Here is a 57671-nt window from a genome sequence, read left to right on the forward strand (position 1 = left end):
GTGTCTTAAAAAATAAAATACCTTGGTCGGAGACATATATATGTCTTGACCCTAGAGAAAAAAATAAACAGCTTTGCTAAAAATGTGGACAAAATTGTTGGATTTTAATAGAGTATATGAAGAATGGCGCGAAGCGACAAAAGCTTATAACTTTTTAACTAAAATGTAACAAACTTCTACAGTTAGCAGTAAACAGTAGTCAGCCAACAAGGCCTTTTCGTCATTGCGAACGGAGTGAAGCAATCCAGAGTATTGATTATTAATGGATTGCTTCGGGCGAACCCTCGCAATGACGAGAGAAAAACTCCTTCCTCCTTTTAACTAAAAAGTAACAAACCTCTACAACTATTTTTTAGCTGTTAGCCGATAGCTGTTAGCCGTTAGCCCCTTGCTCGCGCGGCTACCCTCTTTGTCATCCTGACCGCAGGGAAGGATCCTGATCCCCGAGAAACAGGAGATGCTTCCTCTCGTCAGCATGACAAACCGGAATTTAACTAAAAAGTAACAAACCTCAACAGTCAACAGTTAGCAGTCAACAGTCAACAACTTGTACCTTGTACCTCGTATCTCGTCTACTCGTAACTTTTTAACTAAAATGTAACAAACCTCTACAGTCAGTTAGCTGTTAGCCGATAGCTTTTAGCCGTTAGCCCTTGCTCGCGCGGCTACCCTCTTTGTCATCCTGACCGCAGGGAAGGATCCCGATCCCCGAGAGACAGGAGATGCTTCCTATCGTCAGCATGACAAACCGGAATTTAACTAAAAAGTAACAAACCTCTACAGTCAACAGTCAACAACTTGTACCTCGTATCTCGTCTACTCATAACTTTTTAACTAAAAAGTAACAAACTCCACACTCATTTTCAAATTTTCAAATTTGCTCATTCGCTAATTTTCAAATTGTCTATTATAGATAAAATCCTTCATTTTCGAGTTGTATGATAAATTCAAGATCTATCTGATTCCGGATGCAGTATTCTTCGATGATTATTAATTCTGTATTCATAATCTACCTCTTTAAATTAAGACTTTGCCAGCTCTTCAAATAACTCTTTTTGCTCCGGAGTAAGATTAGCCGGTATTTTCACCGAATAAGTAATAATCAGGTCACCATATTTTCCTTCCTGTTTGTATACCGGAAATCCTTTTCCTTTCAGTCTCACTTTTGTGCCATTCTGGGTTCCTGCCGGAACTTTCAGTTTTACTTTTCCTGTATATGTATCAATGGTTTCTTCGCCGCCCAATACTGCTGTGTATAGATTGAGATCAGCCGTCGAATAAAGATCATCTCCTGCTCTTTTAAATTGCGGGTCTTCATTTATGACAAATGTAATATAAAGGTCGCCGTTTGGTCCGCTATTGGCTCCTGCTCCGCCTTGTCCGGCAAGTTTTATTACTTGTCCGTCGGATACTCCGGCCGGAATCGTAATCCGCAGGTTTTTACCGTTGACAGAAATAGTCCTTTTATGCGTTTCGGAAGCTTCTCTCAAATTCAGGTGAAGCTCGGTTGTATAATCCTGTCCACGGAATCCGCCGCTACGTTTTTTTGAGGAAGAATGTCTTTGCCCGAAAAGGGATTCAAAAAAGTCGGAAAAGTTTCCTTCCCCATCGAAACTGTATGTTGCTCCACCTCCGTAGCCGCCAAAATCAGTATAGTCCGCGAAGCCACCATTCTGAGATTGTTGCTGTTTTGCCTTCTCAAATTCTTCGGCATGCTTCCAGTTTTCTCCGTACTCATCATACTTCTTACGTTTCTCCGGATCGGAAAGAACTTCGTTAGCCTCGTTTATTTGTTGGAATTTCAGTTTTGCATCATCATTGTTAGGATTGATATCAGGATGATATTTCCTTGCCAGTTTACGATATGCTTTTTTAATATCATCGTTGCCGGCATTTTTTTGCACACCTAATATGCTGTAATAATCTATAAATGCCATATTTGTGTTTTATTTTTTCTTTATTTTTTCTCTGTTTTTTAACTCGTTGAATATTCTCAGGCAAGCCCATGCATCAAGAGCCGCGTAGAGTTTTTGAGCGTCGGAAAGCACATCGGCTTCCCAGTTTGACAGACGTTGCCCTTTTGATATTCTTTTTCCAAAAAGTATGCCATAAATGCGTTGAAGTCCCAGATCTTCAATCCCATAATCGTGAATAAAAGACTGAATGTCGATAAAATTAACAGGGGATAATGACTTTCGTTTATGAATCGCCGTGAAGTCGTCTTTCAGCGATAATCCGATTTTTTTTATTGCCGGGTTTACTAATATTCCGGCAAGACAATCAGGCAGTCCTATGAGGTTTAGACGGAAAAGAAAGCATGTATCTTCTGTCGATAATTGCATCAGAGCTATTTGATGAGATACTCCTTTTTTGAAGGCAGGGCGCGTTTCGGTATCAAAACCAATCGCACCGAATCCCGAAAGATAAGCTGTCGCTTTTAAGGTTTCATCTATGGTTTGCACAACAATAATACGTCCCGTAAATTTTTCTTGAGCAAAACCCGATAGTTCTTCTTTTGTAATTGTACTTACCATAATTCATCATCTGTTTCGGCTATTTCGCCTTCTTCCAAATTGTCTGTATCTGCGGAGTATTTTAAAGAATGCAAAGCTCTCAATGCATTTACTAATTTTTGCCCCCAGTACATTTTAAAATTTTCAGTACAGACATACAAGGCATCATTCATATTTTCTGTGATACCCCGTTCAAATATAGTTACAAAATTCTTTAAATCCTGATAGATATCCGCCAAGTCTTCGCTTATATTGGCTGAAATAGGAGTTTCGCTATATTTCATGTCTTGAAGGAAAACCTCAAGATAAGTATCGTTCGCGCCAAAAATAGTATTCAACTTGGATGTAATGTAATCATAATCTTCCTCTGTTACTGATATTTCCGGATTATCCTCGTTTACGGTATCCGTTTCAGGGATAAGGGATGCTTTTAGATAAAGCAGCGGAAGTATTTTGGTAAGTTTATCTGTCAGTTCCGACTCAATAATATTATTATCAAAATTTTCAAGGTAAGCGCAGTATTGTACTGCAACTGTCACAAACTCAATAGAATCTCGCGAATAAACTATTTCTTTCAATTCATCAGCCATATTTGGAGTATTACTTTTGCAATAACAAATTTAAGTGGTTATTTATGAAAAATGAAATGGACACGGATAAAAATAACCGTGCCCATATTATATTGTTATTATTTCTTGGAAATTTATTCAGATTGTCCTTCTTGATTGATTATACCGGAAATATTTTCTTCTTTAATTTCTATTTCGACATTTCGCGGAGGTTCCTCAGCTTCTTTCAATAGCTCTTCAGAACGAGATACCCATTGACGTTCGCCGAATACTTTCTTCAGGTCGTCAGAAAAGATTACTTCTTCGGTAACTAAAAGGTTTGCTAATCGGCCATGACCGTCGGAATGTTGACGCAGCAATTGTTTCGCACGCTCGTATTGCCCATTAATCATACTTTGCACCTCCTTATCGATAACCAAGGCTGTTTCTTCGCTGTATGGTTTTGTAAAACCATATCCTTCGCCGGATGAATCATAATAGCTCAGATTCGGAAGCTTTTCGCTCATCCCCAGATAGGAAATCATTGCATATGCCTGTTTTGTTACCCGCTCAAGGTCGTTTGCTGCACCGGAAGAAATATGCCCGATAAAGACTTCTTCGGCGGCACGTCCACCAAGTAAGGCGCACATCTCGTCAAGCATCTGTTCTTTTGTTGTTATCTGTCTCTCTTCCGGCAGATACCATGCAGCGCCTAATGCTTTACCACGAGGAACAATCGTTACTTTTACCAATGGATTGGCATATTGTAAGAACCAACTTAAGGTAGCATGTCCGGCTTCATGGATTGCAATTGTTTTCCGTTCGTCCAGAGTTGTAATTTTATTCTTTTTTTCAAGTCCACCTACTATGCGGTCTACTGCGTCGGTAAAATCTTCTTTCTGTACTACTTTTTTATTTTTGCGGGCAGCGATTAGCGCAGCTTCGTTACATACATTTGCTATGTCTGCGCCCGAAAATCCCGGAGTTTGGCGCGAAAGGAACTCTACATCTACCGTGTCATCTATTTTGACAGGGCGCAGATGTACTTTGAAAATTTCTTTTCTATCATTCAGATCCGGTAGATCGACAGTGATCTGACGGTCGAAGCGTCCTGCGCGAAGCAACGCCTTATCCAGAATATCGGCACGGTTGGTAGCTGCGAGCAGTATGACTCCGCTGTTAGTACCGAAACCGTCCATCTCAGTCAATAACTGGTTGAGTGTATTCTCTCGCTCATCGTTAGACCCCATATTCAGATTTCTTCCACGGGCACGTCCGATAGCATCTATTTCGTCAATAAATATAATACATGGAGATTTTTCTTTTGCCTGTTTAAACAAGTCTCTCACACGGGATGCACCCACGCCGACAAACATTTCCACAAAGTCGGAACCGGACAATGAGAAGAATGGGACATTCGCCTCGCCGGCAACTGCTTTAGCCAGTAATGTTTTCCCTGTTCCCGGAGGGCCTACAAGCAAAGCTCCTTTAGGGATTTTACCTCCAATTTCCGTATAGCGGGAAGGGTTTTTCAGAAACTCTACGATTTCTTCAATCTCTTCTTTCGCTTCGGATAATCCTGCTACATCTTTGAAAGTAACCCGCAAATCGGAACCTTTGTCATATAGTTGAGCCTTGGATTTCCCTACGCTGAAAACTCCGCCGCCTCCTCCTCCGCTTGCTCCCGACATACGGCGCATCATATATATGAAGAGGCCGAATATAAGGATAACAGGCAAGAAGCTTAATAATATTTCGATGGCGCTGGTACTGGTTTCGTAGCTTACGTCGATGTCGTATTTATGTTCGGCCCTTACCTGATCGTAAAAATCGGAAAATTTGTCAGCCGATGGAATTCTTACAAGAATAGACGGATTGCTTCCGGCGCGTTCCGCTTCATTTTTGTATACATTCTTTATCGAATCGGGACGTACGTAGGCCTTCAGTGTATTATTCTTATTGTCGACGACAATTTTACTTATACTATTGTCTCTTACGTAACCCTGAAAGTCGGACCAAGGCACTTCCTTCGTGACACTATTGTCTGAGAAAAAGTACATGCCGATAATCGCTCCGAATACTATTAAATAGATCCAGTACAGATTAAAAGGCATTTTAGGGCGGTTTGTACCCGGGCCTTTAGGCTTATTGTCTCCTTTGTTATAATTATCCATAAAAAAATCTTACAGCTAGTTAATCGATATCCGGGATAGATTCTATTTTAGCATCAGCCCACAAATTTTCTATATTATAAAATTCGCGGAGTTCCGGAATAAACACATGTACAATAACTGTACCATAATCTATTCCTACCCAGCGACCTTCGCGCAATCCATCTGTTGATATAGGGCGCTCTTTTTTCTTCTTTTTCAGAGACTCTGTGATTTCATCCGAAATAGCAGTCACTTGTATAGGCGTGTTCCCTTCGCATATTACAAAATACTGGCAAATAGTTCCGGGAAGCTCTGTCATATCTACTATTACAATATTTTTAGCTTTCTTTTCTTGGCATGCAGCCACAATGTCGTTTACTAAATATTTTACTTCTTTCATTCGCGATTTTAAAAGTCAATTATAAATCAAGCTACAAATATACTCTGATTTTTTGAACAAAATGGGCATACTTGCTGGAAGAACAAATAATTAAAGACTTTTTCTTTAGGTCGAGGCTGGTTTTACCTGTTATTACAGGTTAATAATAGTGTTTTATTTTTATATTCGAGTCTATAAAAAAAGAGACCAGAGTATTTTCCTCCAATCTCTTTTATATTCATTTTCTTTTAGCCTATTACAACCTTTCAGATTTAGTATTCGTCTTCGTTAAAGAAGAAATCTTCTTTGCTCGGATAGTCAGGCCAAATATCTTCGATTGTATCAAAGGTTTCTTCTTCATCCTCTATTTCCTGTAAATTTTCAATTACTTCAAGAGGAGCTCCCGAACGTTGGGCATAGTCGATCAACTCTTCTTTTGTTGCAGGCCATGGCGCATCTTCTAATTTAGATGCCAGTTCTAAAGTCCAATACATAATATCTTAGTTTTAACAGTTTGCTGTTTTTTATAATTCCGCAAAAGTAACATTATTTCTTATATTAAGCTCTGATTCCAAAATATTTCTTTTCCTTTTTTATTACTTTCTTTTCTCGCCAGTAAGAAAAAATAATCTGACAATCTGTTAACAAACATAAGGATTTGATCGTCAACGGGAAATTCATCCTTTACTCTGTGTATACAACGTTCTACCCGTCGGCATACTGTGCGGCATATGTGCGCTCTGGAAGCCGATTCGCTTCCTCCGGGCAGAACGAATTGCCGTAGTTGTGGCAGTTCACTATCCATTCGGTCCATTTCGCTTTCGAGCAAGGCGATATTATTGTCTGTAATTATGCTTGCCGCTTTGGGCGGGATAGCTTCTGTTTCTGTAGCGAGGTATGAGCCGACCGTAAATAATTTATGTTGAATAAAAGAAAGAACTTCCAGATCATGTTTGTCATCTACCTCCTGAATGAGAAATCCCACGAAAGAGTTAAGCTCATCTGTTGAGCCATAGGCTTCGAGCCTGATATGCGACTTTACTACGCGTTTGCCACCTACAAGAGAAGTCATGCCCTTGTCTCCTGTCTTAGTATATACAGAACTTTTTTTCATCCCTTTTCTATTTAGAAACTTATTTTGTATTCCCATCTGTATAGTGTTTTATCAAAAAACACTATGCCTATATTAAACAAGTCCAGAACGACAGTTCTTGAGTCCATGTTTATGATACTTTTCCATAACGCTTGATTGCGTTTCTTTGTTCGGATACCCTTGACAATTATAAATGTTTTTTCATAGGAAATATCAGATAAATATTGAACAATATTATCCGGTAACGGAAAACGATTTAGATTAATGAGTATGCAATCCGGCTTACAATCCGGTATAACGAGTTTTTCGCTTGGGTATAATCTGATATTTTTATCCCATATCGCATATAGTTTTTTAGCTTCATTATATTTCTTCGCAGACGGTTCCAGGCAAGCGCAGACTATGTTATCTGAAGGCGCTGTCAGAAAGAGGGTTGTTATCCCGTATCCGGAACCAATTTCTAATATATGTTGTGCCGAAAAATAATTTACCAACCTGAAATATAACTTATCCTCTTTCGACAAGGATGTTTTTTTTAGATGAGCACTCTCCAGCGCGTATCTTATATCTTCATACACATGGTAAGGTGTTTTTTCCTCAATAACTTTGGTTATCAGATTAAATACAAATGGTGAATGTATACCGTGTCCCCTGTGATGGCGGATTTTATATAAAAGCTTTAATCCCGTCCGAGTAAACTTATATATGCGCGGCATGTCAGAATAACTTAACGTAATATGTCAATTTCGCGGAGATAACCCTGTTGGCAGAGCGGGAAAACACATCAGATTTTGTATTATTGTAGATGTCTCCCAGTCCAAAAGCATATCTTCCTTCCAAAGCAAAACTTCCTATGCCCGTTCTAAACTCAAGTCCCATTCCGGCTACCAAACCATAGTCTATTTTTTTATCGGCCATACGGTAATATTGATGGGTGGCCATCGTTTCAGGTACGTCCCCGCTGGATAGATAGTCAGATAATGCCCGGTTCATTTTCTCGCTATCACTTATCAGGAAACTGATCTTAGGGCCTAAGTTTAATATAAATCTTACTTTATTTCCAAAATAGATATGAGCCAGGAACGGAAGTTCGAGATAATTCAGCTGATGGGAATGTTCGTATTGCGGAGTATTTGGCGGAGTATCGAAACTTTGCTCCCATCCTTGTTGGCTGTAATTTAGTTCAGCTATAAAACCTAAATGATTTTCGGAAAGATAACGGACTGCAACGCCCCCATGATATTGAAGCATGTTTTTGGTACTGGGACCTCTGCTTAGCCTTGTCACCTGGAAATCAACAGATGAGAATGTGGGGCCAAAACCAATTCCTACATTCCATTCCGGCTTGAATTCTTTCTTCTGTCCGTAAGACAACAGAGTAATAATCGGAAAAATCAGGAAAAGAATATATCTCTTTATCATTATTTGCTAATATCTACTTTTTCTATTACGGAATTTGTTTTATAATGAACGAAATACAAACCGTTATTGATGTATCCTCCTCCTTTGCCATTTACACGTTCGAAATTTACGGCAGATTGCAGGGGTTGTACTTTCATCTTTGTCAGGTCAGACTCGAATCCACTTCCATATTGTTTCAAGGCGGTTAAGAAAAACAGTCCTGAGTCGTATCCCAAATATCCCCACTTGGGAAATGAATTAATCATATTTTTACCATACCATGACTTATATTGGTTCGCCACATCTTGGACCTCTTTTTGTTGTTCGTCTAAAAAAAAGATACTATAGATATAAGAATCGGACTTGTGTAAAGCTTCTGCGTGTTGTGTGTATGCCTGCCATTCAGGGTAGCCAAATAGCGATACCGACGATGAGCCGAGGAGTTCTATTGTTGCTAATACTTTTCGCAATGTGGTTTCGGAGGAAGAAGCCGGCACCAATATGTTTCTTCCCGACCTTAAATTCGCATTCATATTTTCAAGCAAGTTTTCCGAACCGGTTATAGTTTTATATTGAATGTTAGATTTTGACAATCCTTTTTTCAGTTCCGCGACAAAATCCGCTTTATCATTCGACCCTGTCTCCGAAATAAAAACAACATTGTAGTCACCAAATTTTTTCACAAAAGCCGAAACTATTTCAGGATAAAGATTAGAATGGGACGTAGTCATCTGGAACAGATCCGGATCACTCTCTATGGAGCTTGTCGATCCAAAAGGTATTACATATTTGATACCTGTCTTTTTCGAAAATTTGGACATTGTCTCTATTTGTTGCTTGGATACTCCTCCTATCATAAGGTTAAGGCTTTTTACTTCATTTGTCCCAAGCAGGCTTTCCAGCCTTTTTGTGTTTTTCTCAGGGCCTGCATCAAATGTGTAAATCTCGGCATTTAGTCCTTTTGCCTTCAGGTCTCTAAGGGCTAGCAAAAAGCCTTCGTAATACTCTGCCAGCTTATCTTTCTGGATGCTGCTACCGGCATCTGTAAATGAGAAGAATATTCCTATTCGTACTGTTTCACCTTTGGAAGCGCTTTCTGTTGTTATTTCCGGCTCTACCGGTCTACGGTTATCATAAGCAGGCGAAGATGCTTTTCCCGGAATGTTTAATGCCATGCCTTCCCTCAGTCCGGTATCTTTTATAGATGGATTAGCCGCCAGAAGTGATTCAACGGAAACATTGTATTTTTTACTGATGCTGTATAAAGTCTCTCCTTTCTGTACGCTATATGCAGTTGAAATGTTTGTCACAGGTTCAAACTTGGGTATCTTTATTGTTTTGCCTGTTTTAAATAAACTTTCGTTTAACCCCGGATTTGCATCTTTGATGTCATCTACGGATATATTATACATACGGGCTACGGAATAAAGGGTTTCTTTAGCTTCTATCAGGTGATTGCTATATCCGGATATGGCTTTGCCTTTCGGGATCCGTAGCTTGTCGCCGGCTTTGATCCCTTTTTCAGCGCCGGGATTCATTGCGTATATCTGTTGAACGGTAGTGTTATACATAGCAGCAATGGAGTATACTGTTTCTCCTTTAGCGACGGTATGTATTATAATATCGTCGTAAGTAGATTCCACAGAGAAAGGTGCTGTATGCAGAGTCGCAGCATTAGTAAAGAATATCCCGGTAGAACTAGCCGTCAGGATAAACATTAATAAAAATACCTTCTTTAAATTCATGCCAATATAGTTAAGTATAATACGCAAAAATACAAAAAATGAGGATTATCCAATTATTATTGTCGATACAAATCCAATTATATTAAAGTAATATAGGAATAATATACTAAAGAGGTCGTCTATCGGACTAGTAGGAGGGTGTCCAAAAAGATAAAGATGAAACTCCCTGTCATTGGTAGGGCGATAGCCCGAAGCAATCCATGAATCGGCCCCTCCAACCTCCCCTTTCGGGGGAATCAGTAGTTGAAACGTTCGGTTATTCGCATCAACTTCTCTGTGCGCAATCACAGATAGCTTGCGTTCTCAACATATGCTCATCACTGCCGCGCCCTGCCGGGCTTGCCCTTACTTTTGGCATTGCCCAAAAGTAAGCAAAAAGCTAGCGCTTCGTCCCTCGGCGACCCACAACCGGTTTGCCGGCTGAAAGGGACGAACGGGCTATCGCCCCGTCCCATTCTACGCCGCCTGCACCGTGTGGGTGCCCCGCCTGCGGAACTAATGCGCGGGAGGCTGACGCACGACAAGCGGCTGCCTTGTCTGGCTTTAGCTGCGCCGTTAGCTTCAAGTACGGGGCACCCATAGGACGAAGAAGGCGTTAAAAACAAAAACGTGTCTGAGCTTATCAAATGATTCGTATTATACAAAACCCGGAGCGAGTTTTTTTGTTTAGCCTTTAAGTCCGTTATGGGTCGGACGTTGAAGCGGGGGCGCAAAAGCGTTTTTGGTTCCTTTTGGGGCTTAGGCCAAAAGGGACGCAAGCAATCTGTGATTGCGCGCAGAAGAATAAGGATGAAAATAACCGAACGTTTTCATCCAACAGGAATAGCATTAACTACTGATTGGCATTAATAAGGTCAATATATAAAGAAAGTGAGGGTGTGTCAAAAGTAAAACAATACTATCAAAGTGTTACCCTCTCTGTCATCCTGAGTGCAACGAAGAATCTCGACTTTCAAAAAAAGATCCTTCACTCCGTTCGACATGACAACCAACGGTCACAGGAGCGTAGCGTATGTAAATAGATAGTAAAAAAATACTTTTGACACACCCCTATTTGCAAATATTTTAATTTGTTTTGTATTTATATTTCACTTGAGCCAGTTCCTCATTTGCTTTTTCTATTTTTCCCTTGAGGCTTTCTTTGTAGGCTACCGTTTTTTTATACAATTCCTCGTCTCCCGTAGCAATCATCTGCAAGGCCAGAATAGCAGCATTAAGAGCGCCGTTTATCCCTACAGTTGCAACCGGAATACCCGGGGGCATTTGTACGATAGCCAATAAGGCATCCAGTCCATCGAGCGAAGCATCGACAGGAACACCTATCACAGGAATAGAAGTCATTGAAGAAATCACCCCCGGTAAATGCGCTGCCATGCCTGCCGCGGCTATAATAACCTTTATACCCCTCTGGTGCGCCCCTTTAGCAAAAGCCTCTACCCTTTCAGGTGTGCGATGAGCCGACAAAGCATTTATTTCGAAAGGAATCTCCATTTCGTCAAAAAACTTTGCGGCCTTTTCCATAACAGGAAGATCGGATGTACTTCCCATTATAATGCTCACAACCGGGTTCATTGTTTATTTCCCTATTAATGATTTGTAATCAGTGGCAGATAGCAGGCTATCTAATTGAGTGCTATCACTGACTGCGATTTTTATGATCCATCCTTTACCATAAGGATCTTCATTGATTAACTCCGGCTTATCTTCCAACTCAGCGTTTACTTCAAGCACTTCGCCTGCTACAGGCATCAGAAGGTCAGATACGGTTTTCACAGCTTCCACACTACCGAAAACGCCGTCTTTATCAATTGTTTCACCTTCTGTAGTCACGTCTACATAAACGATTTCACCCAATTCGCTTTGCGCAAACTCTGTGATACCTACAAGAGCCGTGTCGCCCTCAACTTTGATCCACTCGTGATCTTTAGAATACTTTAAATTTTCAGGAAAGTTCATAGTTATTTATGTTATAAATTATAAGTTTTTCAGAAAAATGACAATTCCCCAATATGCGCCTATCCATACAGTGAAATACGAAACTACGATACCAATCAGGAATCCTGCATATACCTGAGCAGGTGTATTCCTGTTGAGAGTAAGACGCGACACTCCCAAACTCCCCGCTAAGATAAACAAAATGATGAACAAAACAGATAGGTTGAGTCCTTTAATGTTATAACAAATTGACATAATGCTACCGATCAGTCCTCCTATACCCAGCATATAAACGCTAATTTTCCAGAACATTAATACCAAAGCATATATAATTAATAGCATCATTGGGACTGCTAAAACAGCCAAAAACCAAATAGTAAGTTTCGCCGAAAAGAAATAATAGAAAAGAAGCCCATACGAAAAAAAGAAAATAGTGAAAGGTAAAAATCGCTCTCCTTTTCTAAATTTATAATCTGAGATCAATTTCGTCACTTTCAATGTATAAATACCACTCACCGGAATGGCACAAGACAGAAAGAAAGCGGGTGCAATAAATTGAATGAACTGATTACCGTACAAGAACTTGAAATCTGTATATATAAATATAAAAGTAATAACATAAACCACCATCAGAAGAGGGGTTAACACAAAAGAAATAATACGGGCAAGTATCGGACCTTTCTTTTCCGATTGTTCATAGCGAAGAGAGGTTGTAGTTATCACTTCGTCATCCATTCTCATTTCTCTATCTTTTTCTTCCATCATATTTCTTTTCTTAACCGGGCAACAGGGAAATTCATTTGCTCTCTGTATTTAGCTACTGTCCGACGGGCAATTATATAGCCCTTCTCTTTTAATATTTCCGATAGCTTATCGTCTGTCAGCGGCTTCTTCTTATCCTCGTTTTCTATGCACTCTTTCAATATAGCCTTAACTTCCCTTGATGATATTTCTTCTCCCGTATCGGTTTGCATCGACTCCGAAAAGAAATACTTAAGGGGATAAACGCCAAAATTGGTCTGTACATATTTGCTGTTACTTACACGCGATATAGTGGAAATATCATAACCCGTACGCTGAGCCACGGCTTTCAATATCATCGGCTTTAACTGAGCCTCTTCCCCTGTAAGAAAAAAATCATATTGTAAGTTCATAATCGCTTCCATGGTACGTTGCAAAGTATCCTGCCGTTGTTTGATGGCTTCAATAAACCATCGTGCGGAATCCAGTTTTTGTTTAACGAACAACACCGCATTCTTATTGTCTGTGGACATGCTGTCTTTGTTTTCAACATATCCCTTCAACAAGTTTGAATATTCACGGCTTACACGCATATCGGGTATATTCCTGTTGTTCAGACTAAGGAATAATTCTCCATTATATGATTCTACTATAAAGTCGGGGATAATAGTACTCAACGTAGCAGACAGAGAATCGCCCCATGTATTTCCCGGTTTGGGATTCAGGGTGGTAATTTCCTGTATTATATCTTTCAATTCAAACTCATCGATACCCAATTGCCTGATTATTTTCTCATAATGTCTTTTGGAAAATTCGTCAAAATAATCCGTAATAATCCGAATAGCATTATCTACCTCACCGGATTTTTCTTTCCTGTTCAATTGAAGGAGTAAGCATTCCTGCAAATTCCGCGCTCCTACTCCGGCAGGTTCAAACTCTTGAATAACCTTCAGTAATTCTTCCAGCTTAGAGACAGGAATATCTAAATTCTGCTGAAAAATAAGATCATCGGAAATAGCGGATAAAGAACGATCCAGATAGCCATTTTCCTCGATACTGCCGATAATATATTCAGCCGTTTTTTTACTTTCTTCATCAAGTTCGCATTCGCCGAGCTGCTCAAGCAAATATTCATGTAAAGATCCCGCTACGGAAAAAGGAATATCGGACGGACGGGTCGATTGTTGCCCACTATTCCGGATCTGATAGTCGGGAATTTCGTCTTCATTCATATAATCGCCCAAAGCCAGATCTTCCTGAGAGATATTTGCATCATCATCAGGGCTGAAATCATCATCGTATTCCGAAACATCATCAGTAGGCTCAAGGCCTTCTTCCAATGCGGGATTATCTTCCAATTCTTGTTTTATACGCTCTTCAAGCTCAAGCACAGGCAATTCGGTTAACTTAATAACCTGCATTTGCAAAGGTGATAACTTTTGCTGCTGTTTGAGTTGTAACTGCTGTTTCAGAGCCATAAATCAGGATGCTTTCATGTAAATGCAAAGATAAAACAATAATTTATAACCAAAGGTTTTCGATACAAGATTAGATAAAACGTTTTTGTAACTTCACAAGACGACTTCGATAAATTTAAGAAAATTATCATCCCCGGTTGTAAAATGGGTAATAATAAGGTAATAACAGGTCATAATATGTAATAATATTTTGAACACCGGCATCTATCTTTGTCGCTGCTTTATGAGAGTGTGTCAAAAGTATTTTTACTTTCTTTTTGTCATGTTGAATGGAGTGAAACATCTCGTTTCTCAGGGTTGAGATCCTTCGTTGCACTCAGGATAACAAAGAAGGTAGCACATTGATAGTGCTGTTCTGCTTTTGGCACACCCCCGCCTGAAAATGCAGGAATCCTTTAGCGCAGGATGGCGTTTTCTTTGTCGGGTTATTTTAGGACGGAACAATTCTATGAAAAGAACAGACAGTTTAAGAGGATCATCTGCCATTTTTTTTATGGCAAAATCCTTCATTTTTTTTCCTGAAAATTTGGAAGTTAGCTGTTTTTTGTTAGAGAGTTACCCCTTACCTTATATATTTACGCGCACCCGCGTATTTATTATAACAATAATTTTATTAAAAACATACGGTGTCCTGTCTTTTTTTCCAGGCCATACCCATTTTACACACAGATTCCGGCTGTGCGGCTTATCTTTTAGCCGTACGGCTTTTTTATCCCCACTAATATAATAAAAAACATGAACAAAATGAAAGTAAAACTTACGATTGTTATACTGCTGCTCACAGCTTATGCCGGGGCAGTTTCCGCGCAGGTGACAATCGGTGACGGTACAGCTCCCCAGGATTTTTCGGTTCTGGAGATTTCCACGACAATGACCATAGGCGGGCTGCGCCTGCCGCAACTGACCAACGACCAGCGTATTGCCCTGACCAGCAGTGTTAAATTCCAGAACGAGATTGTCCTGAAAGGACGCGGGTTAATGATTTACAATACAACGAACGGCTGTGTGGAATACTGGAACGAACAGAGATGGATTTCGCTCTGTGAAGGATGCAGCGAGATAACAAGCGTATCGATCAGTGGCGGCACAACCATCACCCAATGGGCAAGAACTGCTATTACCCTGACTGCCAACGTAACGGGAGGAACGCCAACCTCGTATGAATGGTACCTGGGTGGTTCGAAGGTAGCTACAACGGCTACCAGTACATACACTGTACCGCAAGGCGTGAAAGATGCATCCGGTACCAAAGCCTATACCGTTAAGGCGATAAACGCCTGCTCGGATGCGACCAGTTCGGTCGCTAATGTAGTGGTAACGGCTTGTACCAAGATAACAGGCGTATCGATCAGCGGCGGTACCACCATCACCCAATGGGCAATCCCTGCTGTCACCCTGACCGCCAACGTAACGGGAGGAACGCCAACCTCGTACGAATGGTACCTGGGTGGCGTGTATGTTACTACAACGACTACCAATACCTACACTGTGCCGCAAAGCGTGAAAGATGTAGCCGATACCTATACCTATACCGTTAAGGCGATAAACGCCTGCTCGGATGCGACCAGTACGGCCTCTAATGTAGTGGTAACGGCTTGTGGCAAGATAACAGGCACATTGATCAGTGGCGGTACCACCATCACCCAATGGGCAACCACTGCTATTACCCTCACCGCCTACGTAACGGGAGGAACGGCAACCTCGTACGAATGGTACCTGGGTGGCACGATGATTCCGGGAGCGACTAACAGTACCTACACTGTACCGCAAAGCGTGAAAGATGCAGCCGGTACCTATACCTATAGTGTTTGGACGTCAAACGCCTGCACGGGTTCCTACTCTATAACGACGAATGTAGTGGTAACGCCTTATCCCAAGATAACAGGCGTATCGATCAGCGGCGGTACGTCTATCCTCCAATGGGCAACCACAGATATTACCCTGACTGCCAACGTAACGGGAGGAACGCCAACCTCGTACGAGTGGTACCTGGGTGGTTCGAAGGTAGCTACAACGGCTACCAATACATACACTGTACCGCAAAGCGTGAAAGATGTAGCCGGTACCGGTACCAGTACCAAAACCTATGCCTATACCGTTAAGGCGATAAACGCCTGCTCGAATGCGACCAGTTCGGCCACTAATGTAGTGGTAACGGGTTGCGGCGCTTATCTGGCAGGAACCACGTGGAAGGCGTTTATGTGCCATAACCTGGGGGCGGACCAGAGCCTCCCACCTTTCACTCCGGCTAAAGGATTGAACGGAGATTACTACCAGTGGGGCTATAAAGCCGCCGTAGCCGGTGTGGATGGTTTATACTTCGGCGTCTGGAACACTACTGCCGCACCTAATGGCGCCTGGTCTAGCACTACAAAAACGTATAACGACCCTTGTCCAACAGGACTACGCCTTCCAACATCTGACGAGTGGGTTACTATAAGAAGTAATACTAGTAACCCAGTGACCTATGTGGGCTCCTGGACTGTAAGTGCAACAGGATTTGATTCTGGAATTAAACTAGGCAATTCATTATACTTACCGGCTGCCGGTTGGTTGAGAAGTACTACCGGAGCTTTACAAGTTCGAAACTCAGAGGGGCATTACTGGAGCCGCACTGCCGAAGATAGCGATGCCGCGCGTGCTTTTGCTTTCAGTGATGGGTATACTAGCTCTAATGTAATCACATCCAGGACTTACGGCTTATCTGTTCGTTGTATAGCACAATAAAAGCGACCGCAGGGCACGTGTCTTTATATATACGAGAGGCCGGGAGATTTTTCTTCCGGCCTCTCGTGGTATTGTAGCTCCTTATTTTTATTAAATCTGAGTTGACTTAATATCGTAAAAATTATCTTCTCATCTTTGGCATTTTACCACCCTTCATTTGGGTCATCATTTTCATCATTTTACGGGTTTCGTCAAACTGTTTGATTAGCTTGTTTACTTCCTGTATAGATGTTCCGCTACCCTTTGCGATACGTTGACGGCGACTGCCATTCAGAATTTCCGGACTTGTTCTTTCCTTCGGAGTCATCGAATAGATAATAGCTTCGATACTTTTGAAAGCATCATCATCTATATCCATGTCTTTGATGGCCTTACCTACGCCGGGAATCATTGATGCCAGATCTTTCAGGTTACCCATTTTCTTGATCTGTTGTATTTGCCCGATGAAATCGTTGAAGTCGAATTGGTTCTTCGCGATTTTCTTTTGCAAACGGCGTGCTTCTTCTTCATCGTATTGCTCTTGTGCTCTTTCTACGAGTGAAACGATATCGCCCATCCCCAAGATACGGTCAGCCATACGTTCAGGATGGAATACATCCAATGCATCCATTTTCTCACCTGTACCAACAAACTTGATTGGCTTGTCGACTACCGACCGGATAGACAATGCAGCTCCACCACGGGTATCACCATCGAGCTTCGTTAGTACAACCCCGTCAAAATTCAACCTGTCGTTGAATTCTTTGGCTGTATTAACCGCATCTTGCCCCGTCATGGAGTCTACTACAAAGAGAATTTCGTTTGGTTTCACGGCATCTTTTATTGCTGTGATCTCTTTCATCATCTCTTCATCGATCGCCAGGCGTCCCGCTGTATCTATAATAACCAGGTCGTGACCATTCTGTTTTGCCTGTTTGATCGCATTTTGTGCTATCTGAACAGGGTTCTTATTACCTTCTTCGAAATAAACAGGAACTTCAATTTGTGATCCTAGTATTTTCAATTGCTCGATGGCGGCAGGGCGATACACGTCTCCGGCTACCAATAACGGATTTTTTCCCTTTTTAGATTTAAGCATTTTGGCCAACTTCCCTGAGAAAGTGGTTTTACCCGAACCCTGAAGTCCCGACATAAGGATGATGGCCGGAGAACCTTTCAGATCGATATCCGTAGCTGTTCCTCCCATCAGGGTAGCCAACTCGTCGTGAACGATCTTCACCATTAATTGCTCCGGTCTCACGGCAGTTAGTACGTTCTGTCCGAGAGCTTTTTCCTTTACGGTTTCGGTAAATTGCTTGGCTGTTTTGTAGTTTACGTCGGCATCTAACAATGCCCGGCGTACGTCTTTCAGTGTTTCCGCTACATTTATCTCGGTGATTTTGCCTTCACCTTTCAGAATTTTAAACGAGCGTTCTAATCTATTACTTAGACTTTCAAACATATTGTATATTGTTGTTTATATTCAAATTACAGGAGCACAAAGATATAAACTTTTGGAATAAAGCGAAAACTCTTATGCCTTTTCTTGAACACTTTCTTCCTCCGCCCCTTTTCCTTTGGTTGTATGTCCCAGTCTGGTTATAGACGGAACGAAAAAGGCAAACGCACCTACAGCTACCATAGATATTCCCGCGATTATAAAAGCGTTAAGCAAGCCTATCCCGTCGGCTATAAATCCTGTTGCCAGTAGACCGGGAATGGACGGTAGCAAGCTGATACTGTCGTAAATAGAAAAAACACGGCCAAGGGCAGCGGGCTCTATCTTTGTTTGGAGAATAACAACAAAAGTGCTCCAGTATATAGCTCCTGTCAGTCCGGTTATACCGGTGATAACTACGAAGATAATGAATGCCGAGGATGGAAGTAAACCCATTAACCAGAAAGCAACGCCCAAAATAATAGTCATAAGGTTTATAACAACAACCTTATTGACCGTCTTCATAAATTTGATGCTAACGATAGCCCCTCCGAGCAGCATACCTATTCCCCATATAACTTCCACAATACCCATTTCAAAAGCTTTTCCTCCAAAATGTCCGATGGTTAACAGTGGGTACAAAGCTGCTGTGGGCACTAAAAAGAAAGTAATAATAACGACACAGATCAACAAGTATGACAAGCCCCTGTCATGAAACATATAACCGACTCCTTCCTTTATTTCTCTCCAGATATTTGGGGTTGCATCTTCTTTCTTTTCGGGATTCGGGATTGTTACAAACAGGAGTGAAGTGCAGGCTATAACAGCACCCACTACATCCAGCAACATTACGTATGTCATATCGAAGAAAGCAACAAGCATGGCGCCCAATGCCGGGCCTGCAATATTACTGACCGATTGTATCATCTGACTGATGCCTGCTACACGCATCAATTCGCTTTCGGGCGCAAGCAGTGGTACCGATGCCTGCATGGCTGGTGCATGGAATGCACTTCCGGCAGAACGTAGAGCCAAAAGGATATAGACTTCCCACACTTCTATTTTTTCGAAAAAGAATAGAACGGCAAGAACGGCTGAACAAAATGCCACAAAGCTGTCGGCAAGTATCATTGTCCGACGGCGATCCCATCGGTCAACAAATACGCCGGTAAAAAGTCCTAAAACGATAAAAGGTAACAGGGTAGCCAGCATAGCCATTGCTAATACTTCGGCCGAACCTGTTTTCATGGTCAGCCAAAAGACGACTGCAAACCCTACAATAGAGCTGCTGAGCATAGAGAAAAACTGCCCCGACCATATTATCGCGAATGTCCTCTTCCAACTATTCATACTTTCGGGTGCAAAGATAATTTTGTCATAGCTTTATTGCGCGAATTATTACAGAAAGTAGATAAAAATAATCTTTTTTCACAAAAACATCTCACACCACTTATCAAACTGTTCCACCGATTTTCTTCCATGCCTGGAAATACTTTTTCTTATTCGCTCAACACTTTTTTCCTCTCCTAAGCGAGTTTTAGAATAAAAACAATCGGCGAAGCAAATTATTTGCTCCTCTATGCTAACAGGTACCATTTCGCGGTGCGGAAGAGGCAGATTTTCTTCAACTATTTGTTTTAGGGTGAGTCCTGTTCCCGTATGTCTTTCACATACTAAGGCATGTTTCGGATAACCTAATCTGTCTAATATATCTCGTCCTAAATAACCATGACAAATGTAGTCGTGCATGCCGTAGCATTTGATAGACGGGGCATGCGTTAGAAAAATACCAATGTCATGGAGCATCGCGGCCTCTTTTACAAAGTCAATGTCTATATTCAGTTCAGGATGATTTTTGGATATGGAAACAGCTTTGTTTGTAACATCTGTACTGTGACTGATTAATATATCGTAGAGTTCGGTGTTCTTTTTATAACATTTTTCGATGATGGCAATTGTATCCATTTTATTTCAGGTTCGGTTATTCGTATATTTGATAAAAACAGCTTTTATTCAAAAAAGTTCTGTAATTTAGTGGTGGAACTATAAACTTCCCAAATTTAGAAATTATCTTGGGATAACAAAAACAAGGAATGCAGATAGTTGTTATATCTTCTGAAAAGTAATATGGAACAGTATGTCCGGGAACGATACTAGAAAATGCCCGTTATGTGGAAAAAATACGACCGGAGAAGAAGTATTTTGCCGCGATTGTCAGGAAATAGCTCAGGATTCATATTCTGAAGAATTCTTGGTTCGGGAGTATAATGAGGATATTCAGGAACAGGAAGAAATAATTTCTTCACCGGAAATGCTTGAAAAAGAACCAGATGTATATGACGAAAAGTCTCTTTCCGTTGACAAGGGAAACAAGAAGGGCAGATTCTTTTTGGTAGCCGGGCTTATTCTGATTTTACTTATTGGTGGCGCTGGAACCTATTATTATCTGCAAGATAAAAAAGCTAAAGAGACTGAAGTTAGCTATTGGAATCAGTGTATAGACGAAAATACCCCACAGGGTTATTCTAAATATTTACTACAATATCCTGACGGAAGGTTTGGCGAAGAAGCCAGATCTAAAATAGTTGAATTACGCGAGGAAGAGCAGAAGGAATGGGAGAAACTTCGCGAAACAAACGATGTAGATGCCTTGTTTTCTTTCCTGACCGATCACCCCGAAACTCCTTATGTAAGAGAAATTCGCCATTCAATAGATTCTCTTAGTTGGCTGAAGACTATAAGCGATAATACTGCCGACAGTTATCTTGCTTATCTCGAAAATATAAAAATAGGTCGTTTCGTCGGCGAACATCAGACAAAAGCCCAAGAAAGATATGACTATCTGAGCCAGTTGAGGCCTGTAGAGGGAGAAGAACTCACCCGGATAAAAAAGGAAATCGCCGGTTTTTTCAAATCATTGTCTGATACAAATGAAAAAGATTTAGCGAAGAGAATGCTTCCCACATTGGCTGAATTTTATGACGCGCAGAATCAATCCTCCAAAAATATTATTGAGTCCATCAAATCGGAGTTTAAGAAAAACAAGATACGAAGCATTTCTTATACTCCGGTAGCTGATTCCATTGAAGCTATTGTAGATAACAAAGGAATTTATTTCATAACACTCCCTGTAAAAGAAGAAAAAAACTATACTGACCAAAAAAAGAAGAAAGAGATTTCTGAATATGTACTAAATCTTGAGATAGACAACAATAAACGCCTGCAAACTGTTTATAAAAAGTAGTAGATCATTTTTAAACATATAACTTTATATGAAAAGCCCGTTATAGATAACCTCTATATCTATATTTTTTTGACAAAGCCTTTAATTATTGCACATTTTTACTACTTTTGTGCGATTATTTTAAATAAACAATAAAATAGGAAATGAATAACAATTTATTAAAAGGTAAGAGAGGTATTGTCTTCGGTGCCCTGAACGACAAATCTATCGCCTGGAAAGTGGCTGAAAAAGCCGTAGAACAAGGTGCTACTATCACACTATCAAATACGCCTGTAGCAGTAAGAATGGGAGAAACAAATGCTCTGGGTGAAAAATTAAATGCAAAAATTATCGCGGCAGATGCTACCAGCGTAGAAGATCTGGAAAGAGTATTTACCGAGTCGATGGAAGTTTTGGGAGGAAAGATAGATTTTGTTCTTCACTCTATCGGTATGTCGATGAACATGCGTCATAAAAGAGATTATGATGATCTGAACTATGAGTTTTACGACCGTACTTTGAATATTTCTGCTACTTCATTTCACAAAATGATGCAGGTGGCGAAGAAGATGGATGCTATTTCGGAAGGCGGATCTCTTTTAGCTCTTACTCACATTGCCGCACAACGTACTTTCACCGGGTACAATGATATGGCAGATGCTAAGGCTTTGCTGGAATCGATTACCCGTAGCTTTGGATATGTTTATGGCCGCGATAAAGGTGTGCGCGTAAACACTGTATCCCAGTCGCCCACGCTGACTACGGCCGGGCAAGGTATCGGAGGTATGAATGCATTCCTTGATTTCGCGGAAAAAATGTCTCCGCTCGGAAACGCGGATTCGGACGAGTGCGCCGATTACTGTATTATGATGTTCTCAGACTATACCCGTAAAGTAACGATGCAAAATCTTTTCCATGACGGAGGATTTTCAAACATGGGTCTTACTCAGGCTATTGTTGAAGATTATATCGAGAAGAAATAAGAAGAAAATATATAAAATAGAAAAGCCGCTTGGTGTTCCGAGCGGCTTTTTTTATTATCGAGTTAAAGTTACATTACAGACCTAATTTCTTTGCAATAGCAGCAGGAACTCCACCTTTATTTATCATGATACTCATTGTTTTGTATTTAACAAAAGCTTCTGAAGCATACCATATACCTTTGTATTTTCCGGTTTCTCCCCAAGAATTTTTTACCAGATAATATTTTGTCCCATTTTGGTCTTTTGCGATACCATATATTTGCATTCCGTGATCGTCTGTCGTTTCCTGATTATCGAAGGCTATCTGGCGCATTTCTTGTGTAATAGATTTTTCTTTTACCGGACCTTGATCGGCTTGAGTTTTGAGGCGGCTGTTCTTTTCCGCTTGTGGTAATCCTAACCAATGAGCCTGATCGGAACCTACATTTTCAGGAGCTTCTTCGTCGAGGATAACGGCTATGCCATTGCGGGTAAATCCGATTTCGCTTACATCTGTAGCCCAAGCAACTGTATAACCATTATTAAGAGCGTTATCGATTACCTGCATCATTTCGTCTACCGGAACATTATACGATGGAGACCAGCGCCAGTTGTCCGGAATTTCCAATGCAAACGGTGCATAGAAAGGGTGGTGCGTAAACGAAGTGATCGAAATATAGTTTTTACTATCCAATCCTAATGACTGAGCTAACGATTGAGGGGTTGATTTCTTCCCTTGATATTGGAATTCGTGAGGAAATGCTCCGAAGTAAGCATCAAGAATCCCATTTAACCCGGTTGCCCAAACAGGCGATAGTTTTCTGTTTTTGTTAGCAGCAATTCCTTTCACATAACCTGAAAGTCCGGCTTCTACTTCTCCGTGCTTATGTGTTGTCTCGCCATAGTTGAGTCCGGTGTACGCTTCATTTGGAACAACTCCGTATTCGTTCAGAGTTTCTACTACATCGGCAAATGATCCGCCTTGTGCAAAATTAAGGTTGCCGCCAACTCTCACGTATTTCTCTGCTTTATCGGCATAATTACGGCGAACGATGTACATTTCTGAAAGGTCGTATTCTCCTTTGTTCATACGAAGAAGTTCCGACTCAAGGAATGCTACTCCGGAAAAACTCCAGCAGGTACCGCTGTTTCCCTGATTTTTAATAGATGTTATTGGGTTTTCCTTGACTGTTGTAAATTCATAACCCTGGGCATAACTACCCAATGCCATCAATAAGAATACTGATAATACAAATAAATTTCTCATATATGCTCTTTTATATTTAAGATGTGAATATCTACTATTCAATGTGTGGCTCACTGTCGGCACCTATTTGTTTTTTTAATTCGGGATAAGCGATGCGCATATGATTCATGCTAATCAGCTTTTCGCAAAAGACCTCTTTCACAATTTCTATATCCTTGAAAGTGATAGGAGCATTTCGGAATAAGCCATCACTCAGTTGCCCGTCAATAAGCCTGTTAACTAATTCGGTGATAGATTCTCTACTTACGTCTTTTAAGCTTCTGGAGGCTGCTTCAACCGTGTCCGCCATCATTAGTATAGCTGTTTCGCGTGTAAATGGATTCGGACCCGGATATGTGAAATCTGCTTCGTCAACTTCTTCTTCCGGATGGCGATTTACATACGAATTATAGAAATATTTGGCTTTCCCCTTTCCATGGTGGGTTTCAATAAAATCAATAACCTGTTGAGGTAAATTATGCTTTTTGGCTATTTTTACCCCTTCTGCCACATGATCGATAATAATACGGGCGCTTTCTTTCTCAGAAAGCCCGGCATGCGGATTAAATCCTTCTATTTGATTTTCTGTAAAGAAAATAGGATTCACCATTTTGCCTATATCGTGATAGAGAGCTCCTGTGCGTACTAATGTAGCATTTGCTCCTATGCGATGAGCGGCAGAAACTACTAGCGTAGAGACTTGCATGGAATGCTGAAATGTTCCGGGTGCAACTTCGGATAATTGTTGTAACAGAGGCCTGTTGGTATTTGATAACTCTATCATACTTACCTCGGATATAAACCCGAAAATGCGTTCACACATGTAGACTAACAGGTAGGCAAAAGTAACGAATACAAAATTGATACAAAAATACAGGTACATCCGCCAATTTTCCCGTATAAGGGATATATCTCCGTCGGTACATAATATCCAGGCAGTATAAGTGATTATATAAGTAAGTAGTATGAGTAGGGCGCAATATACCAGTTGTGACCGTTCGGATAGGTTCTTCAGACTGAAAACACACATAAATCCCACAAAAACCTGCAAGATAATGAATTGAGCCATTTGTCCCATCGGAAGCATAAGGGCGCAGATCATTACTATAGTGAGGTGAGAGGTCATTGCAGTTCTTGAATCGATGAATGTCCAAATGAGAATTGTAGGTACTGCAAACGGCACGAGATATATTAGCATGAACATTTTGGTGTCAGCCATAAGCCCTGTTATGACCGAAAATATACAGACTATGAGCAGTATGAATATTACGTTTCTTCTATTTCGATATTCTTCTATCCGGTAAAACATCAGATAAACCATTAAGGCCATTATGAAAACAGTTATCATAACTAATTCTCCGAACATGAGCCATCCCGGTTTAGCTTTTGTTCCCACTTTATCCGCGGCTTCGCTGGTATAGGAGTCAAGTATATTTTTTAGACGGGCATCGATAATTTCCCCTTTGTCTACAATTTTTTCACCATATTGTACTTCTCCTTCATACAAAGGGATTTGTTGGAGCCTGTCTTTTTTATCGTTGGACGATCTATCTTCATCGTAGTTGATATTAACTTCCAGATAGTCATTTAAGTTTATCGATTGAAGATGTTTTATATCTATATAAGGAGGCGCGTCATCTATAATTTTCTCATATGCTTGTTTTGGAGTATAAAATGAGGCCAGATATCTCGAATTTACAATGTTACTGTTGTTTTCGCTAAGGAGTAGTTGTTTTTTGGGCAACTGTTGTATTTTCTCGTAATCTCCAGGGGATATTATTCCGGCCTTATAGACTTCGTTAAGCTTTCTTGTAATATAGCTTATGTATTGATCCGGAACACTTTTCGCTTTAGCATCCGACTGAAATTGTGTCGAGGATTTTCTCGAAGTGGCAACATTTGTTTTGTAGTAAGGCAGGTATGTATGCATAATGCTGTCTTTTTCCTGCTGTATTTGTGCTTCAGATTTATGTATGTGAAATTTGAAAGGCGCTGTTAGCAGTCCATATTGCCAAGGTCTGTTTTCCGCGTACGAATACCTGTATTTGCCTTCGCGTGGCAAAAAAAACATTATAATTATAATAGTAAGGATAAAGAATACAGGAGTAGGAATTTTTATCCTTTGCCCAATTTCTTTAATCTTGTCTATTTGACCCATAAGTATATGGTTTTAAAATACAAATCTACAAGTTTATTTTTAATAGAATATAAAAATCTTGATAAAAGGGTGACTATAAGCCCAGAATATCCATCACACGATGAACAACTCCCATGTTGGAACGCACATAGTTGCCTGCATGGGCGCCGGCAGCCTTCAAAATATCGTCGTAATGCAGAAACTCATCCATGAGTCCCCTGAAAGCCTGGTAGTCGGATATGGAATATCCGCCTCCTTGTTCTATAAGCTGCTGTGCTTCAAGGAATTTTTTGAAGTTGGGACCGAATATGACAGGGATATTATATACTGCCGCTTCGAGCACATTGTGTATTCCCGCTCCGAACCCTCCTCCGATATATGCTATTTGTCCGTACCCGTATATGGACGATAAGAGCCCGAAGTTATCTATAATAAGGCAATCATAATCTTCCATCATTTCCGGAATGGCTTTTGAATAGCGGATATGAGGACGCTGTAAAAGGCCTTCCAAATATTTCAGATGCGCTTCATCTACTTCATGTGGCGCTATTATTAATTTTAAGGACGGGGTGCTGTTGAAGAAAGGTATGAGTATATCTTCATCTTTAGGCCATGTACTTCCGGCAACTAAAGTCTGTTCGTTTTCGCTGCTTGCCTTTCGAACAAAATATTCAACTATATTCAATTGCTTCGCTTGCTTCTGAATGTCGCCTACCCTGTCGAACCGGGTGTCGCCACATACAACAGTATTTGTGACTCCTATGCCATTTAGTAGCTTCACTGAGTTTTCATCCTGTACGCAGATCGATTTATATTTTTTCAGTAATCCCCTCATATCTTTTCCGTACCACCTGAAGAATATTTGTGATTCGCGAAATATAGCTGAAACAATATAGACAGGGATGTCTCTCTTATTCAGCTGGTTTACGAAGTTATACCAAAACTCATATTTGATGAAAACAGCTTTTTCAGGTTGTACGAGCTTTAAGAATTTTTTTACATTTCTTTTTTTATCGAAAGGGAGGTAGCAGACAATGTCTGCCATCGGATAATCTTTTCTTATTTCGTAGCCCGAAGGGGAAAAGAAAGTTAGTAATATTTTATACTCAGGATGATTTTGTTTTATCGCTTCAATGATCGGCCGGCCTTGTTCAAACTCACCTAAGGAAGCCGCATGAAACCATATGTAACGGGCATTTGGATCTACTTTTTCCCGTAATATGGAATAAGTTTTTTTGTGCCCGGTAATCATTTTTTTTGCCTTTTTGTGAAAAGGCGATATTATGCGTACAATGAACGCATATAGATATATGGCAAAATTATACAATACCATGTTTCTTACAATTTGATGTCTCTAATCGCTTTGTTTAGGCGGCTGATAGTTTCGTCTTTACCGATAGTAGCAGTAATATCGAACATGTGTGGACCTTTAGATTCTCCTACTACGGCTAAACGAAAAGCATTCATTATATTTCCCAGGTGATAACCTTTGTTTTCTATCCAGCTCTTTACGATTTCCTCCTGATTGTGAGCTGAAAAATCTTCTATCTGCTTCAATATTCCGATCAATTCTGATAGTTGCGCAGGTGATTCTTCTTTCCAGCGCTTTTTTACTACCTTTTCATCATATGATACAGGCGCTTCGAAAAAGAAAAACGACTGATCCCACAGTTCTTGCACAAAATTTACACGTTCCTTTACAAGACCAACAACGGCTTCTGTATATTCGAGGCAAACATCTATTCCTTTTTCTTCTAAAAGAGGATAGTAGAGTTTAGCTATTTCTTCATTCGATTTTAATTGTATATACTGGTGATTAAACCACTTACCTTTTTCGTAATCGAATTTAGCCCCGCTTTTGCTGCATTTTTCCAAAGAGAACAACTGTATCAGTTCGTCCATCGGGATTATTTCCTGATCGTTACCCGGGTTCCATCCTAAGAGAGCCAAAAAGTTTATGACAGCTTCGGGCAGATAACCGCTTTCACGGTATCCCGATGATATTTCTCCGGTTTTGGGATCTTTCCATTCCAATGGGAAGACCGGAAAGCCAAGACGGTCGCCGTCACGCTTACTCAGTTTTCCGTTTCCTTCAGGCTTTAATAGTAAAGGAAGGTGTGCAAACTGAGGCATCGTATCTTCCCAACCGAAAGCACGATATAGCAATACATGCAGAGGCGCCGAAGGAAGCCACTCTTCACCTCGTATTACATGGGTAATTTCCATCAGGTGATCATCTACGATATTTGCCAGGTGGTAAGTTGGCAGGTTATCTGCTGATTTATATAAGACTTTGTCGTCTAATACAGATGAATTGTACTTTACTTCACTCCGTATGGCATCATTCACTATTACATCCTGATTTGCTTCTATCTTGAACCGGATAACATATTGTTGCCCTGCATTTATAAGGCTATCGACTTCATCCTTGCTTAGGGTTAACGAGTTGCGCATTCCTTCGCGAGTGGATGCGTCATATTGGAAATTATCGATGGTTTTCCGTTTTGCTTCGAGTTCCTCAGGGGTATCAAAAGCTATATAAGCAGCTCCTTTTTCGAGCAGCATGTCTACATACTTCTTGTAAATTTCTTTTCTGTCCGATTGGCGATATGGGGCATAAGGACCGCCCAGATGTGTACCCTCATCAAACTGTAGTCCCAACCAGGTAAAGGCTTCTATGATATATTCTTCTGCTCCCGGAACAAAACGCTGGGAGTCTGTATCTTCAATTCGCAATACAAAATCTCCATTATGCTTTTTTGCAAAGAGATAGTTGTATAGCGCCGTACGTACGCCGCCTATATGTAAAGGCCCTGTCGGACTGGGGGCAAACCGTACCCTAACCCTTCTTGTCATAAAACGATATATTAAAGTGGCTACAAAAGTATAATAAAATATTGTAAAATGCTAAGTATGACAGGGCAAACCATCAAAAATTTATTTCTGCCGGAATAAACAGTGAACAGTAGTTAGTAGTCAGTAGTAAGTGAACAGTCAACAACTTGTACCTTGTATCTCGTCTACTCGTCACTTTTAACTAAAATGTAACAAACCTCTACAGTCAACAGTTAGCAGTCAACAGTCAACAAACTATTACTTTGACCTCTGCCTTTTAACTAAAAAGTAACATTTTCCACACTCATTTTCAAATTCTCAAATTCGCTAATTTTCAAATTAAACATCGTATCCTCTTTGTCATCCTGACCGTAGGGAAGGATCCAAATCCCCGAGAAACAGAAGATGCTTCCTGTCGTCAGCATGACAAACCAGAATTTAACTAAAAAGTAACAAACTCTACAGTGAACAGTCAGCAGTCAACAGTCAACAACTTGTACCTTGTATCTCGTCTACTCGTAACTTTTTAACTAAAATGTAACAAACTTCTACAGTAAATTAGCCATTAGCTTATAGCCTTTGCCGCTTCGCGCCATTGTTGACTGTTGACTGCTAACTGTTGACTGTTATTATCGCTTCGCGCCATTTTCAAATTTTCAAATTCGCTAATTTTCAAATTACCACTGTATTTATAGATAAAAAGAACCCCTGTTTATGCCTTTGTTCTTCCGGATTGGCAATTTCATTTAAACAAAAAGCTTTTTAAATTGTTAAAATAATAAATCAACACAATAAAAGATATCTATCTTGTGATATAAACATTCGATCATTTTCATTTGGATAGGAATGTTTATTGTATTAGATTTGTCTATATAAAAATAATATTAATAAATAAAAACTATCAAAATTATGTCTACATCAACGTTAAAAGAACAGAAATCTGCGACACTAAATGCAGAAATTGCAACATTTATTGGAAAGATATTTTCTTTCAACAACAGTTTGAAACTATATCATTGGCATATAACAGGAAAAGGGAGTTATTCACAGCACATTGCTTTGGATCAGGCTCTGGAAGATCTGTTAGATGTAACAGATCGTTTAGTGGAAACTTCATATGCCGTTAAGGGTGATTTGGAGATCGTTATTCCTGAGACAAAAAATCCAAGCGACATTGTCAAACATGCTGAAGCATTCTTCAGCTATACAGAAAGCCAAAGAGAGTTATTCGCGGAAGCTTTTACACAGGCCATTATCGATGACTATCAAGAAGCAATACAACAATTGCTTTATCGCTTGAAAAGGCTTCAATAAGGAAGAATTTAAAGTATAGTGAGCAAGGGGCTGCCGAAAGGTAGCCTTTTGTTGTTTAAAAAGAGCTGAGGTTTATTTTAATAGGATTGTACGATTCTATTCGCATTAAAAATGATAGATTTGCAGTTATAAAATTATAATCTTGAAAAAAGAGACCTCATATAGTCAGATTCTCAAATCGACCAGTATTTTTGGTGGATCGCAAGTGCTGGTTATTATTATTGGCATCGTACGGGCTAAGGCGATAGCTCTTTTGTTAGGTCCGGCTGGTGTGGGAATTATAGGTATATATCAATCCATCGTGGATATGCTCCGCACCGGTTGTGGGCTGGGCCTGGATACCGGGGGTGTCCGCGAAATCGCTGCCGCCAATAGTTTAGAGGATAAAACCCTGTTAGGAAAAACTATCTATAGGCTCAATTGGTGGTTTCTTGTCGCAGCCTTTCTTGGGCTAACCGCATGTCTTGCATTTTGCCGTCCAATAAGTATCTGGGCTTTTGGTACTGATAAGTATGTGTTGCCAATAGTGCTTCTTTCCATACCTGTTTTTCTTGCGATATTAACAACCGGAAGATCTGTTAATATTCAAGGTATGCGTAAAGTCTCTTACATGGCTCAATATGAAGTCTGGGGAAGCCTTGTCGGACTGTTTATCGCTTTGCCCTTGTATTATATTCTGGGATTAAAAGGTATTGTGCCGGCTTTTATTACTACCGGCCTGGTACTCTATTTCTTTGTTGAGTTTTATTACAAAAAGCTGAATGTAAGACTTATAAAAATACCAAGAAAAGAAGTCCTTGAGGCTGGATTAAGTACCTTGAAATTGGGAATATTCATTGTGATTTCGGGAATAATAAGTACGGCCGGTATGTTCCTCGTACGGGCGTATATTTCCCGGAGCCTGAACGTAGAAGCGGCGGGTTTGTTTCAGTCGGCATGGACTATAACTGCTGTTTATCTCGGACTTATCCTTAAATCGATGGGGGCGGATTTTTTTCCCCGTCTGTCTTCTATTGCCGAAAAGAAAACAGAAATAAAGAAATTGGTAAACGAACAGACTTATGTTGTGCTGGTTATTTCTGTTCCGGTTATTATCGGAATGCTTCTCTTTTCAGAGTTCGCCTTATCCGTATTGTATTCTACAAAATTTGCCAATGCTGAAAATATACTTCAATGGCAGGTTCTGGGAAGCGTTTTGAAGCTCTTAAGCTGGCCTGTTGCTTTCATTATACTCGCTAAGAAAAAAGGCTTACTGTTTCTCTTTTCAGAAGTAGTGTTCTATATCTCTTATCTTGCCGTTAGCTATTTCTTGTTTCCGCAATACGGACTCGACGCTGTAGGTATCGGGTATTTGATAGCGTATATGATTTATCTGCCGTTAATCGTTCTGATCGGATGGCGTATATCCGGATTCATATGGAGCAAGGAAATTATGATAATGATTACAATCGGTCTTACTCTGATATGTGTTGCTTTCTATATATCGCATACAAAGGAGGTCAATACATGGATTTTTGGTTCGGCGGTTCTGTTTATATCTTTATTATACTCGTTTTATAAATTGAAAAAAGTATTTAGCTTAGAGGATCTGAATAACTGGTTTGGAAAAAAATGAATATGAAAACAATTAATATTAAAGGCGAATTGCTCGATCTTTCTACTCCTGTTGTAATGGGAATATTGAATGTCACTCCCGATTCCTTTTTCGAAGGGAGCCGTAAGGAAACGGAACAGCAAATAATAGACCGTGTAAACGAGATACTAAACCAGGGCGGAACCATTATAGATATAGGCGGACAATCTACCCGCCCTACTTCTACGTTACTATCCGCAAAAGAAGAAACAGAGCGGCTGAAGTTTGCGCTTTCTGTGATCAATCGTGAGTTTCCGGAGGCTATTCTCTCGGTAGATACGTTCTATAGCGATGTCGCCCGTTTTTGTGTCGAAGAACATGGTGTTGCTATTATTAACGATATTTCGGGAGGGGAGATAGATAAGGAGATGTTCAAAACGGTGGCGGAGCTCAATGTCCCTTATGTGTTGATGCATATGCGCGGAACTCCGCAGACGATGGCTTCCCTTACCGGTTATGACAATCTAATACAGGATATTTTTTATTACTTTTCCAAAAAGATAGCTGAACTTCATTTGCTTGGAGTAAATGATATCATCGTTGATCCGGGATTTGGGTTTAGTAAAACTCTCGATCAAAACTACGAATTGATGGCTTCTCTTAATGGCTTTTCTATATTCGAGAAACCTTTATTGGTGGGAATTTCACGAAAGAAAATGATCTCCGGATTTTTGGAAACCACTCCGGCGGAAAGCCTTAACGGAACTACTATTTTAAATACTTTCGCTTTGCGGAACGGGGCGAATATCCTTCGGGTACATGACGTAAAAGAGGCGGTCGAAGCGATTAAAATTACAGAAAAGATACTTTCTTTTTGTCAATAGAATTGTATATTACTTTACAAAAAGGGTTTATTTCAATAGCTTATGTTGCTTATTGGAAGATTTATTTATAACTTGCACCTTCTATTTTTAACATTAATGTAAACTAATATCATGTCAGACAATTCCGCGAAAATTAAATTTTACAGTGGAGAGGATATTCCGCTGGAACAGCACAAAGTACGTGTCGTACAAAAATTAAATTTAGTTCCTATCGAACGCCGTTTGGAGGCATTATATGAAGCCGGGTTTAATACATTCAGGCTCGATACCAAAGATGTATTTCTGGATATGCTTACCGATAGTGGCACTAATGCCATGAGTGATCGTCAGATGGGGGCTATGATGATAGCCGATGATGCTTATGCTGGTTCTCAAAGTTTTGTTCGCTATCAAAAAGCAGTGGAGGACGTACTGGGGAAGAAATACTTACTTCCTGTTCATCAGGGGCGGGCAGCCGAAAATATTATTTCCAACGCCTATATCCGCCAAGGGAGTGTTGTCCCTATGAACTACCACTTCACTACTGCCATGGCACATATTACCCAATATGGCGGAAAAATAGAAGAGCTGTTGTATGACGAGGCTTATGTTATCAACAGTAAGCACCCGTTCAAGGGAAATATGAATCTCGAAAAACTGGAACAATGTATCAACAGGCATGGTGCATCGAAGATTCCTTATATAAGGATGGAAGCTTCTACCAATTTGATAGGAGGTCAGCCGTTCTCTATGGAAAATCTGCGTGGAGTTCGCGCTATTGCTGATAAATATAAAATACGTCTGGTTTTGGATGCCAGCTTAATAGGTGAAAATGCGTATCTGATAAAACAACGTGAAGACGAATTTAAGAATAGTACGATGGCTGAAATTCTACTTGCAATGACCGGTCTGGCTGATTTGGTATATTTTTCTGCCCGAAAACTCAGTTCGTCGCGGGGTGGTGGTATTTGTACAAACGACTATGTTATCTTTAAAGAATTGGAACCATTGGTGCCTTTGTTTGAAGGTTTCCTTACATACGGAGGCATGTCGGTACGTGAAATAGAAGCGATAGCGGTGGGCTTGTATGAAACACTGGACGAAACGATGATATGCCAGAGTCCACAGTTTATAGCATACTTGGTCAATAGTCTCGAACAGAAAGGAATTCCTGTGGTAACTCCAGCGGGAGTGTTGGGTTGCCATGTGAATGCGATGGAAATCTGTTCTCATATTCCACAAGCAGAATATCCCGCCGGAGCTTTGGCTGCTGCTTTCTTCCTGATATCGGGTGTGCGTGGTATGGAGCGGGGATCGGTTTCAAATCAACGTGATGAATATGGCAATGAAACCTATGCGGATATGGAATTACTGAGATTGGCTGTTCCACGCCGTGTGTTTACATTATCGCAGATAAAATATGTCGAGGACCGTCTGACCTGGCTTTATGAAAACCGCCGCCTGATAGGAGGATTAAAATTTGTATACGAACCACCTGTACTACGCTTTTTTATGGGTGGGCTTGAGCCTGTAAACGACTGGCCGCAACAACTATTGGCAAAGTTCAGGGAAGATTTAGGAGACAGTTTATAATAAAATCTAAAAATAGCAGGGCACAGTAACCTGCTATTTTTTTTTCTATCTTTGTTTCATATAATTTTATTAAGAACTCATCTAAACTATACGAAGCCTGTGTCAAAGAAAATAGCTGAAACCCCGCTAATGAAGCAATATTTTGAAATCAAGAGTAAACATCCTGATGCCATTTTATTGTTTCGGGTAGGAGACTTTTACGAAACATTCTCACAGGACGCCATTGATGCTGCCGAAATACTGGGCATTACTCTTACCCGCCGGGGAAACGGCACTGCTCAATTTGTAGAATTAGCCGGATTCCCGCATCATGCATTGGACACTTATCTGCCAAAACTTGTGCGTGCAGGTAAACGTGTTGCCATTTGTGACCAGTTGGAAGATCCGAAGCAAACTAAAACGCTGGTGAAAAGGGGAATTACCGAACTTGTAACCCCCGGTGTTTCTATCAACGACAACATTCTGAATCATAAGGAAAATAATTTCCTCTGTGCTATTCATTTTGTGAAAAATATTTGTGGCGTATCATTCCTTGATATTTCCACCGGGGAATTTTTGGTTGCAGAGGGCACAAGAGAATATATAGATAAACTTCTGGCTAATTTTTCTCCAAAAGAGGTGTTAGTAGAACGGAGTAAGAAAAAACTATTCGAAGAAAATTTCGGAACTCGCTTTTTTATTTTCGAGCTTGATGATTGGGTATTTACCGAAGATTCGGCCAGAGACAGACTGCTTAAGCATTTCGAAACAAAAAATCTGAAAGGATTTGGAGTAGAGCATCTGGCTAATGGTGTAATTGCCGCCGGAACTATACTTCATTATCTGGATGTTACCCAACACACACAGATCGGGCATATTACAACTCTATCCCGAATCGAGGAAGATAAATATGTACGATTAGATAAGTTTACCGTCCGTAGCCTGGAGCTTATTTCAACAATGAATGAAGGTGGAAAAAGCTTGCTTGATGTCCTTGATAAAACAGTATCGCCGATGGGCGCACGTATGTTGCGGCGTTGGTTGGTATTTCCATTGAAAGACGCCAAGCCGATAAACAACAGGTTGTCGGTTGTAGAGTATTTCTTCAAAGATCTGGAACTGAAAAATTTGCTGGAAGAACAACTTTCTTTGATCGGAGACCTTGAACGTATAATCTCGAAAGTAGCGGTGAATAGGATCAGTCCGCGAGAAGTCGTTCAGCTCAAAGTTGCCTTGAAAGCGATTGAGCCTATCCGCGAATCCTTTCTTTCGTCGAGCGAACCGAGCTTGAGGGAGATAGGGGAGAAACTTAATCCTTGCCCGGTTATTCGCGATCGTATCGAAAAAGAAATATATCCTGATCCGCCAACAATGCTTAACCGTGGAAATGTTATAAGCAAAGGAGTAAATCAGGATCTGGATGATCTGCGGGAGATTGCTTTTTCCGGCAAAGATTATTTGTTGAAGATACAGCAAAGAGAAACAGAGGCAACGGGCATTTCCTCTCTCAAGATTAGTTTCAATAACGTATTCGGATATTATATAGAAGTTCGGAACACGCATAAAGATAAAGTTCCTGCCGAATGGATACGTAAGCAAACTCTTGTCAATGCAGAACGCTATATTACACAGGAACTGAAAGATTACGAAGATAAAATACTGGGAGCCGAGGAAAAGATATTAGCGATGGAAACGGCTCTTTTCAACGAACTTGTTCTCAGCCTGGCCGAATATATTCCTGTAATACAGATAAACGCGAATCTGATAGCTCAGATAGATTGTTTGCTATCGTTTGCTAAAGCGGCTAAAGAAAATAAATATATCCGTCCCGAAATAAATGACACGGACGTATTGAATATAAAGAACGGACGACACCCTGTGATCGAGAAACAGTTGCCTCCCGGAGAATCTTACATCGCCAATGATGTTTTCTTAGATAGCAACAAACAACAGATTATCATCATAACAGGACCGAACATGGCGGGTAAGTCGGCTTTACTCAGGCAAACGGCACTGATTACGCTGATGGCTCAGGCCGGCAGCTTTGTTCCGGCAGAATCGGTGCAGATAGGGTTGGTCGATAAAATATTTACCCGTGTAGGGGCTTCCGATAATATTTCGTTAGGTGAATCTACTTTTATGGTAGAAATGAACGAAGCATCCGACATTCTGAATAACCTTTCACCGAAAAGCCTCGTTTTGTTCGACGAACTGGGGCGCGGAACAAGTACTTATGACGGTATATCCATTGCGTGGGCTATTGTCGAATATATTCATGAGCACCCGAAGGCAAGGGCAAAAACTTTGTTCGCGACACACTATCACGAGCTGAACGAAATGGAGAAATCCTTCAAGCGTATTAAAAACTATAATGTGTCGGTAAAAGAAGTGGACAACAAAGTCATCTTCCTTCGTAAGCTTGTTAAAGGGGGAAGCGAGCACAGTTTTGGTATCCATGTGGCAAAAATGGCCGGTATGCCGCAAAGCATCGTAAAAAGGGCAAATTCTATACTAAAGCAATTGGAATCGGACAACCGGAAACAAGGTATATCGAAACCGATAACCGATATAAAAGAAAACAGGGAAGGATACCAACTCAACTTTTTTCAACTCGACGATCCGGTGCTTAGTCAGGTGAGAGACGAAATAAAATTGTTGGACGTAAACAACCTGACTCCCGTTGAGGCTTTGAACAAACTGAATGAAATAAAGAAAATAGTTTCGGGAAAGTAAAAATACAAATTATGCTGGCAGTTCTTTTTGCTTGGATTATAATATCATTTATATTGCTCTCTTTCGGCGATATGTTTATAAGTTTATATAACAAACTTTGCAAAAAAAACGACCAATACAACATTCCTGAGACTTTTATGCTGGGAATATGTTTTATTCTTGTCCCTTTATCCCTGTTATCATTATGGTTCCCTTCTAATCAATATATGCTTCTTCTTTATGTAATAATATCTTTCGGATATTGGACATTAAATAGAAGCCGTTTTACAGATAAGATACAAAGAGTAAAAGAAACAATAAAAGATATTTCTCTTCCGCAGAAAACAGCTATTCTTTTGTCGTCATGTAGTATCTTGTTGTACACTCTATATTCCATTTGTTGGGATGATGCACTTTTTTATCATTACCAACAAATAGAATGGAATGAAACCTACCCTGTTGTTCCCGGATTAGCTAATTTAGAAGACCGTTTTGGTTTTAACTCAAACTATTTGCTTATTTCTGCGATTTTCACTTTTAAATTCCTTTTTGGAGAGCCATTATATGTTTTACAGTCTATATTGTTCATTTATGTAATGGTATGGGTACTAAAAGAAGTCATAATATCAAAATTTAATATTAGTCGCTTACTTTTATTATTTATTTTCTTATTTTTCTTCTCTTTAAATGCTGGTTTTTTGACTGATTCATCGACAGATATTGTCCCTAATATTTGTGCATTTTATTATATCGCAAAATTTGCATTATATCCGAACTTTTCAGATAAAAAACTCTTCTTCTTCATCTTACCTATAATGATCTGTACATTTAAGATGTCTATATTTCCTCTATGCCTCCTCTCTATTTATATTTTATTTTTAGCAATTAAAGATAAGAGAAAATCGCAATTTATATTCTTCGTTACCTTTTCATTCAGTATTGTCAGCTTGTGGTTGATTCGGAATGTAATTATTTCAGGCTATTTAGTGTATCCTTTACATGAATTAGATTTATTCTCTTTCGAATGGAAAATACCCAAAGGCATTTCTATGATCCAAAGAGAAATTGCCATGGCGCAGTTTGCCAAAGGTCTTTTCAAAGATTATATAACCTTCTATTTCTTTGAAAGATCCGGTTTTTGGACTTTCAAGCAATTTTTCATAAATCATCTTTTTACAATTGTTTGTTATATAATTATAATGACTTCTTCTGTTTTCCTATTATACAGATTTATATGGAGGAAGAAATTGAATGATATATTAGAAGATCAGCAATTTGTATTTTACATTTCTTTGATTTTCTGTTTTATGTATTGGTTGTTATCAGCTCCGGATGTTCGCTTCGCGTCCGGTATAATATGTGGGACTACATTCTTTATTATTAGCTTTATTTGTGGCAAACGACATATACATTTCGCTCGTCTAGGGAGTATCATGTTTTATTGTACAATAATAACTTTATCCGTTATCTCAATAAATCGATCAATAGGATATAATAAGAAGATTTCGGAAAACCATTTAGCCGGGAACTTATATGAAATAAAGGATCTTTTGATCAGACCTTTTTCTTCAATAGATCAAACGGTGGTACATCCATCAAATTATGTAAAGTCTGAAATGAATGGTCTTACGATATATCTTACAAAAGATGTGAATCTATTTGATAAATTCCCTCGTTTTAAAGATATTTCACCCAAAATAATAGCACCACATGGTAAATTGCAAGGCATAATCACAATAGAAGCTAGAGGGAATACACTACAAGAAGGATTTCGAACAAAAAAACAATATGTTAATATTATTGATTCTCTGGCAAAAGAGTTAGTTGAAAAAGAAAAAGTCAGTTGGTGGTAAAAGACTAATAACATTTAAGTAATATGCTAAACAAAATAAAGAAAATAGTTTCAGGAAAGTAAACTGAAACCATTATTTACACGTTAAAACTGTATTATGGATATATGTATCGATTTTGACGGGACATGTGTTGCACATGAATACCCCAATATAGGCAAAGATATAGGGGCTATCCCGGTACTTAAAGAACTCGTTGAAAAGGGGCACAGGCTTATTCTCTTCACAATGCGCAGCGACCGAAAAAAGAAAAAAAAGATCGATGGGCTGGAAGTCATGGTAGAGGAAAATGTGCTGACAGAAGCTGTCCGGTGGTTCGAAGATAATGGCATACCTCTATACGGCGTACAGAAAAATCCTACCCAACGATTTTGGACATCTTCACCTAAAGCTTACGGACATCTTTATATAGATGATGCCGCTTTGGGGTGCCCCCTTATTTTAGACGATTCCATTTCTGATAGACCATATATAGATTGGTTTCGTATAAGGGAAATGCTGGTAGATTCGGGTATTTTATAAATTAAAATAGTTATTAGATTATGGGAAGAAAAATACTGTTTATCGTCTTGATGTTTGTTTCTGCAAGCTCGTTTGGACAAGAGAAAAAAGTTTTCCACGTTGATGAGGCTAATGTCTACTTTAAAGAAACAGAAGTTGCTGCGAAAAAAAGTGAGAATCTTTGGGGGAAAAATATTTATGGGCCTATAATGCTTATCAATCCTGAAACAAGGGAAATTTATGCGAATAATAAAGATTCGTTAGGAGAACTTAGGCGGGATGGGCGTATTTATACAGGAGTGTTTTCGAAAAATGAAAATATCGCCAATACATCTATCCGGTGGAATGGAACGGAGTGGGCAACAGTGATGCTGCCTCTGCCTGAAAATAAATATGACAGAATAGGTTTATTAATTCACGAAAGGTTTCATGCTATGCAGCCGGAATTAGGATTCATCCTGAGAGGTGATGGTAACAACGTTCATCTGGACAGTAAAGATGGCCGGATATACCTGCGTTTAGAATTGGGGGCTCTTAAAAAAGCGGTTTCGGCATCTACGGCTTCTCAAATTAATGATCACGTGACGAATGCCTTTATATTCAGAAAATACCGACAATCTCTTTTTCCTGGATCAGATATACAAGAAAATAAATTGGAGCTAAATGAAGGGCTGGCGGAATATACAGGTGAAGCTAGTTGCGGAAGACCGGAGAAGCTAAAAGCAGAACACTTCGTTAGAAATATTGACGCGTCTATGTTGAATCCGACCTTTATCCGTTCTTTTGCCTATCAAACTATCCCTGTTTACGGTTATTTGTTGGATAAAAAACAGCAAGGGTGGAACAGAAAGACAGATAACAATACGAATCTCACTGACTTTTTTATCACCGCTTTTAAAATAAAACTACCTGAAAATCTAAAAGATGCAGTAAGTCAACTCGCAGGTTCTTATAATGGAGAGGAGATAACAAACGAAGAAACAATACGGGAAGAAAACAGGAAAAAACTTGTTGTCGAATACAAATCCCGATTTATAGAACAACCTCATTTTGAGATTAAATTCGAAAAGATGAATATTAGTTTCGATCCGCGCAATATTATGCCTCTTGAAAACAGGGGTACCGTATATCCTAACATAACTGTTATGGATCAATGGGGTATATTGAGTGTTACAGACGGGGCATTACTGAGCCCGGACTGGAGGAAAATCACTGTGACAAATCCCACTGATATGAATGGTAATAAACTATCCGGCAAGGGTTGGACATTGGAACTGAATAAAGGATATTCAGTTGTAATTACTGACGGAAACTTCGGATTGAAAAAAGACTAAACAGAATGAAAAAGATATTGATGGGGCATAACTTCATAAGGGAAGGCTTTGCTGCCCTCGAGGGAAAGTTTGAAGTTATTTATCCGGAGAAAGATCTATTTTCAAAAGAAGATATCTTGGAACGAATCGCAGATATAGATGTACTTGTACCTAACTTTTCATTCCAGGCGAACGCTGAGATTATCGATGCAGGGAAAAAGTTGAAGCTTATCGCCAATTTCGGAGTGGGCTATAATAATATTGATGTAGAATATGCTGCTTCGAAAGGAATAACCGTAACAAACACACCACAATCGGTACTGGAGCCGACAGCCGAACTCTGTTTTGCTTTGATGATGGCTACGGCAAGAAAAGTAGCTTATTATAATCATAAATTACATAATGGTGTTCGCCTCGATTGGAGCCTGTTCGGAGATTTAGGTTTATCGCTTTATGGACAGACTTTGGGCATTTACGGGATGGGACGTATCGGGCAGGCTGTGGCACGGCGGGCAGTCGCTTCGGGGATGAAAATCATTTACTGTAACCGGCATGCATTGCCTAAGGAAATTGAAGAAAAATATAATGCTGTTTATGTCGATTTCGATACCTTGTTGAAAAAATCGGATGTTTTGTCATTGAATGCTCCTGCAACAGCAGAAACTTTTCATTTGATGGGTGAAGCCGAATTCAAAAAAATGAAAAAAACAGCTATTCTTATCAATACAGCGAGAGGGCAACTAGTCGATTCCGCTGCTTTGGCTAAGGCTTTACGTAAAGACGAAATATATGCAGCAGGGCTGGATGTTTTTGAGAATGAACCTAAAATCCCGCAGGAATTACTCGAATTGGATAATGCTATTTTGTGTCCGCACGCCGGAACAAAAACATATGCCGGACGTATGGATATGGAGTGTGAAGTGGCTAAGAATATTATAAATTTCTTTGAAGGAGGACAAATAGATAAAGTAAATTGAGATGAATTATCAGGAAGCATTATCAAAAGATTTGGAAATACGCTGTTCGCGTTTACAGGAGGCAATGCGTGCGATAAATGTGGATGCCTGTGTATTGACTACCACTGTAAATGTATTTTATATGACAGGTTGTGTTTATAACGGATATTTTTACCTGCCTGCTGAAGGAGAGCCGTTTCATTTTGTAAAACGCCCCGAAGGGATTGCTTTTGATAATACGGTTTATGTTCGTAAACCGGAGCAGATAACCGAAGAGTTACTGAGTCGGAACATTTCTCTTCCTAAGACTTTACTACTGGAAACGGATGTGATTTCTTTCGGAGAATGCAGCCGTCTATTAAACACTTTCGGACTGAATACAGCGGCAAATGCTTCTGTTCTGATGCGGAAAATACGAAGTATAAAAACCGCTTTTGAGTTGGAGCAAGTGAAAGTCTGTGCCCGTAGGCATGAGGCTGTTTATAAATTGATTCCTTCAGTTTTCAAACGGGGGATGACAGACGTTGGATTTCAGATAGAGATAGAAAAATTGATGCGCCTGCATGGCTCTTTAGGTCTCTTTCGCAGTTATGGCGAAAATATGGATATCTACATGGGCAGTCTTTTGGCAGGAGAAAATGCAGAAGTCCCTTCTCCTTTCGATTTTGCTCTGGGTGGTGCAGGCTCAAGTCCGATTTTGCCTTTGGGCGCTTCGGGGCAAACGATACAGGAAGGACAAACGATCATGGTAGATATGGCTGGGAATTATACGCCCTGGATGACGGATATGACGCGTGTTTTCTCGGTAGGGAAAACATCGGATATCGCTCATCAGGCTCATCAGGTTTCTATCGATATCCATAATCATACAATGGATATAGCTAAACCCGGAACAAAATGCTCCGATCTGTATGAAATCGCGATGGAAAGGGTTGTTAAAGCTAATCTCGAACCATACTTTATGGGAACAAAACAGCAAGCTAAGTTTGTTGGACATGGGGTAGGATTGGAGATTAACGAACCTCCTGTACTGACTCCGCGGTCGAAAGAAGTATTGGAGCCAAATATTATTTTTGCCTTAGAGCCGAAGTTTGTTATTCCGGAGGTTGGTGCGGTCGGAATAGAAAATACTTACGCTGTAACAGATGGTGGTATTGAAAAATTGACTATTTTAGAGGAAAACATTATAAAACTGTGATCCAATATGAGGAAAAACCGTATACTCTGGGCCGATGACGAAATCGATATCTTACGCTCCCATATTCTGTTCCTTCAGGAAAAAGGATATGAGGTAATACCTGTGAATAGCGGGCATGATGCGATCGACAGTTTCAGGGAAGGCGGTTTCGATATTGTTTTTCTGGATGAAAATATGCCCGGATTGTCGGGGATAGAAACTCTTGCGATTATCAAAGAAATAAACCCGAATATCCCTGTGGTAATGATTACTAAGAGCGAGGATGAGGGTATTATGACACATGCTATCGGCAAGAAGATAGCGGATTATCTTATAAAACCAGTAAATCCCAATCAGATACTCCTTTCCATAAAAAAGAATCTTCATAAAGACGATATAGTTTCCGAGGCCACTCTGGAAGGTTATCGTGAGGAGTTCTCCAAAATTAGCTCAATAATTAGCGATTCTCTCGATTATAAGGGCTGGGTAGACATTTATAAAAAGATTGTTTATTGGGAGATGGAACTCACAGCTTCGCAGAGCCCATTAATAGAACTGCTCCGTGTGCAGAAGCATGAAGCTAACAGTGCATTTGGGAAATATGTAAAGCGAAACTACGAATCGTGGGTGCAGGAGAAAGAAAATAAACCCATTACAAGCCCTGAATTATTTCCTGAAAGAGTATTTCCTTTACTCGATAATAAAGAAAAGATATTCTTCGTTCTCATCGATAATTTCCGGCTCGATCAGTGGTGGGAGGTGAAAGATCTGCTGGCGAATGATTTTAATATTACAGAGGAAGAGTATTTAAGCATTTTGCCGACAGCAACGCAATATGCCCGCAACGCTATTTTTGCAGGATTAATGCCTGTTCAGATAGCAAAATTATATCCGGAATTGTGGGTAGAAGAGGACGAGGACGAGAGTAAAAACCTGAATGAAGAAGCTTTGCTCCAAAAGCAGATAGAGAGATTACAAAAGAAATATAGCTTTTCATATAATAAGATATTATCCTCTTCATCGGGAGAAAAGCTGGTTCAGAATATGAACTCGTTAAGCGGCAAAGACCTGAATGTAGTTGTTATCAACTTTGTGGACATGCTTTCACATGCACGTACAGAATCGAAAATGATAAGGGAACTGGCTTCCGACGAGGCTGCATACCGTTCGCTTACCCGTTCGTGGTTCAAACATTCGAGCACGATGGATATTTTGCGAAAAGCAAAAGATATGGGTTATAAGATTGTCTTAACCACCGATCATGGGACTATACGCGTAAAAGCCCCGTTAAAAGTGGTTGGTGACAAAACCATAAACTCAAATATCCGTTATAAGGTAGGACGCAATATAGAGTATGACCGTAAAAAGGTTTACGATATATATTCTCCCGAAAGATTTGGGTTACCCGCAAGGCATCTCAGTACAAAATATATATTTGCCACAGGGGATGACTTTTTTGCATATCCGAACAATTACAATTATTATGTGTCTTATTATACAGACACATTTCAGCATGGAGGAATATCTATGGAAGAAATGATAATCCCTTTGATTACTTTAACCGGAAAATAAATCTATTTACTTTCATACATAACAATCACAAAGCGTATATTTGCATAATAGAACCGGATTATGAATATAAAAATAGAGTCACTCGACAAAATAGATGAAGCGGCCATAAAGTTTATTAAAACGATGGGCGACAATACGGTTTTTGCTTTCCGTGGCGAAATGGGTGCAGGTAAAACCACTTTCATAAAAGCTATCTGTGAAAATCTCGGGGTTTCGGATACGATAAACAGTCCGACATTTGCTATTGTGAACGAATACCGCTCCGATAGCGCTGAACTTATCTACCATTTCGATTTCTACCGGATAAATAAGATAGAAGAAGTTTTCGATTTCGGTTACGAAGATTATTTTTACAGTGGTAGCCTCTGTTTTATAGAATGGCCTGAACTCATCGAGGATTTATTGCCAAGTGATACAGTAAATGTACAAATAAAGGCTCTTGAAAATGGGAGCAGGGAAGTAACACTTTAATGATTATTTATTAGGAATCAAAATAGATAAATATGAAAAATACTTTAGTTAAAACAAATTTCCACTTTACAGGACAAACAAATGTTTACCATGGTAAAGTAAGAGACGTATATTCAATAGGGAAAGACTTGTTAGTGATGATTGCCACCGACCGTATCTCAGCATTTGATGTTGTGCTACCTCAGGGTATACCATATAAAGGTCAAGTCCTTAATCAGATAGCATCGAAATTTCTGGATGCAACAGAAGACATAGTTCCAAACTGGAAATTGGCGACACCGGACCCGATGGTGACAGTCGGTCTCCGCTGCGAACCATATAAAGTAGAGATGGTTATCCGCGGATATCTGACAGGCAGCGCATGGCGCGAATATAAAGCCGGGGCAAGAACACTTTGTGGAGTACCACTTCCGGACGGAATGAAAGAAAACCAAAAGTTTCCGGCTCCGATAATCACTCCGACAACTAAGGCTGACGAAGGGCATGATGAAAATATCTCGAAAGAAGAAATAATCGCACAGGGCCTTGTAAGCAGAGAGGAATACGAACAACTTGAAAAATATACATATGCCCTGTTTCAACGTGGAACAGAGATTGCCGCTCAGAAAGATCTGATACTTGTAGATACGAAATATGAGTTCGGGAAAAAAGGCGGCAAGATCTATCTGATCGATGAAATCCATACACCGGATTCGTCCCGTTATTTTTATGCTGATGCGTATCAGGATTTATTCGAGAAAGGCGAGGAACAAAAGCAACTTTCGAAAGAGTTTGTCCGTAAATGGCTTATGGAAAACGGATTCCAGGGTAAAGAAGGACAACAGGTTCCTGAAATGACCGAAGAATATTGCAACAGCGTATCGGAACGCTATATCGAGCTATATGAAAAAATAGTCGGAGATAAGTTTATTAAGGCAGATTCAAGTGATGTTGCAGAACGTATTGACGAAAATATAAGTAAATATCTAAAAAAAAGAGGATAAACTATAGATGCCGAATCTATACATTATATCAGGCTGTAACGGTGCGGGAAAAACAACTGCATCGTACGCCATGTTTCCTGAGATCTTAGACTGTAAAGAGTTTATCAATGCAGATGAAATAGCAAAGGGACTTTCCCCTTTCCAGCCCGAAACGGTTGCGATAGAGGCAGGGCGTCTTATGCTGATACGGATGAATGAAATGTTGGCTCTGCAAGAGGACTTCGCAATAGAGACCACTCTTGCCACAAAATCATATGCCAATTTCATAAAAAGAGCCCAGGAAGTAGGTTACTTTGTAACCCTGATATATTTTTGGCTTGATTCTCCCGAACTGGCGGTCAGGCGTGTTGAACAACGAGTCCGCTTTGGCGGGCACAATGTTCCTGAAGATGTTGTAAGACGAAGATACTACGCCGGAATGCGAAATCTTTTTTCTATGTTTATTCCTATTTCCGACTACTGGATACTTATCGATAACTCTGTTGACCCGTTCCGTATGATTGCGGAAGGCGAAAGAACACAGGTGACAGAAATTCAGGATGAAGAGCTATTTTACTATTTGAGAAATATCTGATAAAAATAAATGACATACGAAGCCGAAAAAATAGTTCCTTATTCCGACTCTGAGAACAAAGGGGTACAAGTTGAGAGAATGTTCGATTCCATCGCCGAAAACTACGATGCGTTAAACCATACCTTGTCGATGGGCATAGACCGGGGATGGCGAAAAAAGGGCTTAGCCACTCTCAAGAAACTTAACCCGCAATCGATTCTCGATATTGCGACCGGAACGGGTGATCTGGCAATTCAAGCATACGATATTCTCAAACCGCAAAGTATTCTGGGCACAGATATTTCGGAGGGAATGATGGAAGTCGGCCGGCAAAAAGTAACCAGAGCAGGGTTGTCGGATATTATCCGTTTCGAAAGGCAGGATTGCATGAACTTAACGTTGGAAGATAATTCCTTTGATGCCGCGATGGTGGCTTTTGGCGTACGAAACTTTGAGGATCTGGACAAAGGCCTGAAGGAAATCCTCCGGGTGCTTAAACCGGGAGGACAGTTAATGATACTTGAACTGACCACTCCCCGTTATTTCCCTATGAAACAGGCATATTGGCTATATTCCAAATTATTTATCCCGGCAATTGGGCGTCTCATTTCAAAAGACAAGACAGCGTACTCTTATCTACCCAAATCCATTAAAGCATTTATTCAGGGAAAAGAGATGGTTAACACACTTCTGAAAAACGGATTTAAGGAAGCATCTTATAAAACATATACATTCGGTATTTGTACAATGTATTTGGCTTCGAAATAATTTTTAGTAGCTATATAAGGCATACCCTTATTCCACTTCCTGCTGCCAATGACAAAACAAATAATTATGCGTTGACGCTTCAGCAGTTAGTGTCAACTAGATTTGCCCTTTCAATTGTACTTATATAGTAGAGAAGGATCAACGTAATCTGAATTGCATCGGCAGTTTGAAAACGGCTTTTACAGGTTCACCATTCTCCATTGCCGGAATCCATTTAGGCATCATTTTTACTACCCGTATAGCCTCGGAATCGAGAAGAGGATGAACGCTTCGAGACACTTCAATATCAGAAATTTCACCCGTTTCTGTTACTACAAACTGTAAATATACACGCCCTTCTATCTCCTTCTTTTGCGCTTCTTTGGGATACTCCAGTTTCTGTTGGATAAATGTATGCATTGCGGTTTCACCGCCGGGATAGGATGGTAAGGAATTCATTTCTTTCAGATAAACCTCTTTATTATCCTGTACACCCACTCTCATCCGAAAAGTTATAGGGATTATACAGTACATATTTACAGGTTCTCCTTTGACTTTTCCCGGAGTCCAGCCTTTCTTAGGCATCTTCTTTACTACACGCAATGCCTCCTGGTCCAGCAATGGATGCACAGACTTATTTATACTATACTCGACAATGTTTCCTGTTTTGGATACAATCACCTGAGTAAAAACACGCCCTACGACCCCACTTTCCCGTGCCATCAGAGGATATCTTAAATTATCCCTTATGAAATAAGGCATTTTCTCTGAGCCCCCGGGGTATTCGGGCAAAGTGTCGGCTCTGACGTATACTTTTTCTCCATCGAGGTATTTGATCTTTACTCCCGGTACAGAAGTGCTGTCGATAGTAATCTTTTGAGCAAATGCCGTCATTGAGAACAGTAAAAGAATGAGTATAAATGCAAATCTTGTTTTCATTACTGATCGTTTTTAGTTAAAGTTTTTATATTTTTGAAGTTATCGAGTCCGCTGTGGCTGTAGTCGTATTTTTCGTATTTGTAAGATTTATCCTGCTGGAACTCGGCTACAGAGCCGCTATAACTGTTTTTTTCATAATCATGGAGATACAGGCAGAGCCGAAGCCCTGCCCCCCACTTATTTATAATATTTCACTTCCCCCACAACCATATTCTTAAAGAAATCATAGTATTGCTTTCATTCCACTTCCTGCTGCCAAAATCAAATTATATGATTCAGTTTTTTCTTCTCCTTTTTAGAGAGCTCTTTTTCTATGATTTCCTTTGTAGAGGCACTCTTATATCTTTTGCCAAATTCCGGTTGAATAAAACCTTCCTCCGTGTAGAATCTAGGGTGTATCACTTGGTTCTTTAGATTTCTATCTAAGTGAAATAAGTGTAATCCCATACGGTTTTGCTCTTCCCCGTTAGTGAAAATAGCCATTGGCTGACCTGCAATTATGCGGTCGCCCTCTTTAGGAAGTATATTCACGGCACTAATACAGACATAGCGTGCGATTGATCCGTCAGCATGTTCTACCATTATGATGTTTTGAGAAAGCTTGTCATAGTATACAAACCCTTGTTCTGAATCACTTCTTTGCTTTTTACTATATTCAATCTCAACTATTTGTCCGCTGCGAATTGCACATACGGTATCAATCCCTCTATAATTGAAGACAATTCCGAGTATACTGTCGGTATCGTTATCGGTTTTACCATATTTGTAATTCATATTTTCAAACTGTGCAATACCAAGACTTTTGCCCGTCGTTGCAGGAAGAAGGTATGGATAGTCTAAATCCGGTTTACTATTATATTTTCCTCTATAATAAGTATATGAGTAGCGATAATATGGAGAGTTTCTTCCATCGCTGGTCAATCGGTAAATAGAATTATTATTTCCTTGTCCTATTATGACTTTCGAATCCCTCCCTATTGAACCTCTGTATCCACGTAATTCGGTAAATTTTAAGACCAAAGTATAAGTACCATATTGCATTGAATTAGCATCAAATACGACATCATTGTCTCTGTACTGAGTTGTGACTTCTATCTGCGCAAAACTTTGCGTTGTGAAAATAATAATAAAAATCAGGTATGTAAATAATCTCCTTTTCATTGTGTTATATTTTATATGCTATATTTGTCTTTCTATCAATCACCTTCATCTCTTTACTCACTTCAATGTTTGATCTCACCTGTTCGAAAGCACAAATAGAGATAATGAAGGCTAACATAATAATTATTCTCATATATCATTCTATTTTAAGTTCTTACCAGTATGTTTTTATTGATCTGAATAATCATGTACATACAGGCAGAGCCGAAGCCCTGCCCCACTTATTTATTAATATTTCACTTCCCCCACAACCATATTCTTAAAGAAATCATAGTATTGCTGGTTCCACACACCTTTATAATTTTTTCCCAATTTGATTACACTGGCATTATCCAATAAATCAGGCCAATATATATATATATATTGATCTTTTTGAGAATTAGCAATATTCCATTTACTATTATCAACAAATATGCATATACCATCATATTTTCCAACTGATGTTGAATAAGACACCATAATAGCTATTGGTTTCAGTTGCAAATCTTTCAATAAATATTCTACCGTTTTTCCTCTATAACAGTCAGCTCTCGTCTTAAAATTATAGCGTAGAAAAGCCGTGGTATCATTGGCAAACTGGTTAAACGCCTTATAAGGCTGGGTACATTGAGCTTCTGCATACAATACAGCCATTAACAACAGTATCAGTAATAAAATCTTTTTCATAATCATGGAGATACAGGCAGGGCTTCGGCCCTGCCTGAAATAATTTATCTACCAATCTCCTTCTTTTCTCTTATTCGGATCCTGCGATTTCGTTTCTTTCTCCTTATATTTCTCGTAGTATTTGCTGTAGGTGGAAATGCTTACTTTCAGTTCTTTGATCTTCAGATCTTTCAGATAGTCGTAAGTTTTATCCCAATCAATACCTATAAGCCTTTTATATTCCTGACTAAGGATATTTATAGGGGTTTCCCAAAAAATTATAATCGCATTATAATCTTTTTTACTATCTCTCAATCTGGATACAGTAATATCATCATATATGCATATATATATATATCCAAATAAAGATCCTCGTGATATAGCCCCTCGTGTATAGTCTTTAATAGGTATTCCTATGTCCTTGGTTACCTCTTTCAACGTTTTCCCTTTATAACAGTCTTTCCTATCCATAAAGTTATAAATCATAAAAGCGGTAGTATCTTTATTAAACTCAGATAAGGGTCTGTAAGGTAAGTTGCATTGGGCTTTACCTAGTATACTTATGCTAATAAAAGCTATTATTAAAATTATCTTTTTCATAATTACGGACATATTGTTGGTTTATAATTATTTGACGAATCTGTATTCGTTTTCATTTCCTTAAAACTGCTTTCTCCTTTTTCTTTCTTTGATACCTTTAAGCCTGTATTATGCTTATCCAGCAGATAGGACAGCGCATAATCATACGCATCGCCAAAAGAATATTTTTGACCTTCTATTGCTTTTATAATTTTCTCAAATTCGAAATTCATATCTCCATTTTCAAAAAAAGTACCATTGCCGGACTTAAACAAGTCTCTGTTCGCATAATTGCCTGCCGTATTCCCCCAGAACTGTTGCAGCTTACTCCGATCGTTTACAGCCAACAGGTATTCGCTGCCATCGTAAGCAATAACTATAGTACCCTTAAAATTAGGTAAATCACTGCTAGTATCAAACATACCATAAACATCCCCTATCGAAGGACCAGTAAGAACAAAATACCCCTCTCTTTTATCATCACTATGGGTATGCACGTCGTATACAGTATTGGCATTAGGATTTAGCTTTCCTGAACTAACTCCTAATTCTTTTAACGCTGATGCTGTATAACTACCATAGTAAGAATCAATTAACATAGACCATTCATTTTCTTTCCCTTTTGCATATTCTCTGAGAAAGTTCAGATTCACCAATACATCCGGTACTTTCATTGCATTCTGCGCATTCGTTGCATTCGTTGTCGCGCTCCCGCTACAGTCGGTGCGTTCCTCGGGTTTCTTGTCATCTGCGACACCCGGTGCAGCAGGCGAACTATTACCACCGCCGCCACCGGTAATAGGCGGTATTGTGAAATCGATTCCGCCGCCGCCACCCGAAAAACAATTGCAGAGTTCGTCCAGATTGAAAAAGCGGTCTTTGCAATAAGTAACCGAACCGATATAATGCTCATCCCCGGTTACTTGGCTCACACCATAAAAATCATAATTATAGCATATAGTGCCAAAAGCCTTCAGCTGTTTTCCCGATCCGCCTATCCCTCCGGTTATCCTCCCGTTTTCATATACCCAGCCGTTTACAAACTCACCATCCGTAGTGTAGAACATTACAAGCCCGCTTAGATCCGGTTCGCGCGTAAGATAGAGATTTTCGTCCAGGTCATTGCCTTTACGGAGCATATAGTCCAGGTCGGGCATAACAACCATCATAAAAGCATAATCCAATCCCGTCTGCTTGTTGCGCATTATTATCTGGCGAAGTATCTGCTGCGGGCGAATATTATTTGCATCGCTATATTCCTTTACTTCGGGTGTCATAAAACGGATACGCAGATCCTTGCTTGTTTCCAATGGCGATTCCACCACATACCAGTTGCTGTCACTGAACAATTGTCCTTCGCTCCAGTCAGGTATAAGTTCCGGTGATAAACCCTCTGAAGAGCTTTTTAACTTAGAAGCCTTTCCCACATACTGTTCATAGAGGCTTTGTGCCGTTGCCACGGTCAGGGGTTCAACGGGTTTGTCCGTATCCGCCTGATAGTCCTGCTCGGAGGTACAGGCATAAAGGATAGCCAAAAAGATCAACGGCAGAAACCACCGTTTCTTGTAATTTTGTGTTATTGTCATATGTTTTCCGGTATTAAGCCAAGATTCCCCCGATTGGCTGTTTTTATAAAAGAGGCATAGTAACCGTTACATCTTATCCTGTTTAGAGGCTCTGACAAAGCCCACCCATACGATAAGCAAACAGCCCCACGCCTCTCATTATATTGAAAGACGTGGAACATCTGCCTACTATCCTTACGGGTTAAAATTTGTCAGATTTCTAAACAAGGATAATATTATAAATGTCTCTTAATTAATTCTATAAAAGGTAAATTGGTTTCTCATCGCTACGAGACAATCAATTTACACGATAAAAGTAAATGTTATTTTTTAATTCAAAAATATTTTTGTTAATTTTTTATCACAAACTTGTATATAGTTACTTAATTTTAGAAAACAGCTAACAACAAACTATCTATTGCTTTTACCAATTGCGAACGAGCACCGGAAAATTTGTTTACCATCACGGTAAAAGCGTATTTTTTATCTCCGTCGGTGTAATATCCGGCAAAGCATTGTACTCCATTGATGCTACCGCTTTTCATTCTTATTTTTCCGGCTAGCCTCGTCCCCGCTAAACGGCTTTTTACAGTTCCGTCTATGCCTGCTTGTGGTAACGATTCCAGAAATTCAGGGGCGTATTTACTCTTTGTCTGCATATAGACCAGCAGGTCGCACATGAACGTAGGGCTTACGGCGTTGGCCGGCGACAAGCCACTACCGTCGAATATCATCAGAGCATCAGTATCCAGTCCTTTACTTTTCCAAAAATCGTTGGTCTTTTTTATTCCGGCATCTAAAGCTGAGGAATAAATGTCGTTGGTTTTCGTCCGTCCTACAGTGCGGATAAGATGTTCCGCATAATGGTTATTGCTTCGTACATTGGTATCCTTTATAATATCCTTCAAAGGGAAAGACAGGTGAGTGTAAAAGACCTTTCCTTCAGTAGACTTTTTATCTTTCAGATACATTTGTCTATAATAATCATTTTGAGATGTTTCTGCTTTTCCTATTTTATATCCTTTCTCAACAAGAGTCTTGGCTATGCTTTCGGCCAGAAACATTCCCGGATCAGGTATATCTCCTTTTATGCTGAAAGATGTCCTGCCGCCCGGGATGTCTCCGGTAAGAAGCCTATCCATCGAGAAGGGCATTCCGTGAATATATCCGTTATCCTGCCCTGAACTATTTAGTTGCAAGGTGTTTTTAAAGTTTATATTTATTTCCGGTTCAGTGCTGACTATAACAGGACAAGTATCTAAACGGGTGGTATTGAAATACAGCTTATACGTATTGTCAAAAACACTTATACCATATGCTGCCGCCGCATAATAATTACCCATATCCTGATAAATCCACCTGTGTGATATTCCGTCTTCGTAACCGAAATAATCATCGATTACCATTACATCCAGAGTTTCGTTGGAATCGATATTTTTCTTAATCTCATCGCCCCATTGCGAAAGAAAGGCGTTTGGCGTATTGTCCAAATGTTCTGTCCCTAATGTGGGATCGCCATATCCACGTATTAATAATCTGCCCGGATGGTTTATATCTTTTTCCAAAGTTGTTTGATAACGATAACCGGGTTCCAGAATCTCTAAAGCAGTAGCCGTAGTCACCACTTTCAGTATAGATGCCGGTGTGTATGACCGGTCTGAATTATAAGAGGCTATCTGCTTCCCTGAGAAGTCTTTTATACAGATACCTACCGATGCATATTTTAACCCCTCATTATTCAAAAAGTCCTGAACAGCTTTTTGTTTAGTCTGTGCAATCAGAGAGTAATGCGCCAAAAGGAGAAAAATTAGCGTATAGTAGGTTTTGGACTTCATAATGAGCATATTGTTATTAAAAATTTAAAAAAATAAATATCTTTGTAAAGATAAAAATAATATCGGTATTATGGACCAGCGTTTTGAAAAGCCTTTTACTTTTGATAGAACAATCCGGTTATTAATCAGCGTTTTTGCGCTGGCTATGGCTCTTTATCTGCTTTATGTCCTAAAGGGAGTATTGTTGCCATTCTTTATTGCATGGTTGATAGCATACATGTTGAACCCGCTAGTCCGCTTCTATAAAAAGAAATTGCGTTTGCCTAATTCTCTGGCCGTAATATTAACCTTACTATCTGTCGCAGGAGGCTTAACTCTGTTGGGATTTATTCTTGTTCCGTTGATAGAAAATGAAATATGGCAGATAAATCTGTTGATTTCGAGCTATGATCTGTCTTCTATCAGCCGGAATGGAATACCGATGAGTGTAGCAGATGTAATAAGCCGCTACGTGGATTTCAAGGAAATACAGGAAAGTTTGTCTAAGCAGAACCTTGCAGAATTGTTCCAGTTTCTAACTCCTGCGGTAGAGGTAATATTTTCCAATACAATTTCCTTTTTGTTCGGATTAACTGTCATTTTCGTCGTTATTCTTTATATAATTTTTATTTTGCTGGATTATGATAAGATAAATGAATTGTGGCGGTATCTGGTACCTCCGAAGTATCGCCCTATAGTTAACCGCATTATTTTAGATGTAGAGCACAGTATGAATAAGTACTTCCGTCATCAGGCCTTTATCTGCCTTATCCTTGCTGTTCTCTATTCCATAGGATTTTATACGATTGGGTTGCCTTTAGCTATTATGTTCGGTATTATCGTAGGACTTGTACATATGATACCATATCTGCAAGTTATTACCTTTCCTCCGGCTATATTGCTTTGTTGGTTGCATGCATCGCAAACGAATGACAGTTTTTGGACAATGCTGGGATTAGTGGCGCTGATATATGTTATTGTACAATGCATTATGGATTTGTTTCTGGTTCCCCGAATCATGGGTAAAGCGATGGGGCTGAATCCGGCAATCATACTTCTATCTTTATCTGTTTGGGGATCATTGTTGGGAATTATTGGTATGATTATAGCCATTCCGCTGACAACCTTATTGTTGTCGTATTATAAGGAGTTTATTGATTCGGCTGAAAAGTTGCATGCCAGAGAGAAAGCACAGCAAGATATACCATTCGATGAGACTTGATTCCTTTATTTTTTATACCTTTATACTCCAATTTTGAAATATAAAACTAGATAATAATGCAATTAACAGCGAAATTGATTCAAGTATTGCCCGTGCAAACAGGTATGGGAAAAAACGGAGAGTGGAGGAAACAGAGCATAATATTGGAAACTGATGGTATGTATCCTAAAAAAGTCTGTGTCACAGTGTGGGGAGATAAGATTAATGAATCTGTTTTACAAGTGGGAAATATTTTGGATGTATCCTTTGATATTGAAAGCCGCGAATATAATGGTAACTGGTATACCGATTTGAGAGCATGGAAAATTGATGCTACCGGAGCCGGAGTACCGGTTCCCCCTACTGCTGCGCCATACAATCAACAAGCAGCACCATCTGCCCCGGTAGATTTTAGTGGTGATGAAGGAGATGATCTTCCTTTCTAAATAAGGCTTTAGCAAAATATAGGCTGGGAATAAACTGGAAATCTAGTTTATTCCCAGTTTCTTTTTGAGTTCATCTCTCAATAAGGATGCCAATTCATAATCTTCACCTTCAATTGCGTCTTTTAAGAGAGTTTCCAATTCTTCAGTATCAAGCAAAGAATAATCTAAAGCCAGATTGTCTTTTTCATCTTCCCGGGCATATTCAGAAGAGGTGTTCTCTTCGAAGACAATAGCCTGTTCCCGCATAATTGACTTTGTGGTATAAATAGGAGATTTGGTCCTTAGAGCTATAGCAATAGCGTCAGACGTCCGGGATTCTATTTCAACACTATGTTCTCCCTGACGGAAATACATTTTTGAATAGAAAACGCCATTATCGTATTTATATATAACGACTTCAAGTAATGTAATGTTAAATTCGGAAGTAAGCGTTTGGAATATATCGTGGGCTAAAGGCCTTGGAGGTATAGACCCTTGTAAACGAAACGCGATAGACTGGGCTTCCGGTGTTCCTATTATGATTATTAGACGCCGGGCTCCATCATCTTCAGCTAATATTAGCCCGTATGTTCCTGACTGTGTTTGATTAAACGAAAATCCAAGTACTGATAACCTTATCTTATCTTCCATATAACAGAGTATTGCCCAAAAATAACTATTTATTTTTAATTTGACCAAAATTCTATTTCTAAAGTAAGGCTACCGCACGAAAATAGCCAAAATGTTACCGGATGAAATAAATTCCGTGCGTTTAAATTATTAATTGACTATTCCGACTTTAGGAACAACGTGTTAAGTAATTATTGAATAGATAAATCTTTTTTTACCTTATTTAATAACCCTTCACAAGAATCTTCTAATAGATCGAGAACCAGTTCGAAGCCCTCAGCCCCGGAATAATACGGATCGGGTACATGATCGTTTTCATATTTTTTCGAAAAATCCATCATACGATGAACCTTTGCTTCCGAATCAAGATCCGGCGCAAGGCGCAATATAGTATTATAATTGCTGTCGTCCATTGCCAATATTATATCGAAACGGTCAAAATCACGACTCGTAAATTTGCGAGAAAGCGAATCGAACTTATACCCTCTACGGGTTCCATGCTGTCTCATTCGTGAATCGGGTAATTCTCCTATATGATAACCTGCTGTTCCGGCTGAATCTACTTCTATTTTGTCTTTTAATCCTTGTCTTCTCACCATCTTTTTGAAAATTCCTTCGGCAGCAGGAGACCGGCATATATTTCCCAGACAGACGAACAGAACTTTATAAGTAGTATTATCAGACATATTCTTTCTTATTCATTATTTCGTTAATAATCTCTTTTATTCTTTGGTCCTCACAACCTATTTCCCGTAGCATATCTTCACCTATTACTGTTAGCCTGAAGTACATCTGTCGCTTGTCTCCCTCTCCCAGTATGCGTTCAATAAAGCCTTTATCCTCTATGGATCTGATTACTTTAGATGCATTAGAGTTGGTGAGGCCTAATTTCTCCGCGATTTCTCCTGAAGAAAGCTTGTTGGATCTCAGGCTACACAATAGCATTCCTTCGTTCAGGCATAAGTCGTGCTTTTGCTGAAATTCGATCTCAAATTCCCGGATAGAGCGATAAATATCTCTGATTGAACACAATGATTTCATACGATAATAATTTTGATTTTAGTTGCCGTATGTAACTCGTATGATTTTTATTATCCTGGGCTTTGGTGATTTGACAAAAATCATGCTTCGTTTCATTTTTTCTTATTCAGTAAGACTTCATCGATAGCCTCTTTTAATGTATGTTTGGGTAGTGCCCCTTGCGCCATTTGCGGTTGGCCTTCCATTGGCACAAATAATAGGCTTGGGATGCTTCTTATTCCGAACATTGCTGCCAATTCTTGCTCAGCTTCGGTATCTATTTTATAGATATAAATTTGATCGCCATATTCGGCCGCTAATTCTTCTAATACCGGCGCTATGGCTTTACATGGGCCACACCAGTCGGCATAAAAATCTATCAAAGCAGGTTTGTCTCCCAGATACTTCCATTCCGAAGGATTAGCTTCATAATTAGTCACTTTTTTAAGAAAATCTATTTTATTTAAGTGTATTGGTTTCATTTTATTCTCCTTTTTCACTGTTTCTGTTGTTTCGGCATTTGCCGTTTGTTTATTTTCTGTTTGTCCGTTGCAGGAACTAAATAAAGAGCCTGCGAATAGTAATACTAATAAAATTTGTCTCATTTTTTTCGTTATTTTTTTTTGAAAAATCCAAAAATAAGGCCGCCCACGATTGCTGCCCAAATCACACTCATTGCCGGTGACGCTGTAATGGGGCAAGTTCCCGTATTGCATCCTATATGATACCAGTATAAATAACCTCCTATACCACCGGTAACAGCACCGGCAAGATACAACCAATTTCGTTTTAATATATCAATAGCTTTATTCATTTATTTAAAATTATGATTTATCGTTACAAAGATAACGATATTTTCCATTAAAATAAATTTCCAAAGGAAAATAAATATTAAAATAAACAAATCTTTCTTACTTATAGGGGAGTAAGCTTATGCTGTTAATTACTATACTATTCTATTGTCCGGAGAATACCTTGTTGATCTCGTCTAATAAGTATTCT

The 57671-nt window shown here is 39.6% G+C and carries 54 protein-coding genes (1 of these 54 running past the window's edge); 21 read left to right on the top strand and 33 right to left on the bottom strand.

All coding sequences use genetic code 11. The annotated features are described in order from the left end of the window. Window positions 1-1022: 1022 nt before the first annotated feature. The 10 genes from ACYPZI_RS04600 to ACYPZI_RS04645 form a co-directional block, all read right to left on the bottom strand. Window positions 1023-1937, bottom strand: coding sequence for a DnaJ C-terminal domain-containing protein (locus tag ACYPZI_RS04600; protein WP_459599078.1), 915 nt, complete (start codon window positions 1935-1937; stop codon window positions 1023-1025). A 9-nt stretch (window positions 1938-1946) separates the two neighbouring features. Continuing rightward, the gene (locus ACYPZI_RS04605) at window positions 1947-2534 is read right to left on the bottom strand and encodes a 3'-5' exonuclease (RefSeq protein ID WP_459599080.1); all 588 of its coding nucleotides are present in this window, start codon (window positions 2532-2534) and stop codon (window positions 1947-1949) included. Beyond that, on the bottom strand, window positions 2528-3103 hold the full coding sequence (locus ACYPZI_RS04610; RefSeq protein WP_459599082.1) for a DUF5063 domain-containing protein: 576 nt from the start codon (window positions 3101-3103) through the stop codon (window positions 2528-2530). Before ACYPZI_RS04610 ends, ACYPZI_RS04605 begins: the two co-directional genes overlap by 7 nt. A 113-nt stretch (window positions 3104-3216) precedes the next feature. Then, window positions 3217-5235 (bottom strand): ATP-dependent zinc metalloprotease FtsH, encoded by a 2019-nt coding sequence (gene ftsH / locus ACYPZI_RS04615; protein ID WP_459599084.1) that lies wholly within the window; start codon window positions 5233-5235, stop codon window positions 3217-3219. Between the two features lie 19 nt (window positions 5236-5254). Continuing rightward, window positions 5255-5614, bottom strand: coding sequence for a ribosome silencing factor (rsfS, locus tag ACYPZI_RS04620; protein WP_459599086.1), 360 nt, complete (start codon window positions 5612-5614; stop codon window positions 5255-5257). 251 nt (window positions 5615-5865) lie between these two features. Next, complete coding sequence (locus ACYPZI_RS04625; RefSeq protein ID WP_459599088.1) at window positions 5866-6087, bottom strand: DUF2795 domain-containing protein; 222 nt, start codon at window positions 6085-6087, stop codon at window positions 5866-5868. Window positions 6088-6146: 59 nt separating this feature from the next. Then, window positions 6147-6707 (bottom strand): cob(I)yrinic acid a,c-diamide adenosyltransferase, encoded by a 561-nt coding sequence (locus ACYPZI_RS04630; protein ID WP_459599090.1) that lies wholly within the window; start codon window positions 6705-6707, stop codon window positions 6147-6149. Window positions 6708-6718: 11 nt separating this feature from the next. After that, complete coding sequence (locus ACYPZI_RS04635; RefSeq protein ID WP_459599092.1) at window positions 6719-7402, bottom strand: O-methyltransferase; 684 nt, start codon at window positions 7400-7402, stop codon at window positions 6719-6721. 1 nt (window position 7403) lies between these two features. Continuing rightward, window positions 7404-8108, bottom strand: coding sequence for a porin family protein (locus tag ACYPZI_RS04640; protein WP_459599094.1), 705 nt, complete (start codon window positions 8106-8108; stop codon window positions 7404-7406). Then, window positions 8108-9832, bottom strand: coding sequence for a LysM peptidoglycan-binding domain-containing protein (locus ACYPZI_RS04645; protein WP_459599096.1), 1725 nt, complete (start codon window positions 9830-9832; stop codon window positions 8108-8110). Before ACYPZI_RS04645 ends, ACYPZI_RS04640 begins: the two co-directional genes overlap by 1 nt. Before the next feature lie 351 nt (window positions 9833-10183). On the opposite strand from ACYPZI_RS04645, the gene ACYPZI_RS04650 reads away from it, so the two are divergent. Then, window positions 10184-10414: a hypothetical protein gene (locus ACYPZI_RS04650; RefSeq protein WP_459599098.1), complete on the top strand. Its 231-nt coding sequence runs from the start codon at window positions 10184-10186 to the stop codon at window positions 10412-10414. Window positions 10415-10897: 483 nt separating this feature from the next. Here the strand turns inward: ACYPZI_RS04650 and purE are convergent, their stop codons facing one another. Genes purE through rpoN form a run of 4 tightly spaced genes read right to left on the bottom strand, consistent with a single transcriptional unit; the run spans window position 10898 to window position 13986 of the window. Continuing rightward, window positions 10898-11404 carry a 5-(carboxyamino)imidazole ribonucleotide mutase gene (gene purE, locus ACYPZI_RS04655; RefSeq protein ID WP_459599100.1) on the bottom strand — a complete coding sequence of 169 codons (507 nt, stop codon included), beginning with the start codon at window positions 11402-11404 and terminating at the stop codon, window positions 10898-10900. A 3-nt stretch (window positions 11405-11407) separates the two neighbouring features. Further along, the gene (gene gcvH / locus ACYPZI_RS04660) at window positions 11408-11788 is read right to left on the bottom strand and encodes a glycine cleavage system protein GcvH (RefSeq protein ID WP_459599102.1); all 381 of its coding nucleotides are present in this window, start codon (window positions 11786-11788) and stop codon (window positions 11408-11410) included. Between the two features lie 18 nt (window positions 11789-11806). Continuing rightward, entirely contained in the window at window positions 11807-12532 is a 726-nt protein-coding gene (locus tag ACYPZI_RS04665; RefSeq protein ID WP_459599104.1) for a hypothetical protein, read from the bottom strand. Further along, window positions 12529-13986, bottom strand: coding sequence for an RNA polymerase factor sigma-54 (gene rpoN, locus ACYPZI_RS04670; RefSeq protein ID WP_459599106.1), 1458 nt, complete (start codon window positions 13984-13986; stop codon window positions 12529-12531). The genes ACYPZI_RS04665 and rpoN overlap by 4 nt, the downstream gene beginning before the upstream one ends. Before the next feature lie 744 nt (window positions 13987-14730). Between rpoN and ACYPZI_RS04675 the strand changes: the two genes are divergently transcribed. Beyond that, complete coding sequence (locus ACYPZI_RS04675) at window positions 14731-16713, top strand: fibrobacter succinogenes major paralogous domain-containing protein (protein ID WP_459599108.1); 1983 nt, start codon at window positions 14731-14733, stop codon at window positions 16711-16713. A 121-nt stretch (window positions 16714-16834) separates the two neighbouring features. On the opposite strand, the gene ffh is transcribed toward ACYPZI_RS04675, so the two are convergent. The 3 genes from ffh to ACYPZI_RS04690 all read right to left on the bottom strand — a co-directional run bounded on the left by ffh (window position 16835) and on the right by ACYPZI_RS04690 (window position 20095). Beyond that, entirely contained in the window at window positions 16835-18154 is a 1320-nt protein-coding gene (gene ffh / locus ACYPZI_RS04680; RefSeq protein WP_459599110.1) for a signal recognition particle protein, read from the bottom strand. Window positions 18155-18226: 72 nt separating this feature from the next. After that, window positions 18227-19480: an MFS transporter gene (locus ACYPZI_RS04685; RefSeq protein ID WP_459599112.1), complete on the bottom strand. Its 1254-nt coding sequence runs from the start codon at window positions 19478-19480 to the stop codon at window positions 18227-18229. A 78-nt stretch (window positions 19481-19558) separates the two neighbouring features. Then, on the bottom strand, window positions 19559-20095 hold the full coding sequence (locus ACYPZI_RS04690) for an HD domain-containing protein (protein ID WP_459599113.1): 537 nt from the start codon (window positions 20093-20095) through the stop codon (window positions 19559-19561). Between the two features lie 172 nt (window positions 20096-20267). Between ACYPZI_RS04690 and ACYPZI_RS04695 the strand changes: the two genes are divergently transcribed. Both ACYPZI_RS04695 and ACYPZI_RS04700 read left to right on the top strand, forming a co-directional pair. Beyond that, window positions 20268-21374 (top strand): hypothetical protein, encoded by a 1107-nt coding sequence (locus ACYPZI_RS04695; RefSeq protein ID WP_459599115.1) that lies wholly within the window; start codon window positions 20268-20270, stop codon window positions 21372-21374. A gap of 143 nt (window positions 21375-21517) precedes the next feature. Further along, the gene (locus tag ACYPZI_RS04700) at window positions 21518-22336 is read left to right on the top strand and encodes an enoyl-ACP reductase FabI (RefSeq protein ID WP_459599117.1); all 819 of its coding nucleotides are present in this window, start codon (window positions 21518-21520) and stop codon (window positions 22334-22336) included. A 73-nt stretch (window positions 22337-22409) separates the two neighbouring features. Here the strand turns inward: ACYPZI_RS04700 and ACYPZI_RS04705 are convergent, their stop codons facing one another. The 4 genes from ACYPZI_RS04705 to gltX all read right to left on the bottom strand — a co-directional run bounded on the left by ACYPZI_RS04705 (window position 22410) and on the right by gltX (window position 28554). Then, a complete protein-coding gene (locus tag ACYPZI_RS04705; protein WP_459599119.1) occupies window positions 22410-23582 on the bottom strand; it encodes a C1 family peptidase in 1173 nt (390 codons plus the stop codon). 34 nt (window positions 23583-23616) lie between these two features. After that, the gene (locus ACYPZI_RS04710) at window positions 23617-25719 is read right to left on the bottom strand and encodes an HD family phosphohydrolase (protein ID WP_459599121.1); all 2103 of its coding nucleotides are present in this window, start codon (window positions 25717-25719) and stop codon (window positions 23617-23619) included. Between the two features lie 73 nt (window positions 25720-25792). Continuing rightward, entirely contained in the window at window positions 25793-27031 is a 1239-nt protein-coding gene (locus tag ACYPZI_RS04715; RefSeq protein WP_459599123.1) for a 3-deoxy-D-manno-octulosonic acid transferase, read from the bottom strand. Window positions 27032-27036: 5 nt separating this feature from the next. Further along, a complete protein-coding gene (gene gltX, locus ACYPZI_RS04720) occupies window positions 27037-28554 on the bottom strand; it encodes a glutamate--tRNA ligase (RefSeq protein ID WP_459599125.1) in 1518 nt (505 codons plus the stop codon). An 888-nt stretch (window positions 28555-29442) separates the two neighbouring features. On the opposite strand from gltX, the gene ACYPZI_RS04725 reads away from it, so the two are divergent. From ACYPZI_RS04725 to ubiE, 15 genes are all read left to right on the top strand, one after another. Continuing rightward, window positions 29443-29847, top strand: coding sequence for a DUF5856 family protein (locus ACYPZI_RS04725; RefSeq protein WP_459599127.1), 405 nt, complete (start codon window positions 29443-29445; stop codon window positions 29845-29847). 142 nt (window positions 29848-29989) lie between these two features. Then, window positions 29990-31462, top strand: coding sequence for an O-antigen translocase (locus ACYPZI_RS04730; protein ID WP_459599129.1), 1473 nt, complete (start codon window positions 29990-29992; stop codon window positions 31460-31462). 2 nt (window positions 31463-31464) lie between these two features. After that, window positions 31465-32304 (top strand): dihydropteroate synthase, encoded by an 840-nt coding sequence (gene folP / locus ACYPZI_RS04735; protein WP_459599131.1) that lies wholly within the window; start codon window positions 31465-31467, stop codon window positions 32302-32304. A 111-nt stretch (window positions 32305-32415) separates the two neighbouring features. Next, a complete protein-coding gene (locus ACYPZI_RS04740) occupies window positions 32416-33876 on the top strand; it encodes a tryptophanase (RefSeq protein WP_459599133.1) in 1461 nt (486 codons plus the stop codon). A gap of 129 nt (window positions 33877-34005) precedes the next feature. Then, entirely contained in the window at window positions 34006-36588 is a 2583-nt protein-coding gene (mutS, locus tag ACYPZI_RS04745; protein WP_459599135.1) for a DNA mismatch repair protein MutS, read from the top strand. Between the two features lie 11 nt (window positions 36589-36599). Next, window positions 36600-38420 (top strand): LIC_10190 family membrane protein, encoded by a 1821-nt coding sequence (locus ACYPZI_RS04750; protein ID WP_459599137.1) that lies wholly within the window; start codon window positions 36600-36602, stop codon window positions 38418-38420. A gap of 96 nt (window positions 38421-38516) precedes the next feature. Continuing rightward, window positions 38517-38939, top strand: a complete 423-nt coding sequence (locus tag ACYPZI_RS04755) for an HAD family hydrolase (RefSeq protein ID WP_459599139.1) — start codon at window positions 38517-38519, stop codon at window positions 38937-38939. A 20-nt stretch (window positions 38940-38959) separates the two neighbouring features. Continuing rightward, window positions 38960-40252, top strand: coding sequence for a hypothetical protein (locus ACYPZI_RS04760; RefSeq protein WP_459599141.1), 1293 nt, complete (start codon window positions 38960-38962; stop codon window positions 40250-40252). Window positions 40253-40257: 5 nt separating this feature from the next. Further along, window positions 40258-41208, top strand: coding sequence for an NAD(P)-dependent oxidoreductase (locus ACYPZI_RS04765; RefSeq protein ID WP_459599143.1), 951 nt, complete (start codon window positions 40258-40260; stop codon window positions 41206-41208). Window position 41209: 1 nt separating this feature from the next. After that, window positions 41210-42385: a M24 family metallopeptidase gene (locus tag ACYPZI_RS04770; protein ID WP_459599145.1), complete on the top strand. Its 1176-nt coding sequence runs from the start codon at window positions 41210-41212 to the stop codon at window positions 42383-42385. Between the two features lie 6 nt (window positions 42386-42391). Then, window positions 42392-43936, top strand: coding sequence for a T9SS response regulator signal transducer PorX (gene porX, locus ACYPZI_RS04775; RefSeq protein ID WP_459599147.1), 1545 nt, complete (start codon window positions 42392-42394; stop codon window positions 43934-43936). 60 nt (window positions 43937-43996) lie between these two features. Further along, the gene (gene tsaE / locus ACYPZI_RS04780) at window positions 43997-44407 is read left to right on the top strand and encodes a tRNA (adenosine(37)-N6)-threonylcarbamoyltransferase complex ATPase subunit type 1 TsaE (protein WP_459599149.1); all 411 of its coding nucleotides are present in this window, start codon (window positions 43997-43999) and stop codon (window positions 44405-44407) included. Between the two features lie 32 nt (window positions 44408-44439). Further along, entirely contained in the window at window positions 44440-45390 is a 951-nt protein-coding gene (locus ACYPZI_RS04785; protein ID WP_459599151.1) for a phosphoribosylaminoimidazolesuccinocarboxamide synthase, read from the top strand. 7 nt (window positions 45391-45397) lie between these two features. Beyond that, a complete protein-coding gene (locus ACYPZI_RS04790) occupies window positions 45398-45964 on the top strand; it encodes a zeta toxin family protein (protein WP_459599153.1) in 567 nt (188 codons plus the stop codon). 9 nt (window positions 45965-45973) lie between these two features. Further along, window positions 45974-46711, top strand: a complete 738-nt coding sequence (gene ubiE, locus ACYPZI_RS04795; RefSeq protein ID WP_459599155.1) for a bifunctional demethylmenaquinone methyltransferase/2-methoxy-6-polyprenyl-1,4-benzoquinol methylase UbiE — start codon at window positions 45974-45976, stop codon at window positions 46709-46711. Window positions 46712-46849: 138 nt separating this feature from the next. Here ubiE and ACYPZI_RS04800 read toward each other — a convergent pair whose 3' ends face one another. The 6 genes from ACYPZI_RS04800 to dacB all read right to left on the bottom strand — a co-directional run bounded on the left by ACYPZI_RS04800 (window position 46850) and on the right by dacB (window position 53414). Next, a complete protein-coding gene (locus ACYPZI_RS04800; RefSeq protein ID WP_459599157.1) occupies window positions 46850-47629 on the bottom strand; it encodes a TonB family protein in 780 nt (259 codons plus the stop codon). 261 nt (window positions 47630-47890) lie between these two features. Further along, on the bottom strand, window positions 47891-48790 hold the full coding sequence (locus tag ACYPZI_RS04805; protein WP_459599158.1) for a hypothetical protein: 900 nt from the start codon (window positions 48788-48790) through the stop codon (window positions 47891-47893). Window positions 48791-49018: 228 nt separating this feature from the next. After that, complete coding sequence (locus ACYPZI_RS04810) at window positions 49019-49456, bottom strand: hypothetical protein (protein ID WP_459599160.1); 438 nt, start codon at window positions 49454-49456, stop codon at window positions 49019-49021. A gap of 48 nt (window positions 49457-49504) precedes the next feature. After that, window positions 49505-50035: a hypothetical protein gene (locus tag ACYPZI_RS04815; protein WP_459599162.1), complete on the bottom strand. Its 531-nt coding sequence runs from the start codon at window positions 50033-50035 to the stop codon at window positions 49505-49507. Between the two features lie 2 nt (window positions 50036-50037). Beyond that, on the bottom strand, window positions 50038-51600 hold the full coding sequence (locus ACYPZI_RS04820; RefSeq protein ID WP_459599164.1) for a hypothetical protein: 1563 nt from the start codon (window positions 51598-51600) through the stop codon (window positions 50038-50040). Window positions 51601-51968: 368 nt separating this feature from the next. Continuing rightward, the gene (gene dacB / locus ACYPZI_RS04825) at window positions 51969-53414 is read right to left on the bottom strand and encodes a D-alanyl-D-alanine carboxypeptidase/D-alanyl-D-alanine endopeptidase (protein ID WP_459599166.1); all 1446 of its coding nucleotides are present in this window, start codon (window positions 53412-53414) and stop codon (window positions 51969-51971) included. A gap of 70 nt (window positions 53415-53484) precedes the next feature. On the opposite strand from dacB, the gene ACYPZI_RS04830 reads away from it, so the two are divergent. Then, window positions 53485-54615, top strand: a complete 1131-nt coding sequence (locus ACYPZI_RS04830) for an AI-2E family transporter (RefSeq protein ID WP_459599168.1) — start codon at window positions 53485-53487, stop codon at window positions 54613-54615. 56 nt (window positions 54616-54671) lie between these two features. Then, complete coding sequence (locus ACYPZI_RS04835; RefSeq protein WP_459599170.1) at window positions 54672-55040, top strand: DUF3127 domain-containing protein; 369 nt, start codon at window positions 54672-54674, stop codon at window positions 55038-55040. Window positions 55041-55082: 42 nt separating this feature from the next. On the opposite strand, the gene ACYPZI_RS04840 is transcribed toward ACYPZI_RS04835, so the two are convergent. From ACYPZI_RS04840 to ACYPZI_RS04865, 6 genes are all read right to left on the bottom strand, one after another. Next, window positions 55083-55670 (bottom strand): bifunctional nuclease family protein, encoded by a 588-nt coding sequence (locus ACYPZI_RS04840; protein ID WP_459599172.1) that lies wholly within the window; start codon window positions 55668-55670, stop codon window positions 55083-55085. 170 nt (window positions 55671-55840) lie between these two features. Next, window positions 55841-56335, bottom strand: a complete 495-nt coding sequence (locus tag ACYPZI_RS04845; RefSeq protein WP_459599174.1) for a low molecular weight protein-tyrosine-phosphatase — start codon at window positions 56333-56335, stop codon at window positions 55841-55843. Further along, on the bottom strand, window positions 56328-56690 hold the full coding sequence (locus ACYPZI_RS04850; RefSeq protein WP_459599176.1) for a MarR family winged helix-turn-helix transcriptional regulator: 363 nt from the start codon (window positions 56688-56690) through the stop codon (window positions 56328-56330). Before ACYPZI_RS04850 ends, ACYPZI_RS04845 begins: the two co-directional genes overlap by 8 nt. 92 nt (window positions 56691-56782) lie before the next feature. Next, window positions 56783-57274: a thioredoxin gene (gene trxA, locus ACYPZI_RS04855; protein WP_459599178.1), complete on the bottom strand. Its 492-nt coding sequence runs from the start codon at window positions 57272-57274 to the stop codon at window positions 56783-56785. Between the two features lie 8 nt (window positions 57275-57282). Then, window positions 57283-57483, bottom strand: coding sequence for a hypothetical protein (locus tag ACYPZI_RS04860; protein ID WP_459599180.1), 201 nt, complete (start codon window positions 57481-57483; stop codon window positions 57283-57285). Between the two features lie 142 nt (window positions 57484-57625). Next, window positions 57626-57671, bottom strand: the 3' end of a protein-coding gene (locus ACYPZI_RS04865; protein ID WP_459599182.1) for a glycoside hydrolase family 18 protein. It continues 1088 nt past the right edge of the window; the window shows 46 of its 1134 coding nt (coding positions 1089-1134); its start codon lies beyond the right edge, outside the window — the gene reads right to left on this strand; it ends in the stop codon at window positions 57626-57628.

Source organism: Dysgonomonas reticulitermitis, assembly GCF_054601275.1.

Excerpts from the sequence above, each read along its gene's own strand:
- ACYPZI_RS04600 (WP_459599078.1), bottom strand. The coding sequence starts at position 1,937 with ATGGCATTTATAGATTATTACAGCATATTAGGTGTGCAAAAAAATGCC.
- ACYPZI_RS04605 (WP_459599080.1), bottom strand. The coding sequence starts at position 2,534 with ATGGTAAGTACAATTACAAAAGAAGAACTATCGGGTTTTGCTCAAGAA.
- ACYPZI_RS04610 (WP_459599082.1), bottom strand. The coding sequence starts at position 3,103 with ATGGCTGATGAATTGAAAGAAATAGTTTATTCGCGAGATTCTATTGAG.
- ftsH (WP_459599084.1), bottom strand. The coding sequence starts at position 5,235 with ATGGATAATTATAACAAAGGAGACAATAAGCCTAAAGGCCCGGGTACA.
- rsfS (WP_459599086.1), bottom strand. The coding sequence starts at position 5,614 with ATGAAAGAAGTAAAATATTTAGTAAACGACATTGTGGCTGCATGCCAA.
- ACYPZI_RS04625 (WP_459599088.1), bottom strand. The coding sequence starts at position 6,087 with ATGTATTGGACTTTAGAACTGGCATCTAAATTAGAAGATGCGCCATGG.
- ACYPZI_RS04630 (WP_459599090.1), bottom strand. The coding sequence starts at position 6,707 with ATGAAAAAAAGTTCTGTATATACTAAGACAGGAGACAAGGGCATGACT.
- ACYPZI_RS04635 (WP_459599092.1), bottom strand. The coding sequence starts at position 7,402 with ATGCCGCGCATATATAAGTTTACTCGGACGGGATTAAAGCTTTTATAT.
- ACYPZI_RS04640 (WP_459599094.1), bottom strand. The coding sequence starts at position 8,108 with ATGATAAAGAGATATATTCTTTTCCTGATTTTTCCGATTATTACTCTG.
- ACYPZI_RS04645 (WP_459599096.1), bottom strand. The coding sequence starts at position 9,832 with ATGAATTTAAAGAAGGTATTTTTATTAATGTTTATCCTGACGGCTAGT.
- purE (WP_459599100.1), bottom strand. The coding sequence starts at position 11,404 with ATGAACCCGGTTGTGAGCATTATAATGGGAAGTACATCCGATCTTCCT.
- gcvH (WP_459599102.1), bottom strand. The coding sequence starts at position 11,788 with ATGAACTTTCCTGAAAATTTAAAGTATTCTAAAGATCACGAGTGGATC.
- ACYPZI_RS04665 (WP_459599104.1), bottom strand. The coding sequence starts at position 12,532 with ATGATGGAAGAAAAAGATAGAGAAATGAGAATGGATGACGAAGTGATA.
- rpoN (WP_459599106.1), bottom strand. The coding sequence starts at position 13,986 with ATGGCTCTGAAACAGCAGTTACAACTCAAACAGCAGCAAAAGTTATCA.
- ACYPZI_RS04675 (WP_459599108.1), top strand. The coding sequence starts at position 14,731 with ATGAAAGTAAAACTTACGATTGTTATACTGCTGCTCACAGCTTATGCC.
- ffh (WP_459599110.1), bottom strand. The coding sequence starts at position 18,154 with ATGTTTGAAAGTCTAAGTAATAGATTAGAACGCTCGTTTAAAATTCTG.
- ACYPZI_RS04685 (WP_459599112.1), bottom strand. The coding sequence starts at position 19,480 with ATGAATAGTTGGAAGAGGACATTCGCGATAATATGGTCGGGGCAGTTT.
- ACYPZI_RS04690 (WP_459599113.1), bottom strand. The coding sequence starts at position 20,095 with ATGGATACAATTGCCATCATCGAAAAATGTTATAAAAAGAACACCGAA.
- ACYPZI_RS04695 (WP_459599115.1), top strand. The coding sequence starts at position 20,268 with ATGTCCGGGAACGATACTAGAAAATGCCCGTTATGTGGAAAAAATACG.
- ACYPZI_RS04700 (WP_459599117.1), top strand. The coding sequence starts at position 21,518 with ATGAATAACAATTTATTAAAAGGTAAGAGAGGTATTGTCTTCGGTGCC.
- ACYPZI_RS04705 (WP_459599119.1), bottom strand. The coding sequence starts at position 23,582 with ATGAGAAATTTATTTGTATTATCAGTATTCTTATTGATGGCATTGGGT.
- ACYPZI_RS04710 (WP_459599121.1), bottom strand. The coding sequence starts at position 25,719 with ATGGGTCAAATAGACAAGATTAAAGAAATTGGGCAAAGGATAAAAATT.
- ACYPZI_RS04715 (WP_459599123.1), bottom strand. The coding sequence starts at position 27,031 with ATGGTATTGTATAATTTTGCCATATATCTATATGCGTTCATTGTACGC.
- gltX (WP_459599125.1), bottom strand. The coding sequence starts at position 28,554 with ATGACAAGAAGGGTTAGGGTACGGTTTGCCCCCAGTCCGACAGGGCCT.
- ACYPZI_RS04725 (WP_459599127.1), top strand. The coding sequence starts at position 29,443 with ATGTCTACATCAACGTTAAAAGAACAGAAATCTGCGACACTAAATGCA.
- folP (WP_459599131.1), top strand. The coding sequence starts at position 31,465 with ATGAAAACAATTAATATTAAAGGCGAATTGCTCGATCTTTCTACTCCT.
- ACYPZI_RS04740 (WP_459599133.1), top strand. The coding sequence starts at position 32,416 with ATGTCAGACAATTCCGCGAAAATTAAATTTTACAGTGGAGAGGATATT.
- mutS (WP_459599135.1), top strand. The coding sequence starts at position 34,006 with ATGAAGCAATATTTTGAAATCAAGAGTAAACATCCTGATGCCATTTTA.
- ACYPZI_RS04750 (WP_459599137.1), top strand. The coding sequence starts at position 36,600 with ATGCTGGCAGTTCTTTTTGCTTGGATTATAATATCATTTATATTGCTC.
- ACYPZI_RS04755 (WP_459599139.1), top strand. The coding sequence starts at position 38,517 with ATGGATATATGTATCGATTTTGACGGGACATGTGTTGCACATGAATAC.
- ACYPZI_RS04760 (WP_459599141.1), top strand. The coding sequence starts at position 38,960 with ATGGGAAGAAAAATACTGTTTATCGTCTTGATGTTTGTTTCTGCAAGC.
- ACYPZI_RS04765 (WP_459599143.1), top strand. The coding sequence starts at position 40,258 with ATGAAAAAGATATTGATGGGGCATAACTTCATAAGGGAAGGCTTTGCT.
- ACYPZI_RS04770 (WP_459599145.1), top strand. The coding sequence starts at position 41,210 with ATGAATTATCAGGAAGCATTATCAAAAGATTTGGAAATACGCTGTTCG.
- porX (WP_459599147.1), top strand. The coding sequence starts at position 42,392 with ATGAGGAAAAACCGTATACTCTGGGCCGATGACGAAATCGATATCTTA.
- tsaE (WP_459599149.1), top strand. The coding sequence starts at position 43,997 with ATGAATATAAAAATAGAGTCACTCGACAAAATAGATGAAGCGGCCATA.
- ACYPZI_RS04785 (WP_459599151.1), top strand. The coding sequence starts at position 44,440 with ATGAAAAATACTTTAGTTAAAACAAATTTCCACTTTACAGGACAAACA.
- ACYPZI_RS04790 (WP_459599153.1), top strand. The coding sequence starts at position 45,398 with ATGCCGAATCTATACATTATATCAGGCTGTAACGGTGCGGGAAAAACA.
- ubiE (WP_459599155.1), top strand. The coding sequence starts at position 45,974 with ATGACATACGAAGCCGAAAAAATAGTTCCTTATTCCGACTCTGAGAAC.
- ACYPZI_RS04800 (WP_459599157.1), bottom strand. The coding sequence starts at position 47,629 with ATGAAAACAAGATTTGCATTTATACTCATTCTTTTACTGTTCTCAATG.
- ACYPZI_RS04805 (WP_459599158.1), bottom strand. The coding sequence starts at position 48,790 with ATGAAAAGGAGATTATTTACATACCTGATTTTTATTATTATTTTCACA.
- ACYPZI_RS04810 (WP_459599160.1), bottom strand. The coding sequence starts at position 49,456 with ATGAAAAAGATTTTATTACTGATACTGTTGTTAATGGCTGTATTGTAT.
- ACYPZI_RS04815 (WP_459599162.1), bottom strand. The coding sequence starts at position 50,035 with ATGAAAAAGATAATTTTAATAATAGCTTTTATTAGCATAAGTATACTA.
- ACYPZI_RS04820 (WP_459599164.1), bottom strand. The coding sequence starts at position 51,600 with ATGACAATAACACAAAATTACAAGAAACGGTGGTTTCTGCCGTTGATC.
- dacB (WP_459599166.1), bottom strand. The coding sequence starts at position 53,414 with ATGAAGTCCAAAACCTACTATACGCTAATTTTTCTCCTTTTGGCGCAT.
- ACYPZI_RS04830 (WP_459599168.1), top strand. The coding sequence starts at position 53,485 with ATGGACCAGCGTTTTGAAAAGCCTTTTACTTTTGATAGAACAATCCGG.
- ACYPZI_RS04835 (WP_459599170.1), top strand. The coding sequence starts at position 54,672 with ATGCAATTAACAGCGAAATTGATTCAAGTATTGCCCGTGCAAACAGGT.
- ACYPZI_RS04840 (WP_459599172.1), bottom strand. The coding sequence starts at position 55,670 with ATGGAAGATAAGATAAGGTTATCAGTACTTGGATTTTCGTTTAATCAA.
- ACYPZI_RS04845 (WP_459599174.1), bottom strand. The coding sequence starts at position 56,335 with ATGTCTGATAATACTACTTATAAAGTTCTGTTCGTCTGTCTGGGAAAT.
- ACYPZI_RS04850 (WP_459599176.1), bottom strand. The coding sequence starts at position 56,690 with ATGAAATCATTGTGTTCAATCAGAGATATTTATCGCTCTATCCGGGAA.
- trxA (WP_459599178.1), bottom strand. The coding sequence starts at position 57,274 with ATGAGACAAATTTTATTAGTATTACTATTCGCAGGCTCTTTATTTAGT.
- ACYPZI_RS04860 (WP_459599180.1), bottom strand. The coding sequence starts at position 57,483 with ATGAATAAAGCTATTGATATATTAAAACGAAATTGGTTGTATCTTGCC.